This window comes from Texcoconibacillus texcoconensis (assembly GCF_014202575.1).
In the GTDB taxonomy this organism is placed as follows: domain Bacteria; phylum Bacillota; class Bacilli; order Bacillales; family Salisediminibacteriaceae; genus Texcoconibacillus; species Texcoconibacillus texcoconensis.
Genome location: NZ_JACHHB010000006.1, coordinates 115344 through 173014, shown reverse-complemented (window position 1 = coordinate 173014; position 57671 = coordinate 115344). Strand labels below are relative to the sequence as shown.

Sequence of the window (57671 nt, the reverse complement as noted above, 5' to 3'; positions counted from 1 at the left end):
TCGCTTCCCAAACATCGACCCAAAACACACTCCAATCAATCTCTCTCATTAATGTTCACCTCACTAACTGTCAAACGATTCCCAATATGTTCAACCGCTTGCTGAATATTATTTTCTTCGCCTATAAACTCAACGATTAAGTTTCCGAATGGTTGATCTTGAAGTTCTGTAATCTGTCCGTGCAAAATATTAAAGTCCAAATGGTATTGTTTAGAAACTTGCGATAACACGGGTTGCCCCGCTTCATCTCCTTCAAATAAAATTCGGTACAATCGGTTGGACTTTCCCTCTTTATGAATCATATTGATGACAGACGCTGGTAATTGATCTTGCATGACAGCATTAACGAAATTTCGGGTTGTCTTTGCTTTCGGTCGTGAAAATAAGTCAAACACAGATCCCGACTCTATCATTTCCCCGTTTTCCATCACTGTGACATAATCACATATATCGCGAATGACTTGCATTTCATGCGTTATAATCAAGATTGTAATGTTAAATTCACGGTTTACTCTTTTCAACAGATCCAAAATTGATTGTGTGGTATCTGGATCCAAAGCTGACGTCGCTTCGTCACAAAGAAGGATTTCAGGTGATGTTGCCAGCGCCCTCGCAATACCTACCCGCTGCTTTTGTCCTCCTGAAAGTTGATCAGGGTAATGGTCTGACTTATCTCCTAACCCGACAAATTGTAAAAGCTCTTTCACCCTTGGTTGGATATCCTTTTTAGACGTCTTGCTTAAACGTAAAGGGATCGCAACATTTTCAAAAACTGTTTTTGATTCACAAAGGTTAAAATGTTGAAATACCATACCGATTTTCTTTCGCTCTTTTCGCAATTCATCAGCTGATAAGGTCATCATATCTCTACCGTTGACGTACACCTTCCCTGAAGACGGTTCCTCCAATAAATTCACAGTACGAATCAATGTACTTTTCCCTGCGCCACTAAAACCTATGACCCCATATATATCTCCTTTTTGAACTTCAAAAGAAACATCTTTTACTGCCGTAAACGTTCCTTCACTACCCGTAAATTGTTTTGAAACATTCTCAAATGTGATCATACGGATTTCGCACTCCCTTTCACCTCAATAAAAAAACTCTCTCCTTAAAATAAGAAGAGAGGTTTTACGATCAGAACCACTCTTCTTATCTCTCAAATCGGAATACTCGGATTTGGTGGAATTGGCACAGTACCCTATAACTAGGGCCCGCTGCCGAGGTGTCATCAGGCCATTTCCCTCAACCTCTCTGAATAAGAAGATGTTTTTATATTTTCATAATTTTTAATTTAAAAAGTGATAGGACAAATAATACAAGTTCATTTATTCGTTGTCAATTGTTTTAGAATATTTTGATTTGACCTACACATCATTTTTCAATATACGTGCATTTCACGATCATGATCTAACTTATACTCAAAGTATTCCATAGGGAAAGGTTTACTTCTGTCTACGAATCTGCCGCACTTATTGATTTACCCACCGAATCAAAAACGGCAACAACAAAAATAATATGATCACACGTATGATATGCAAGCTCGTCACAAGGGTTGGTTCTAGACCAATCGCAAACGCTGTTGCGGACATTTCCGCTGCTCCTGCTGGAACCGTACTTAGTAAACTAAGCGATAGTGTCGCATCTGTTAACAACCAAAATACAGCGGCGATCAATATCGCGAACAAAAAATACGTAGCCAATATTTTCAAACTGACAAACCCTAGTGATTTTAATTGTTGGAAAGTTGCACGATCAAATCGAACACCGACAATGGCTCCTAGTAGAACTTGACCTATGCCTGGGACATAATTAGGTAACGAATCAATTGGAACGATAAACTCCCCAATAATAAACGCAATTAAAAGCGCATATAAAATCGCTCCCGCAGGAATAGGCCAACGCTTGTGCAATAAAATCGACAAAACCATAACAGTGAGTAATACGGTTATCTGTTCGAATGTGATCAGATGAAAACCTTCTTTCGCTAAAGCTTGTTCTGAAACATGATTTCCCCCCTCCCAATAAACGACGAGAAGAGGAACAAATAAAACAAATAACGTGACGCGAGCAGTATGAAATGCAGCCACGATTCGATCATCCGCTCCATACTCTCCACTTACGCTAATCACCTCAGACATCCCACCTGGAATACAACTAAAAAACGCTGTCCTTTTATCGAGTGTCGACCAACGTAACAAAAGCCACCCTAGAACAAAACTACTGATGAGTGTAAGAGAGAGTGTCACAATGAGTGGGAACAAATATTGTCCTACTAATAAAAATAGGTCCCTCTCCATCATTAAACCAATATTACTACCGACAAGTACTAAAACGACCATATACCATCGCCTAGGAAAAACTAGCTTCCCCTTTATCATCCCCCAACAGATTCCCGTAATAATACCACCAAGTAACCAACCAGCAGGTATTTGAAGCGCATTAAACGTTATACCAATGAGCAAAGCGACAATTAAAAAGAACACGCGTTGTATCATGTAAAAACTCCTATTTTCATCCTCTTCAGATATTACAAATTTATGCGAACCCCACTGGCTTAAGCCGTGGGAGTATCAACATGGTTATTTTCCCACACTTAACTAAATCATTCTAATAATTACTCATTTTGGTAAAATGGCTATTTTCTATCCATAGATCATTCGAACCCATTTCATAATGAAGGGTTTTAACAAACATCACGAATGTAATTAGTTATCACGAAGGTCAACGTTCGTTTTGGAAATAAGTGATTGAAACGAAAGGCGGGGACTCTCAAAGGATAAGCAGAGTCTGAAGAGCCAATTCAGCGACGGTGTGTGGAGCTGAATTTAGCTGAAGACAAGCCTTTTGGAAAGCATCCGCCTGCAGTGAAAATCACAACCCATGTTCGGAAATGATCTTTACATCATCTATTATGAAATTCATTCATTTAAACTTTCACAAAATCTAAAAAATAACCTAAGAAATAACGAAACTTTTTCATCTTTATTTCATTTGTACTGTGTATGATTTAAGCTTGTGCACGTGCCAATAATTAAGCTAAGGGTGATATGATAATGAAACGTGCACTGTTCACATTCGGGTTTGTATCTTTAATTGTTCTTTCTGCTTGTGGGGGAGAAGAACCTACTGATCCTGAAAATGATGTAAATGAAAACAACGATATCGACGCTGATACAGATCAAAAAGAAGACACTAACGATTCTGATGAAATTGATGAAAAATCTAGTGAAAAAGACAGAGAAACAGATGAAAATGCTACTTCGGACATTTATGGTGCTGGAAATATCATTAATGAATTTAAAGCCGACAGTGTAAAATCGTCAGCTAACGTTGAATTTTCCATCAATGACATGACCATCAGCGAGAGCGATGAAGGTGGAGCAACCATAGCTGCTCAGATGTCTGCTGAAAACACGACAGCTGAAAACAGAATGTTCTACGCAAATCACGCAAGTTTAGAAATCGATGGTGAATTATACGAATCTGATCCTCTAGTCTCAGACTCTATCGGCGGAGAACTTACCGGTGAAAGCAAAGAAACAGGTGAAGCCGTCTATTACGTAGATGTAGAACCTGAAGATATTAAACAATTGACATTCATTTCTGATGCTCCAACAGATTCAAATGGCGACACAATCGGTGATGATATTGAATTATCGGTAAATGTTGAATAGAAACTAAATTTCCCCACTTTTCAAGGTGGGGATTTAATTGTTAGTTGTAACTCGAACTATTTCTATCCTGCACTTCCAACCCAACTTCTCATAGAGCCATCATGTTGTACTGACGCGCTGCATATTTTTAGCCAAGGGCTGTACCCTTGGCTATGATTGTGCCTTTATTTGTTTTAGAAATTGTTCCGCTACGCTTTGCGGTTCATCTTCCGCAGCAAGTGCAGATATCACCGATACACCATCAGCTCCGGCTTTTATAACGTCGTTTGCATTCGAAATATTTATTCCTCCGATCCCGACAATCGGGACAAGAATTCCTGCTTCTCTTAACGTTCTAATAAACTCAGGCCCTCGCACACTTTCAGCATCATCTTTTGATGTCGTTGGATACATAGGGCCAACGCCTAAATAATCAGCTCCAGCTTGAACAGCTTCCTTGGCTTCATTAACAGTGTGTGCAGAAACACCAAGAAGCCCGTCTCCAATGGCTTGTCGTGCTTGTTCAGTTGCCGCATCATCTTGTCCAACATGCAATCCATCCGCATTTAGTTTTACTGCTAGTTCCACATCATCATTAACGATAAACGGAATGCCAACACCACGACAAAGCTTTTGTAACCGTCTTGCTAATTGTTCTTTTTGATCAGTTTTTAATGCACCTTCACCTTTTTCACGAAATTGAAAGATTGTCGCTCCCCCGTTGATCACTTCGTGTAAAACGTTATCGAGCGGTCGGGTCACATTGACACTACCTGCGATAAAATAGAGGGATAACACTCGCCTTATTTCTTCTTCATTCCAACGTGCCACGAGAACACCTCCTTTTTCCTATTTTCCTTGAAAACGCCAAGCTGCGTGATTTGTCGGCCCATGACCGTGTCCAACATCTAAAGCATGTTCAATCGCTGTATGAATAAATGCTTTTCCTTCTTCTACAGCTTGGAAGATTTCTTTTCCTTGTGCTAAATTCGCGGCAATTGCAGAGGCAAACGTACATCCTGTCCCGTGTGTATTCGTCGTTTCTACACGCGGGCGCTCGAATGTATGGTATGACTCTCCGTCATAGAAAACATCAATGACATGTTCGCCTTCTGCTTGGTGCCCTCCTTTAATAATGACAGATTTCGCGCCCATATCGACAAGCTGCCGAGCTGCTTCCTTGCGATCATCTAGTGTCTCGATTTTACGATCTGTTAACACTTCTGCCTCTGGAATATTAGGCGTCAAGATCGTTGCAAGAGGAACCATATACTCAATAAGTGCAGATAAAGCTCGTTTTTGAAATAAAGACATACCTGTGGTTGCTACCATCACCGGGTCGACGACGACCTTTTTCCAGCCGGCTTTTTTAATTTGTTCTGCGATGACACAAATCCGTTCTTCATCATACAGCATTCCTGTCTTTACAGCATCGACATGAATATCATCTGCAATCGCTTGTAACTGTTCTTCCACGCCTTCTACTGGAACAGGATGAACACTTTTTACTTCTTGTGTATTTTGTGCTGTTACTGCTGTAATCACCGACATGCCAAACACATCTAACTCTTGAAATGTTTTTAAATCTGCTTGAATACCTGCTCCTCCCCCACTGTCAGAGCCTGCGATCGTTAGTGCACGTGCTATATTCATAGCCATACTCCTCTCTTTTTTTAATAATCTATGTTAAGTATTGATAGAACAACGCTTCTCAATCTCTTCATTTGTCGTCATATGAAGTGCATCAATGAGAGCGATTTGATAATGACCAGGACCTTTAAGGTCTTCCTTTATACTTTCGGCTGCACATTCCGCTGCGATACCATAAAAAGCAACTGCAGCTGTCGTCGCTTCCAAGCTATTTGGATGTGTCGAAATAAAAGCAGCTATGACTGAAGTAAGCAAGCAACCAGTACCTGTTACTTGAGTAAGCATTGGATCACCATTTTCGATACGGCTTACTTTTTCCCCATCTGTAATGATATCTTCTTCACCTGTAACGACAATGACCGTATTTAATTTCTTCGCCGCTCGTATCGCTAAGTTTTCTTTATTTTTAGCGTCATCAGGTGCATCCACGCCACGAATGAAGGTAGATTCCCCTATCAAGTTAGCAATTTCTGCTACATTGCCTCGAACAACAGAAGTATCAAAATCCTCGACAATTCTTTTTCCGACACTTGTCCGGTAAGAAGAAGCCCCAACGCCAACTGGATCCAATACAATTGGCACGCCTGCTTTTTCTGCAGATGAGGCAGCAAGTTTCATCGCCTCTACACTTTGACTCGTCATCGTTCCCATATTTAAAACGAGAGCATCGGCAGCTTGTGCGATTTCTTCAACTTCCTCTATCGCATAAGCCATCACTGGTGAAGCGCCGAGTGATAACACACCATTTGCTGTAAAATTGCTGACAACGATATTGGTAATATGATGAATCAATGGGCGTTTCTTCCTCACATGCTCACGTAATTGCACAACAGTTGTACTATCCACTTGTGTCATCCCCCTTACTTGTTAACTGAACAACGAACGACAAATACAAAAAACGCCACTCCATAAGTGGAGCGACGTGTTATCAATCCTGCGGAAATTGACTTTATTTGTTCCTGACCCTAAACATCTTCAGCAACATTTCATTCGCACGAATATTGACATACCATCGATCCACTTCCCTTCGCTGGTACGAACCAGATCAGGTTCAAAGGGATTAAGATTGCTTAGCGCACTCTTATCTCAGCCTAGTGGCACCCCTAGTGGACAGATATTTGATTACGTTTAGGATAACAAGGTTTGTTTTGAAAATCAAAGGATCACGATTCTTTTCGTTCAATCGCATTACATAACATTCTGTACTGTTCATCGATGACATCATCGAGCGTTTCTTCACCTTTTGGTTCATACCGATAGGTGACATTTAGCGAAGAGAGAAAAGAATAAGAAAACACTCGCGGGTCAATTTTTATAATTTCTTCTTTTTCTATCGCCTCAACAACCTGAAGCTCCAATACTTGAACAAGTTCATGTTCTAAGCGCTCTCCCCAATCCTTAATGTCAGCTGGTACCTTACCAAGATCATTCAACATGATGTTTTGTAATTCTTTTTGATTTTCAAACATCGCTTGATTCGTCTTGTAAATGCGATACAACTTATTTAAGAACGGAGACTCATTCTTATGAAGAATGTCTAAAAACGCTTGGGAAACGTGAGTAAATCCCCATTTGATGACATCACCAAATATTTCACTTTTACTTGTAAAATATCCGTAAACTGTACCTTTCCCTACATTTGCCTTTTCTGCAATTTGTTGCACTGTAGAACGATCATAACCGTGTTCACTAAATACATGTAAAGCGGCTTTTAGGATGGCTTCACGCTTTTCCTCACCCTTCGACAACTTCATCCGCTCCTAACTCATCTTTTTTGCGACCAAATTTACGTTTCACCCATAAGCTAATGTCATCAATGATCGTGTACATGACTGGAATTAATATGAGCGTAAAGATCATCGAAGTCATCAATCCGAACACAATAACCACTGCCATCGGTTGTTGTGCTTCAGTTCCTTCACCGAACCCTAACATCAATGGGAGCATCGCTAAAGCTGTTGTTAGTGATGTCATTAATATTGGCCGTAAACGACTTTTTCCGGATTCTATCACAGCTTCGATACGATCGTAACCTTGATCTCTTAATATATTAATATAACTGACGAGAACAATCGCGTTATTCACAACAATTCCTGCAAGCATAATGACCCCTATAAATGCAGGCACACTTAACGACTGTTGCATGACAAACAGACCAACAATCACGCCGACAAACATTGTCGGTAAGCTAAACATGATCACAAATGGATATACAAACGATTCAAATTGAACGGCCATAACAAGGTAAACAAGGAAGATCGATAACAGTAAGGCGAAACCTAACTGTTCAAACGACTCCATCATGTCTTCTCCTTCACCACCAAAATTCAAACTGTACCCATCAGGCATGTTTAATCGATCCGTTTGTGCTTCAATCGCATTCATCATACCTAACAAATCGGACCCTTCCATATCAGCCGTTACTTGAACGCCACGTTCTCGGTTACTTCTGTTTATCTCTACTGGTCCTTGGACTTGGTTGATCTCAGCCACTGTCGCAAGTGGGATCGTCGTCCCTTGCTCGGTTGATATTCGCGCAGTTTCAATGTCCCGAATTGTTTGTCGTTCTTCTTCAGGTAAAGCCACTCGAATGTCATATTCACTACCATCTTTACGATAAGTAGAAGCAACCTGACCATCATAGCGTAACGCAATCTCATCCATGATTTGTTGTGAAGTTAGTCCAAATTCACTCGCAATATCACGATCGATATGAATTTCTAACTCTGGACGTCCTTCATCAAAAGTCGACTCCACATTCATTGTTCCATCAATACCTTCAACGATCCAAACGACTTGCTCTGAAAGGTCCTCTAAAACATCCAATTCTGGCCCAGTAATTTCTACTTGAATTGGAGAACCTCCACCCATACCCGCGTCCATATCCATAACTTGAATATCTGCACCCGGAATTTGACTCGTCGACTCGTTGATCTTATCCATAAGCTCTTGCGTAGTCACGTCCCTGTCAGAAGCAGCCGTCATTTGCAACATATACATCGCTTCATTATCACTCGACGACATGCCCGTTCCATCTGAACCAATCGTCGCATAGCTCGTTTCAATATCTTCAGCAAACGGTTCTAACACGTCATCGACTTGGTGAATAATGTACTCCGTCTCTTGTTGACTCATACCTGATTCGCCTTCGATATCTATTTGAATCTGTCCTTGGTCCATTGCTGGAATAAACTCTGCTTCTATAAGTGGAATTAAAGTGAGTGATAAGGCAATGAGACCAACACTACTAATTACAATCGTTTTCCTCTTCCGAAGTGACCATGATATACCATCACCATATCGATCTTTCACTTTCGTTAGTAGACGATCAATTCCTCGGTTACTTTCTTCTGTTAGCGTCAACTTGTTTGATGACATGAGTTTAGACGTTAACATCGGGATCAACGTAATTGAAACAATTAAAGCAGCAAATAGTGCAAATGTGACCGTTAATGCGAGCGGACGGAAAAGCTCTGAAGCAATCCCTTCAACAAATACAATCGGTACGAACACAACGACACTCGTCATTGTCGAAGCGATAACGGCCGGCGCTAACTCTGCTGCTCCTTTTCGAGCAGATTCATTGATAGAGTACCCATGTTCTCGTTTTCCGTATATATTTTCTATGATGACAATCGAACTATCGACCATCATCCCTAAACCAAGTGCTAGCCCTCCCATAGAGAGGATATTTAACGTTTCACCAGTAAAGTACATCAACGTAAACGTTGAAATAACCGCAATCGGAATCGAAATCGCAATGACAACAGTCGATCGCATACTGTTTAAGAACAACCAAAGAAGTGCCATAGCCATCATGCCACCAATTATCATATTGATCGCGACATTTTCGATGGAATCACGAATAAAGTCAGCTGTATCAATAATGATATCTAAAGACAAATCGTCATTATTAAATTGACTTGATACATCTTCGACTGCATCACTCATTGCATTTGACACATCAACCGTATTGGCATCTGCTTGTTCCATAATTGAAAGAACAAGTGCTTCCTCGCCATTTACAAGTGCTTTCACATCAGGGTCCAATGAGACGATGTTAACAGAAGCGATATCTGCTAGTTTAACCATTTGCCCACCTTCTGTCGGAATCAACGTTGCTTCAAGGTCCGATAAATCCTCAAATTCACCGTCGATTCTAACTTGTAAATCGCTCGAGCCTCGTCGCAATTCACCAACTGATCGAGCACTATTTTCGCTTGCAATCAGTTGTGCAACTGTATTTCCGTCAATACCGTAATGATTCATAGCGGAATCATTTAACTCAACGCGTACTTCCTGTTCACTCCCCCCTTCAATCATGGCTTCGCCAACACCCGGCATACGTTCAAAATGTGGTTGAACATCGTCTTCAGCAATCTCCTGCAAATGCTCAAGGGAAGCACCACTCAATCCAATCCACATCACAGGCATCTGTTGTGGATCAAAGCGCATAACATTGGGACGGTCTACTGCATCAGGAAGCATTCCTTCTACTAGATCCAATTGTTCACGTACCTCAATAAGCGCATTATCAATGTCTACTCCCCAATCAAATTGCATCATAACCAAAGATGAACCTGGGGATGAAACGGAGTCTACACTACTAATACCTTCTATTGAATCAACAGCAGTTTCAACTGGCCTTGACACTAATTGTTCCACTTCTTGTGGTGCTGCTCCGTCATATGTTGTTACTGCAACTGCGACTGGAACTTCAATGTCTGGAAACAAATCGATAGCGAGGTTTTTCAATGCGATGCCACCGAGGACCAGTGCACCGATGACGAGCATAATCACCCCAACGGGCCGTTTTACTGAGGCGTCAATCAGTTTCACTGAAATCCTCCTCTCTCACAATATCAACAGGGCCACCATCTTCAACGAGTGTTTGACCAGTGACAATCACAGCATCACCTTCAGAAACATCACCAGAGACGGCTGAAAAAACCGTATCAACTCGTTCAACGTCAATATTGGTACGAACCGCACTATCATCTTCAACAAGGTAAACAAACGTTTCATTTCCAGCTTCCACAAGTGCGTCACTTGGGATGAGTAAACTTTCTTCTGTCAAATTTTCATCTACAGATACGGTAGCAACGACACCAGAACGAACGTCTTCAGGTTGTTCGTCTAAAGTGATTTTTGCTGGAAACATCCCCGTATCATCAATCGTGGAAGAGGTATACGAAACAGTCCCTGTTACAGTCTCCTCTAATCCTTGGAAACGAACATCCACTTCATCACTATTATCAAGAAGTGTTGCTTGTTGTGCTGATACATGCAATTCAACTTCCATTTGATTTGCAGAAATTAATTGAACGAGCGGCTCCTGATTGGAGACCATTTCACCAGCATTCATCATAATATTCGTAATCTCACCATCGGCCGGCGCACGAATTTCGGTATCTTCTAATTGTTTTCGAGCCATTTCTAAAGCCATTTCAGCTTGCTCAACACCGATCCGGGCATCCTCAACACCTGAAGCTGCTTCTTCTACGGATATTTCTGCTTGTTCTAAGCTACTTTCTGCTTGCTCTAGACTTGTTTTTGCATCGTCGACCATAACATCACGGTCTGCCTGATCAATCATTTGTTCTGCTTCTTCAAATGCCATCCGTGCTTGGGATTCGGATAATTCAGCACTTTCTGATTGTTGTTCATAAACGAACCCTTGCTCATATAACTCTTTGGTTCTTTCTAAGTTGTCTTTCGCTTCTTCCCAGTTCATTTCTGCATTATCTAGATTCCACTCAGCTGCTTCTTTTTGATCTTCAAAGCCTGCTTCTGCCTGTTCTACTGCACGTTCCGCCTGTTCTAGAGAAGATTCCGATTGTCTCACGTTTTGTTCTGCTTGTTGACGGCCAATTTCTGCCCTCTCTAATGCTTGTTGGGCCATCCGAACTTGTGCTTCTTCTTGGCGTACATTCAAGCTCGCATCATAATCATCAACCCGTGCAAGCAAATCGCCTTCTGATACGCTATCTCCTTCAGAAACGTATACTTCTTCCAGTTCACCGGCCATTTTCGGAATAATATGTAGGTCATTTGCAGCTTGTGTACGACCAGTCATACGCGTTTCGTGGGCAAGTGTTCCATAGCTAACATGTGCTACCGCAACAGGAGTATCATTTACTTCTACTACTTCGTCACTTGAAGCATCTGTACTACAAGCACTTAGCAGCAAGATCGATAATATAGATAGACTCCATTTCCACGCCGCATTTTGTTTTCTTGTCATGGACGCGTGTCCTCCTTTTCAAAAATAACTCTTATATTCGATGGTCAAGAATGGAAGTAACTTACCTCATTTATGGACTGACTGGTCAGTCACCAGTGATCGTTCATTATTCACTCTCACCCAACAGTAAGAGTGGAGGAACTTAGAATTAAATGTCCCTCCACCACTAAAGCCTTCATTTATATCAGGAGATTCCCCCTGGCACACCACCCATGTTTGGTGCACTCATATCTGCGCCACCAGATGCATCTGGTGAATCCATACTTGGCATGCTCCCCGTGCTTATATCTCCACCCATGCCACCATCCATTGGTGCCTGGATATAACCATCTTCCATTGCTTCAACTTGTTGAACCGCCATGTAATAAGCAATTTTTGCACTGTCTAGTTGCATGTCTAGTTCCTGGCGTTCATTTTCTTTTTGGTCTAATTCATGCTTTGAAATTAAGCCAAGGTGGTATTCTGCTTTTGCCATGTCTAAGTCTCGTTCAAATGATTCAATATCACTTTCTGCACTTTCGATGTCATCTATAGCATCATCCACTGAAGCATAAATGTCGCGAATATCATTTTCTAAATCAAGTTTTTGCTGTTCAAGCTCCTCTTCTAAAATATCTAATTCAAGCATAGCACCAACTTCTTCATCTCCTGAAGCATCATCAATGATATCTTCTTGTCGTTTGATGTCTTCCTTAGCCTGAACCACTTCATAAGAACCATCGATCAAATCATCGATATCTTCTTTCTCTATTTCTTCAATATCACCAATGTCTGGCTTTTCAAATGTTAGGTCTTCACCATAATCAAAGCCATATTCGAGCGACATTCGAGCGATCGTTCTTTCTAAGTCTTCTTCTGCCGAAGTACGTTCATCAGTAATATCGGCAAATTGATCGAGCATGCCTTCATATTCATGTGTGGAAGTAAAACCTAGTTCGTACATCAGTTCTGCTTGCTCTTTTTCTCGATCCATCTGTTCATCCATATTTGTTAACAATTCGACTTGTTCTTGTTGCATGTATGCTTCTATAAAGGCTCCGCGTACCATTAGCTCAATGCCTAATTCAGCGTCACGGCGCTGAAAGAAAAATTGCTGCTGTTGGTGTTCTAGGTCTTCGAGTTGATCTTCGAGTTGGTCTCGGGCGTCGTCAAGTTGATCTTCCATTTGAGACACTTCTTGTTCCATTTGAGCTTCAATAAAACCATTTAATGTTGCATTAATCTGTAGTTGCGTTTGGACCATTTGTTCAATTTGTAAATCAATTAGGAAATCAGGAATATTTTCATCTAAATCCGAAAATTGATCTTCAATCTCTTCCCTGATTTCGCTTTCATCAGTTGGGAGTAATCCTTCGTCAATTTCACCTATTTCATCAGACGGATCGGTATCTTCTAAATCGTCTAATTCATCTTCCATTTTCCCAATAGAATTACGCATAATCTCATATTGTAAGTCGAGAATTGTTAACGTCGTTTCATCTTCAAATGCATGGTCTACCAAATCATCAATATTTAACTTTCCGTTGTTTACCGGTCCATCTTTTTTATCAGTTTCATTTTCATCCGTTTCACTAGCTACTACAATTGATGGGACAAATAACATGCCTGCTAACAAAGGAATTGCAATCCGTTTCATTTCACTCACCCCTATTTCCGAATCATATCCTCTTCATCTGTTCATTTTATCACTTTCAATGCATCATAGATTAAAAGTTATGTACAACCGACCGACTAGTCGGTCGTGCACCATTTATTTTAATTGTAATTGACTCTGTGGTCAATATTATCAACATAGTAATGAATGACTTTCGCTCTTTAACCAAAGACCCAATAAAAAAGGACTGTGATCTCTGTAGTGAAACCGAACATTTCTACTGTTCACTATAGAATCATCAGCCTTTTATACAATCATTTCTTTTAAGACGTAAACCTAAAGTTCAATGCAGGATCACTTCACCGCTCGAACGATGGTTGCCGGTGCATGGACTGAATGAGGACCTAATTCAAAATCGCCATAGATGTCAAAATGGGTAAATGGACTATCCTCAAACACCAATTCTACATCTTGCTTTTTCATTGGCAGTAATGAGTGTTCACTCTTAAAAACCAAATTTCGTTCGTTTTCATTATTTACGATTAATTCCGTTGTAAAAAGAATGTCATGGTCACGATGTTCATAATAGCGATCAAAACGGAGACCGGATTCTTCTCGCTCAATCGTCGGAAGTTGTGTGATTTTTTCATTGAACACCCGATCATAATTCACAATTTGCATCATGAATGTTCCACCTGGTTTCATCAAGCGATGAACATCTGTTAATACTTGAGACATCGATTCCATATTTGGCAAATGGACAAAGGTATTACCTATACAGTACACCGTGCCAAATTGCTGATTTTTTAATTGTCCTACTTCTCTCATATCCAGCTTTGCCGATGTAAAACAAAATCCTTGTTCTTGTTTTTCTCCCATTTGCTGAACCATTCCTTCATCTACATCCATAGCTGTCACGTCATACCCTTTTTCAGCTAATTCAGCCGCTTCAGCTCCTGTTCCCGCCCCAATATCTAATACAGAATCACCTTTTTGTGTATATGTTTCTATAAATGACAAGGCTTTTTTGTTGATGCCAAATATATCATCGTAATAGTTACTCCAAGACTGATAACGTTGCATAGTAACCCCTCCAAGTAAGCGATCTTACTTTATTTTCTCACAAACGAATCGCCTTTGAGGTGATTTGATTCACAATTAATCGATGCGTAGCTTCTTTTTAATCTTATCCTGAAACAAGAAAGGAATCATCAAAATAACAATAAAAGTCACGATTACAAAAATAGCCGTCGTATTTTGGTCAACAACGCTCGATCCTAACAAAGTCATAACGACCGTACCTGGGATAATCCCTAAAGCCGTGCCTATCAAAAAATGTTGAAATCGTATACTCGAAAGTGCTGCACTATAACTGAGAAGGTCGAAGTTTATAACCGGTACAAAACGAAGAAGCATCACATACAACCAGCCACGTTTGCGGAGCTGTTCTTGTACTCCTTTCATTTTTTCACTCCAAGCTTTTTTTATAAAAGCTCTTCCTAATTTGCGTGCAACAAAAAACGAAATGATTGCTGCTAACATCGCTCCTATAAAAGTAGCGATAAAACCAGGAATAACGCCGAAGGCTAATCCTCCGACCATGGAAAGAACTGAAGTAGGAAAGAGAACAAATGGTCGAACCATATGTAGAAGGATATAAATAAAAGGTGCTAATAAGCCGAATGAGAGCACCCATGATCTGATCATTTCTGGTTTGATTTCCATTGACCTCATTTGAAACAAAAGAAACGCAACGATGATAATCAATAGAACGATAAAAATAATCACCGTTTTTCGACGCACGATTAAGACCCCTTCCTATTGTACTCGCACACTGAATTTTCACTTTTCTACCGTTATCGCTAGCATACACAATTTTTTTGCGAAAAACAAAACGCACGATTGCCATCATCACACGCAAACGTCATAATGAAAGGAAAAAGGAGGATCAGTATTGGAGATTCGTTTATTTGCAACTTTCCGTGATATTTGTGGCGCAAAATCAATCAATGTCCCTTTCGATGACGGGAAAACGATCGGTGCCATTTTAGACGATGTATTTGTCCAATTTCCAACGATGAAAGAAGAATTATTTGATGAAAACAATCATCTACGCCCGCATGTTCATGTATTTGTAAATGGGAAAAACATTATACATTTAGATGGCTTAAAGACAAAGGTTAACACTGATGATCAATTAGCTTTATTTCCACCTGTTGCAGGTGGATAAAATGAAGGAAACAATTGAAGTTAGAGGGATCCCACGTAAAACTTTACTCATTTATTTGCAACAAATTGGTGGTGACATGAAGGAGCCATTACATCAAGAGGGACATACACAAGCCGTGATCGGCGAAGATTGGATGTGTACCGTTCAACCCGAAAAATTTTTCACGTTTATGCACTCATCTATTCCTAAAGTTACTTGTATATTTGAAGCAAATCATCACCATACATTACGCAAAACATTAAATGCTTTTCGTAAAAAAACGTTTCGAGCTGGTGGCTAACTTTTACAAGTTTCTAGACACACCATTTGTCGCTACGAAAAGAAGGACCAAATCGTTATTTGATCTGGTCCTTCTTCTTGATTTCTATGCACCTACGTTTGTTTCAATATCTAATTCTTTTAGTTTCTCTTTCGTCACAGCGCCATCTTTCCAGCCACGTACGCTATAATATTCCTCAAGCATCTCTGATAAGTGACTTACTTCACCTTGAGAATTACCACCCGCAGGTTCTTTTAAGAAACGCTCTGGTAATGTATCTTCCGCACCAGCGATACCTGCTTGATTATTGAAGAAGCGCTCTACGTTATAGACACGTTCCCCTATTTTCATAATGTCATCACCTGATACGTCTATGCCGACAACTGCTTGATATTGTTCAGCATATAAATCTGCGTTTTCCGAGAAAGATGAAAATTTACAAAGATCAAGAGAATCAGAGAAAGCGTGTAAATCTTGGAAAACTTTCAGGAGTTCACCTTTCCCTTCCACTTTCGAGCGGTCAACCGCTTCTGGAATCCCTGCGATTTCCGCCGCTATCGTATAGCCACGCAAATGACATGCGCCGCGGTTACTTGTCGCATAAGCTAGACCGATTCCTTGAATACCACGTGGGTCATAGGCAGGAATCGCTTGGTTTTTGACGACCATTGCTAAGTTTTTATCGTTAAATGCTTGAGCCGCTCGTCCTGGCCCTTCAGCTAGAATGTCACCGACACCTTCACGGTGAACGATTTTATCAATCAAGGCGATCATATGATCAACATCGCCCCACTCTAGTTTTTCCTCTGAGAGCCCTTTCTCGTAAGCTTCCATCGCCACAGAGAAGGCATTTCCTAACTCAATCGTGTCGATACCATATTCATTACAGCGATCGATCATGTAAGCGATCGCTTCTTTATCATCACTACCACAGTTCGGACCTAATGCCCAAGCAGATTCATATTCGAAACTTTCCACGCGTACTTTATATTTCCCTTCAGCCACTTCTACTTCTTTTTTACAAGCCACTGGGCATGCATGACACGTCGGTTCACTCACGAGGATTTCATCTCGCACCGCTTCACCACTGACATTTTCCGCTAAATCCGTGTGCGTTTCCTTCGAGTTGTTTGCTGGAAGTGCCCCTGATTCATTAATAATGTTCATGAGAACGTTCGTCCCGTAAACAGACAAGCCACCTTTATTTGGTGCCGTTAGCGCGCCTTCATTTAGCGCCTTTAAGCCACTCTTTACAGCGGTTTTGTATTCATCCGTTCGCGCCGGCTCTGGCATATTGCCTTTTTGACTCCCTTTAATCACAATCGCCTTTAAATTTTTCGAACCTGCAACAGCACCTGTTCCTCCACGTCCTGATGCACGATCGTCTTCATTGAGCCACCCAGCGTAACGTACGAGGTTTTCACCACCTTGGCCAATCGCCATCACACTTGTATCTTTTTCACCATGTAAGTCTTGTAACGCTTGAATCGTCGGGCGAACACCTTTCCCCCATAGCGAAGAAGCATCCCTTAACTCAACTTCACCATCCTCAACATAAAGATAAACCGGATGATCACTTTGCCCTGTGAAAATTAAGTTATCAAAACCTGCCCACTTTAAACGCGCAGCCGTCCAACCACCCATATGAGAGTCTGTCACCGTACCCGTCAGTGGTGATCGCGTCACTGTACAGAGCCTGCCGCTCATATGTACTCGCGTACCCGTTAGCGGGCCAGTCATAACAGCGAGCATATTTTCCTCGTCAAATGGTTCAGCGTTGTACACTTCATGATCGACCATATACTTAACGCCTAAGCCCCTTGCACCAACGTACTTTTTCACATCTTCTTCATTAAGTTTTCGGTATTCAATTCTCCCCTCTGTTAAGTCAACCCAGGCCTCATGATTTCGGTATCCACCTAAATTCAAAATATACCCCTCCCCAACATAGATTTCATTTATTTATATTCGTTAATCTTATAAAAAAACCTTCCAGTGCAGGAAAATCTAACTTAGAAAACGAACAATTTAGGAATGGAGACTTGTTTAAAAAAGGAGAAAATGATGAACAATCCACCTTTAGAACGTTACAACCGTCAGATGTTATTTTTTGAAAATGGAGAAGTAGCGCAACAACGCTTGATGAGCAAACACGTGGCTATCGTTGGAATTGGGGCAACAGGAAGTGTCTTGGCAAACCATTTAACACGGTCAGGAGTCGGAGAATTAACACTCATCGACCGAGATATCGTCGAAAAGAGCAACTTACAACGCCAAATGTTGTTTAATGAAAATGATGCCGAAAACAAGACACCAAAGGCCATTGCTGCAAAGGAAAACCTGACAGACATGAACCGGGATGTGAAGATCAACGCAATCGTCGATGATATCCGCAATCAAGAAATCGAAACGCACTTAGGAGAATGTAACCTCATATTAGACGGAACTGACAATATGGACACGCGCTTCTTAATTAACGACATTAGCGTCAAATACAATATTCCCTGGATTTATGGAGGTGTCGTCCGCGCTCGTGGAATGACAGTTACCGTCATTCCTGGAAAAACACCTTGTTTTCGTTGCCTATTTCCAGAGGCTCACACTAGGCAAGGGGAAACGTGCGATACTGTAGGCGTGATCAACACGGTCGTTGATATCATCGCTTCTTACCAAGCAACAGAGGCTCTAAAATGGTTAAGTGAAGAAACGAAGACCATACGAGAAGATATGTTACAAATCGATGTTTGGGAAAATGAAACGGAATTATTTCCATTTCAAGGATCTTTAAACCCTGAGTGTCCATGTTGTCAAAAAAAGCAATTCTCATTTCTCGAAAAAGGTGAAGGTTCAATTGGCTCCGTTTCTTTATGCGGACGCAACACTGTACAAATCCTTCCCAATACCCCTTTACAATCACCAATCACTGAAATCGCAGAAAGGTGGAGGCCATTTTCAAATACGGAAGTGACCCCTTTTCTCATTCGTACAAAATACCGCGATTACGATATTTCATTATTTGCAAACGGACGAATGCTCGTCCAAGGCACCGATAATCAACAAGTAGCTTTGCAAGTATACAACGAACTCACTGGAATCGAACAATGATTAACAAAACAAACAATCGAAGTCTCACTTACAAAATATCTGTCATTAATTGAATGATAATCGGTCCTAACAAAACGATGAACAGCGTCGGGAAAATAAATAACACCATCGGCACCAACATTTTTACTGGCGCTTTCATTGCTTTTTCTTTCGATTTTTGTCTCATCGATTCACGGATTCGCGCAGTTTGCGCCCGTAATACTTTCGTCATGCTAATCCCCATCTGATCTGCTTGTATGATCGCATTGATTAGCGCTTGAAACGATTCGATCGGCACTCTGTCTCGCAAATCTAAAAATGCTTGTCTCTTGCTTTTACCGAACTTCATTTCATCTAATAACTGTATAAATTCATCAGAAAGAGGCCCTTTCACTTGTGTAGCGACTTTCTTTAATGCTGCATCAAGACCGAGTCCTGCTTCTACAGACAGATTTAACATATCAAAAAAATCAGGCATCATTTTTTCAATCGCAGCATTTCGCTGTGTTGTTTTTACTTGTAAATAATAATGTGGCAAATATATTCCCGCTATCCCTAACAAAACAGCAAAAAATAATACTTGTAATGGATTTTCTGAACTTGAAATATTCGTCATAAGAACGATGAAAAGCCCTGCCCCAAGCATGACTTGCAATGTCATGAAATTTACAGGACGCATGTTAAATGGCCGACCAGCGCTCACTAATTTCTTCTCTAATTCTGCTTGTTTCTCTTTGGGCATATTTTTTTGCACAAATGCTTTCCAACGTTTCGTAAGTTGGTCTAAGAGGACGTTTTTGTCTCTTTCTTTTTGTTTTTTTATCGCTTCTCTTTGTTCTGTCGCTTCAACAAGAACATTGATTCTCTTTTCTATTTGTAATCGCCTTTTAAATACTGATGAGAGGAATAAATAAGTAAGTAAAGTAATAAAAGTACTCGCTGAAAGAAATAGCAGGAGGTATAACATTTTTTCACACCTCAATCGTGACAATCTTTTGAATGACGAACCAACCGAAAAGACCTGAAATGATACCAAAGCCAATCATCGCCCAACCGACTGGGTGGTTAAGCAGCGGTGTAAAGTATTCAGGGTCGATAAAAGCTAAAAATAGCCCAATCGCTACCGGTAACATTGAAATAATAATCGCCGACATCCTTCCTTGAGCCGTCAAGGATTTTAATTCCTCACGAAAGCGAACACGTTCCCGAATCGTTTCTTGCATCATTTCTAAAATCTCGGTCAAATTGCCTCCCGTCGTCCTTTGAACGAGGACTGCGTTCACCATCAATTCCATATCTTGATTTGGGAGTCTATCTAACAATTGCCCAAAGGCATCTTCCATAGACGTACCTAAGTTTATTTGGCGAATCACGCGATTAAATTCCGTCCCTATTGGGTCATCCATTTCTCTACCGACTAATTGCATCGCTTGCAAAAAACTAAATCCAGATTTCATCGCCGAAGACATCGTGCCGAGCGCTTGAGGGAGTTGTGTTTCAGAAATCGATAACCGCTTTTTGATTTTGCGATTCACTTGTATGACAGGCAAAAGATAACCGATTAAAGCAAAAAAGATCATCATAGCCGTCATATTTATAGCAAAAGCAAACAGCCCAGCAAATAATGCATAAATCATTCTCTTAGCTATAAAATGTTCAGCTTTGATGTCCATATTCGCTTGTGCTAGCTTTTCCTTCCACTTATTCGCAATTTTCTTGCCTGCAAAAACACGCCCTAAACGTATAATCAATTGCTCTAGAGGTTTTTTTGCCTCTTTGCCTTCTTCCTCATCTTCACTTGAACCTTGATTACGATCTTGTTTTGTCAAATATTTTTCAATTCTTTTCTCATATCGCTTTTTTCTTTTTACGATAAATGAGCCAATGAACCCAAAAATGAGCGTAAATATGAGAGCTAAAATAACAAACATCGTTTATCCCTCCCCTTCAAACCATTCTGAAGGCAAGTGAATGCCATAACGTTCTAGTTTCTCTGCACAATACGGCCGTATCCCTGTCGAGACAAACTCCCCTTGTATTTTCCCATCTGCCCCCATGCTTGTTTGTTTAAAAACAAAGATATCTTGAAGAACAATCGTATCGCCTTCCATACCAATAACTTCTGTTACGTGGGTGATTTTTCGGCTCCCGTCTTTTAATCTCGATTGTTGAATAATTAAATCAACGGCACCTGCAATTTGATCACGAATCGCACGAAGCGGCAAATCAATCCCCGCCATTAAGACCATCGTTTCTAACCTTGCAATCATATCGCGTGGTGTATTGGCATGCCCTGTAGCTAGTGAGCCATCGTGTCCGGTATTCATCGCTTGGAGCATATCTAATGCCTCGGCACTTCGCACCTCACCAATGATTACTCTATCCGGTCTCATCCGTAGTGAGTTTTTGACGAGATCACGAATTGTCACCTCGCCTTTCCCTTCAATGTTTGGAGGGCGTGTCTCTAAGGAAACGACATGATCTTGTCCTAATTGAAGTTCTGCAGCATCTTCGATCGTTACAATTCGTTCGTCTAATTGAATGAAATTAGACAAGACATTTAACAACGTCGTTTTCCCAGAACCTGTACCACCACTAATAAAAACATTTAAACGAGCTTTCACACATCCATCTAAAAATTTAGCCATTTGTTCACTGAGCGTTCCAAAGCGAATTAAATCATCAATATTCAAACGACTTTCCGGAAACTTTCGAATCGTAATACTTGGACCAACAAGGGAAAGCGGAGGGATAATGGCATTGACACGACTTCCATCCTCAAGACGCGCATCAACCATTGGGCTACTTTCATCAATCCTTCTACCGAGAGGGGAGACAATCTTTTCAATCACTTGAAGCACATGGTCGTCATCTCGAAATTGCATCGGACTTTGGACAATTTGCCCTTTTTTCTCAACGTAAATTTGCTTCGGACCATTAACCATGATTTCACTTACATCCTTATCTTTTAACAATGTCGTAATTGGCCCATAACCCGTTAATTCATCAATCACTCTGTCGACAAGTTGTTGCTTTGCTTCGAACGTTAAGCGTTCCCCTTCTGTCTCAAAAAATCCCTCTGCAATCGACGGTATCGCTTCTTCTAATTGATCATCTGTAATTTCACTATTTTCATTTAGCTCTTCCATAACATATTGATGCAATTTTTCATAAATGCTAGGCTCTTGACGATTGGATTTTTGATGAACGGGTGTCGCTTTATTAGCGTCAACTTTATTATTTTCAGTTGTGAGTGATTTTTCATTTAAACGTTTTAAAAGTGACATATCAACCCTCCCATTCCTTATTTACTCTTTTTAAATAGTCGCTTGAATAACCCCTTTTTGTTTTCTTTTTCATCGTCTTTATCCGTCAGTTTATTAGATAATTCTTCTATCGATTTTGAAAGTGACGACCTCGGATGTGCGATGACGAATGGATTCCCTTGATTTAATGAAGAAACAACAACTTTATAATCACTTGGAATTCTTGAATATATACTCATACCTAAAATATTCTCAACCGTGCCTCTATTCATCCCTTCCATTTCCGCATCGCGGTTAAGGACGACTTTAATTCTCCCCTTTAAACCGAGCAGATCAAGCGTATCGATCGCAAGTTTCCCATTCTTAATCGTCGGCAAATCCATCGAAGTGATCAAAAATATTTCATCTGATTGTTCTAAAGCAACGAGCGTTGTTTCGATTAAAGCAGGAGGTGTATCGATAATGATAAAATCGTATTCTTTTTGTAACCGTTCTAATAAATGGCTGACGATCTCCCCTGTTACAATATCTGCAAATTCCGGGAGCGTAGGGGCAGGCATGACTTCAACACCACTTGAATGCTTCGTCATATAACTTAAAACCTCTTGTCTTTCCGTTTCATAAACTTCCTTAATCCAGTCGTAAATCGTTTTTTTCGGCTGAACATCTAACGAGATCGACACATCACCAAATTGAAGATCCAAGTCTACAATCGCAACACTTTTTTCTTCTTTCGCTAACGAGACAGCGAGGTTCACGCTAATCGTCGTTTTACCAACACCTCCCTTCGTACTACATACGGTCACAATCTTTCCTTCTTTTTCTTCCTTTTCTTCTTCAGGTAAATTTTCCATTTTATATTCGAGCACACTTGTCGCTTTATCCATAGCTTGCCTGATATCTTCGTCTTGCAAAGGAAGCGAAATCGTATCAACAGCTCCGACATACATGGCCTTTCGATAATCGATGTCATCTGTAATCAGTACAATGGCTGTCAGAGGGTATTTATAAGACAATTCTCCACATAAGTCATATACATCATAAGAAAAACCTTCATGCAAAAAGATGACCGCTGCTTCATCTGCGTGAATTTGTCGTTTAAAATTCTTTTCGGTAGAAAAATATTTAACAGATCGTCCTGTTTTACGAACTTGCACTTTAACCGGCTCGATCTCACTTTCCTTTTCCGATAAAACATGCCATTTCACTTTCATATTGATGACTCTCCTTTAATCAACAAGCTGCTCGATGGTGATTTGTCTTTGTCTGACGGTTTCTCCATCACCTTCTCCTCTTAACATCAGCACGATCGACGCATTCTCAGCAGCTAATGCCAGCGTAGCTCCTTGTTCTGGTGTCACTTCTAGTGTCACGGTCTCATATGGAACATAATCTTCTTCAACACCACGATTACTTGGCCCACCAACTGATAAAACGTAAATGTTTTGTAACAACAACTGCGAGGCTGGAACCTCCTCCTCTAATGAAGGAAGGAGTGAAACAACATCCACATAATCACCTGAACGAATAAATCCTGAGACACCTTCTGTTCCTGATACCGCAATCGATATGGCACGATATCCGTCAGCAATCGGTAATGCTGTCAAATCTTCTTCCTCTTCAGTTAGCTCTTCTTCAACAACGAACTCTTCCTCAACGATTTCTGAGTCTTGTTGATTGGTATCTACGAAAATGATCATCAATATGCCAGCCGTTATTAATCCGAATATACTTGCAATTAGCCACACTCGTTTATTCGTCATAGCTGCCCTTCCTTTGTTAACGATTATTCAACTAATTTATAAGCGTACGCACCATACTGATTGATCACTGGTGAAAACTCACCTGAAAATGCATAACGAATAAATCTTCCTGTAATCGGTGCTCCTTCATTGACTCTTCCGACACTGTCAATAAAAAATGAACCGAAACCAACGATTTCAAGACGATCAAAATTTCCTGGGGTGACTTCTCGATAAATCGGTACAATGACCACTAAAGGACAGTTATCAGGATGATCAAGGTGTGTCGGTTGTTTCCCTTGTTGATGATAAGGGCAATTGTTCATCCTCGTTTCAATCGCCCTCTGTGTTGGCCTTGCCATGTTTCCAGGTTCTGGACTGACTACATCCCCTACGGATAACGTACCTTGATGCCCCCGTTTTAAATCACCTTCATAATCATTCGACAATCGCAATGCCCCTAAAAAACTTGTGTCGCTACTACTCGGGCCAACCTTCATTTCTATTTGATCCCCAAAGGAAAACGTTTTCTCGCCGTAGGCCCCCAGAGGTATCGCTCCTTGTACAGAAGAGAGGGAACCAACTTGAGCTTTCGCTGTCGCGGACACGTCTTGATCGGAAAAGCCTAAAACTTTTGCAAATGTAAATGAAACATTACGGTTTGCTTCCGCATATAACGAGGTTCCATCATCTTGTAATTGAATCGATACTTCTCTATCAGCTAATTCATTTGAATATGCAACATCTTCAGCCGCTTCCATTGCCCGGCTCGGATTTTCAGGAAGGTTTTGCATGCCTGCTAACACAGCAAGGTCAACACCTTTTTGTAATTTAGATCGCTCTAAATAAAGGGATCCTCCATCAATCACTAATGCTAATAATCCCATCATGACCGTCATATAAAGTGCAACTAAAACAACGACTGATCCCTTTTCATTTTTTATGAATTTTTTCATGTTCACTCAATCCTTGTTACGGTTTGATTTCTGACGATAAGTGGATTTGGTAAGAAGTTGGACAAGACCGGTGTAATGGTATTAACAGGGTATGATAACTGGATCGTTGCGTACGATCCTCTGCTTCTTTGCGTTTGATTAGGGGTAATAACGATGTTGATTCTGCCAGAATCAATCCCTGTTGATTGATTTTGAATGACTGATGCTACATGGCTATCCGCAGAACCTATACTTACCTCACGAGCGGCTTCTCGACCTATATGATTTAATACCAAATTGGCATGAAAAATCCGACCAAAATCAACGATCGCAAATAATATAACGAATAGCAGAACTAAGGTAATCGCAAGTTCAACTGTCCCTTGTCCTTTTTTCGACTTCAATAAGTCCATTTATCCCCCTCCTAACCAATAAGAACAGAGGGTGCCTATAAATATCGCAACCCCATATGGAAAGGTTTGCTGTTTATATTGCTCAGCATTTTTCTTGATACTACTTTCAGTTTTTAACGTAAGTACAGAAATCATGCGCGCAATGACTTGTTTTATTCGCGTTGATTTAAGTAAATAAATCATCGCAATCATTCCACCAGCTATACATGTATAAATAAAAGCATAAAAAACAAAACTTGCCCCTTTTAATGTACCGATCGCTGCCAACAGCTTCACATCTCCTGCACCTATTCCTCCTAGAAAAAAAGGAACGAAAAGAACGATTAAACCAACGATAAATCCGAACCCACTAAATAACAGCCCGTCCACCCCACTTTCCCAAATATGATATGTAAAACCAAATAGGGTCGTGGGAAAAGTGATGAAGTTAAAAATTTTTCGGTACATGAGATCGGTGAAAACACTTGTCACTAATAAGATTATCAAGACAACATCGAGCATTAATTTTCCTCCTTGATAAAAAGCTCCCCTTTTCATGATTGATCACGAAAAGAGGAGCTTACATACCATTTATCTGGATTTAAACATTATGGAGTTGTATTAAACTGTTGCGTGATATTTTCGAAAAGCGCTGCTATTTGATCCCCTAAAAGCCCAAGAGCGACAACAGCCCCTACTGCAATTAAGGCTAGAATTAACCCGTATTCCGTCATCCCTTGTCCTTCTTCACGACGAACAAGGTTCCAAAGTAAATTCATCATTTGTAATCCCCCTTTATTGTTCAGTCTTCCGACCGTCAAATGATCTTATCCTTTATTCTTTCATTAACATGGATTTGTATGAATTGGATGGTCATTACTCAAAGAAGCACAATGGAAAGAACGCATTCTTATCATTTCCATTTCACCTCGGATCATTTCATCCATTTATTTACGTTAAATTAGGTCAGTAAATGAATAATACCACCATAGTGAAATAGATACTATAGGGGGTTACTGGGTAAAAAGGAAGGGATGTATATCAATTGGTAATTGAGAAAAGTGAAATCAGCGTTAAAACTTCCATTCAAGTTCAAGTGGCCGATACATTTGTAAAAAGATTTCGTGGTCTTATGCTTAAAAAAGAACCCATTCAACACGAAGGTCTGCTTCTATCCCCTTGTAATAGCATCCATATGTTTTTTATGCACTTTCCAATTGATGTCGTTTTTTTAGACCGAGAAAATACTGTTATAAAAACGGTAGAAAGTTTAAAACCTTGGCGAGTCACTTCAAGAATTAGAGGAGCGCACGCTTGTTTAGAACTTCCTGTTGGAACAATTGCCAAATATGATATTCGCGCCGGTTGGAAAATTTCTTTTAACGATTTAAAGCGGGACTAGCTATTTGCCAGTCCCGCTTCTCGTTTTTCGACTTCTGTTAATTCTCTCTTTGCGACATCTAATTGCCACGTTTGCATATCCTCAACTTCTATTACGTCTTCTGGTCCTTCCTTTTCCACAACATCAACGTAAAGAGTTTCCCCATCTTCTGACCAGCTCGGGTTAGAAAATTCGTACATATGCTCAACACCTAGATCTCTTAACTCAGTTAGTGAAATTACTTCTTCAGATCCAATATCGTATACATCAAAATGAGCAGATCCGACCCCACTTGCGATCCAAGAATAAGCGACATAATCTTCCGTAGGTGACCAGTACAAGTCACTAATACCTTCTATCGAACCATTTACGATATTTGCCACTGTAAAATCGTTCGTTTCAGTATTCATATATCCAACGACCGTATCTTCTGTAGCAACTGCATAGGGACGCTGTAAATAAACGGCACGTTGGCCTTGTTCACTTTCATCACTAAATTTGAGACGGTGGAAGAAATCTTCAGGTGAAAAACCTAACGCAACAATGGTCGCACCTTGTTCGTTTTTCACACCATCCCACAAAGTGCCCGCAGGAACTTCACTTCCATCTGCTAAAGTAATCTCCACGTTTTCAGCTAAATATGGTGCTTGTAAATCTGCCGTTTCCACCATTTCACCCTGATAATTCACTTGAACGGTTGTATCCTGATCAACCATATTTTCCTCATCTGCTTCTACAGTCACTTCATCTATTTGCTCAGCAACCGTTTGTTCATATAAATCGGCAACAGATGAAAAAAATGATCCAGGCTGTTCGATCGACTTAAATCGGAACGAATCTTCATCATCGTCAATTTCTTCTAGAACTAGCTCTTTTTTAGTTTCTTTTTGCTCAAATTCCTCGGCGTCTAACGTTTCAAAAAATACATCTTCAAACGAGACTTTTCCTTCATTTGCCGAACTTTTAATGTTCGTGATGACTTCATCTTCTAAGTGCTCAATGTCAGCTTTTGAAATTTCAGGGTACGACAAGAGCGCATCAACAAATATTTCTCCGCTTTCCTCGTCTTGTATCGCCTTTTCAACAGAAACATCAACTTGGTCAAACCATTCATTTGGACGAGGAATGTCGACACGATAATCACCAGACTGTAATTCTTTTTCTAATTCTTCATCGATATTCATCATAATCGATGAAGCAGACTGAGGGTGATAAACGTGTGGAAGTTTTTCCACAAAGAGGGAGACGTCTTCTGAGCGATCAATCCCTTCTCTTTCCTCAACCTCAGGTTCTTCATATTCACTCTCTTCTTGATTCTCCTCTGACTGAGCGCCTTCCGATTGTTCTTCTTCTCCACAACCTGAAGCGAGAATCAGAAGTGCCGTTAGGGCCACCGTCCATTTGTACGGTTTCACAGAAAGTTTTTTCGCTTTTCGTTCCATCATGATCCTCCTCACTCGTTTCTTTTTTAACATCATCTCCATTGAATAGCCAAACCAAAAAATAAGAAACATAACAAGAAAAGCGTAAGGCGCTTGGGTATCGGCGATGAGCACTGGAGAGCCGACAAGCAGAAGCGCTTTCTGCTTCAATTGTCGGCTTGAAGTGATCTCAAGCCGATAGCGCCTATAGCTAGACATTAGAAAAGCGTAAGGCGCTTGGGTATCGGCGATGAGCACTGCCTCTTCCTCTTCTAGCCTTGCTTTGTAGCGTATCCGTCGAGGCAAATCGAAGCTTATGCGCCGAAGTAAACGCTCTTTGGATGCATGGAAGTTAAGCCGATTTCTGCTTCGATTCTCGGATTGAGGTGATCTCGAGCCGATAGCGCCTATAGCTAGACATTAGAAAAGCTGAAACAACATCGATTTTCCTCAAAGGCAGGGATAACATGAAATTTCTTCAATTTTTATATAGACGTTTTCGAGATCATCGATTAATTGATCTAGGTGCACAATGCGCATATTACTTATTGTTATCGTTATTCCCTTTACTTATTTTTGCTGTTACGCTACTTTCTTACCTACCTTTTACATTCATGGAACTGTACACATTTTTAAAAACGGACTATATTCCATCTGAAGTTTTACAGGTTGTTGAAGACCAATGGACATTTATTACGCACCAAGAAAGAACAGGTGCATTATCATTCGGTGTCATTTTTACGCTTTGGACAGCTTCACTTGCGTTAAACGCGATACTTCGCTCATTAAACTTGGCTTACCATGTTACAGAAGAACGAGGGGTGATCCTTTCACGATTTATGTCAATTGGTTTAACAATCGTTCTCTTGTTAGTCGTTTTGGCTGCATTTTTGTTTCAAATTATCGGCGATCAATGGTCAAAGTATTTTGCTGTAGAATCGATCTTTTATAATAGTTATATATTCCGTTGGTTATTAACTTCCCTTTTGCTATTTGCTGTCTTTCTCATCCTTTATTTAGTTGGCCCTAACCTAAAGCTGCGATTAGGAGAAGTTTACATTGGTGCCTTATTCACGACGATCGGTTGGCAAATCGCAACGTTTGGATTTTCAGTTTACCTTGACCATTTCAACAATTTCACCGCTACTTACGGGACCCTTGGTGCGATCATCGCGCTTATCATTTGGTTTCACCTCACCTCGGTTTTACTTTTATTAGGTGGGGAAATTAACGCGATGCTAAAAGAGGATATTGATTAAGAAAGATATAGATCGTTTTACTTATTTGTTCTTTTCCTTTGAACAAGCAGCAACAAAAAGAACGCTAGAAATACCATCGATAGCACCCAATATAGCGCCAGTTCTGTCTGACCTGATTCTACAGCCAAATAAATAGCCGTTGGAATCGTTTGTGTCACGCCAGGAATATTGCCTGCAAACATAAGTGTTGCTCCGAACTCACCTAAAGCACGTGCAGCACCAAGAATATAGCCGACAATCAATAAGTCCCGAGCTAACGGGATAGTTACATAACGAAATATTTGATACTTGTTTCCACCTAGAACCTTAGCTACATCTTCTAACTCTGCGTCGACAGACTGAAAACCACTTTTGATCGTCTGATACATAATCGGAAAGGCGACAACGGAAGCGGCCATAACCGCTGCAGTAAAAGAGAAAACAATCGAACTGCTAAATATACTCTCATATAATCGACCAATCCAACTATCACGACCAAACATCCAAAGAAGCCCGAAACCCACGACAGTTGGAGGTAAAACAAGAGGTAATAAGAGGAGTGTCTCAACAATATTTTTTCCTTTAAACTTTCGTCGGCGCATCAACCAAGCCACGGCAACTGCGACGATAAACGTTGATATACTAGCTATAATTGTTACTTGTATCGATAAAAAAATTGGTGACCAAAAATCCATATTCCACCCACTCTTTATTAATCATTTAGAGATTGAAAGCCTGCGTTTTCAAAAAGCACTCGACCTTCCTGTTGTTGTATCCATTCGATAAATTGGTCAACGATATCTTGATTTTCTGCACGTTTTAATACAGCAGCGGGATAGATGATCGAATCAAATGAGGAGCGATCAATCTCATGAACGATTTCGACACTTTCGGCTGCGAGTGCATCGGTTTCATAAACGATTGCTGCTTCGACATTATTCGTTTCAACATAGGTTAAAGCTTGTCTTACATTACCAGCTAACAACAACCGGTCTTCCAAATCTGCCCAAACACCTTGGTTTTTCAAACTTTGCTTCGCGTACCGTCCCGCCGGTACAGTAATTGGATTACCAATCGCAATCTGATCGAAAGAACTTGTCGTCAAATCATCTATATCATTGAGTTCAAATGCACGTGATGCATTCATGACTACGACAAGGTCATTTTCATATAAGGCATATCGATCATCAACTAAGCCTTCCTCATCGATCATGTCGACATCACGAACCGATGCGGATAAAAAAATGTCGGTTGGTGCCCCGCGTGTAATTTGTTCACGCAGATTACCAGAGGAAGCAAAATTTAAAATTAATTCAACATCAGGATGATTTGCTTCAAATTCACGTTTTGCTTCTTGTAAAGGTACCATTAACGAAGAAGCCGCCGACACATTCAGCGTCCTTTTATTATCATCTGTACCACCTTGACAAGCCACTAGTGTCATTGCCAAACATGTCGCTAACATGCCATACATGATTTTTTTCTTTATGATCATCACATCACCTAATTTGTTAAGAACATCTTCAATTCGACAGAATGTTTTCTTTTTCCGCTTCACATTATACCATGGAGAATCTTTTTAAGGTATTGCAACTCAATTATCTGAATTATATGATAAAGTAATAGGCGTTTTTGTAACGAACAAGACATCGTTACAAAGTGCTTTCTTTAAACTGTTTTGCAACTAGGTGGTCGTCATGATGATAAAACGTGTATTCCGTTCTGGACTTATTGGTGCAAGAATTATAAAAACAGGGATTGCTGTTTTTTTGACATCTATGATCTGTCTTACTCTTAACCTTCCTGCAATCTTCGCTGTTGTTACCGCGATTGTTACCATTGAACCGACTGCATACGATTCATTACGAAAAGGTCTCATACGCCTTCCTGCTTCCGGATTAGGAGCGATGTTTGCTGTCTTCAATGTTTATATATGGGGAGAAGCAGCAATTTCTTATACACTAGCAGCAGTACTCACGATCTTCTCATGTCAAATATTACGCTTACAGGCTGGTACACTTGTCGCAACTTTAACAGCTGTAGCTATGATCCCTGATATTCAAGAACCATACCTTTTATCTTTTCTGACTCGTTTAAGCACAACGACGATCGGCCTTGTTGTGTCAGCAACAGTAAACTTTTTTATTCTTCCTCCAAAATATACACCCATGATCAGCAAACATCTACAAACTTCTTTTAGACAAGCTAGTCATGTCATTCATGAAACAACTGACCGAATTTTCACGCGCAAAAACTCCGATTATCCAACGCTCTCTGAAACGTACATTGAATTTCGACGAAGTATTGAAAAAATAAACGACCTTGCTCTTTTTCAAGAAAAGGAGTGGCATTACCACACTGTAAAAAGATCTGAATTAAAACGATTTAATCATTTAAAAGAAATTATTACATCTATGCAAAAGGTCGTCTTACATCTTGGAAACTTACAATACTTACATAAACCTATTTATTTAAATGACGAAGAGCAAAAAACGGTCGAAGAAGTTGTACTTTTGTTATCAACGATGATGGAAGACCCGAACAAGTCATTTTCTGATTATGATTATTACGTGATGAACGACTTGAATCATCACCTACAATTTGCTTATCAACAGAAAATCAACCCTCAAGATCACCATTATTTTAGCGATCGTACGGTTTTATTTTATGAACTTCTTTCTTTACACGACGCACTTGAAGAACTTCACGAAGCAATTACTCACATGGAAACAATCGATAAGGATTTCAACGTCAAGAATGTGAAAAATAAGTGAAACTTTAGCGAAATAACTTGACGATAATCGTCTTTTGCTATACATTTGTTAAATAACTTACCGAAATTAGTTGTGCTATTATTTTGAAAATTTCTTCGATAACATTCACTTCTAAAATGGATGTGAATGTTATTTTTAAGAATAAAATTTCTGTCAGTGTTCACATATTAAGATGAAAGGAGATATGTCATCCACAATGATCACTAAGGAAAAAAACCAGGCATTGTTACAAGCTGAAAAGTATGTTGAAAATGTTTATCATTCTCTCCAAGAGAGGAACCCTCACGAAAGTGAGTTTCTACAAGCAGTCAAGGAAATTTTCGACTCTCTCACCCCTGTTTTAGCAGCAAATCCTAAGTATATTGAAGAAAATATTCTCGAACGAATTGTTGAACCAGAGCGCTTAATTACCTTTAGAGTGTCTTGGATTGACGATAACGGGCAAGTTCAAGTCAACCGAGGATATCGCGTTCAATATAACAGCGCTCTCGGCCCTTACAAAGGTGGACTTCGCTTTCACCCATCCGTCAATACGAGCATTATTAAATTTCTTGGGTTTGAACAAATTTTCAAAAACTCTTTAACTGATCAACTGATCGGTGGAGGAAAAGGTGGTTCCGACTTCGATCCGAAGGGGAAATCTGACCGAGAAATTATGCGTTTTTGCCAAGCATTTATGTCAGAGCTTTGGAAGTATATCGGTGCTGATACAGATGTTCCTGCAGGTGATATCGGCGTTGGCGCACGAGAAGTTGGTTACCTTTACGGACAATATAAGAAATTACGTGGTGCTACGGAAGCTGGAGTATTAACTGGAAAACGTGCAGACTTTGGCGGAAGCTTAGTTCGAACAGAAGCTACTGGATATGGAACCGTATACTTCGTAGACGAAATGTTGAAAAGTAACGGCCATGATTTCACAGGCAAAACCGTTGTCGTTTCTGGATCTGGGAATGTTTCGATTTACGCGATTGAAAAGGCTCACGAATTAGGGGCAAAAGTCGTTGCATGCAGTGATTCTCAAGGTTATGTATATGACCCAGAGGGCATCAACCTCGAAACAGTTAAAGAACTAAAGGAAACAGATTGCCAGCGTATTTCAGAATACGTTTCGAAGCACCCACATGCTGAATTTTGCGAGAATTGCTCAGACATTTGGTCGATTCCTTGTGATATTGCACTTCCATGTGCTACACAAAATGAAATTAACGAGGAAGATGCGAAAAATCTTGTGAACAATAATGTGATCGCAATCGGTGAAGGTGCTAATATGCCATCAACATTAGAGGCGATCAATGTATTTCTTGAGAACAACGTCCTCTTTGCACCTGCGAAGGCTGCAAATGCTGGCGGTGTCGCTGTCTCAGCTTTTGAAATGGCTCAAAATAGCTCTCGTACGTACTGGAGTTTTGAAGAAGCAGATACGAAGCTACATGACACGATGAAATCCATTTATCAAGATTGTATGGAATCTGCTGAGAAGTATGGTCAATCAGGAAACTTAGTTATGGGAGCAAACATTGCTGGCTTTATTAAAGTCGCTGATGCAATAATCGAACAAGGCGTTGTTTAATGTCATAAAACAATGCAATAGTCATGGACGTAAATGGCCAAATGGCCTCTTAGCAAAGAGAAACAGAGAAAGTTACAACACGCTAAGGGGTTGATTCTTTCTCTGTTTCCCTGATTGATTTACTTTTCTCTATAGCTATAATCAGTTAACCTCAAGTCCATGATACAAAAAAGAACCAACCGTGAGTCAATAGTGGCTACGGTTGGTTCTTTTTTGTTCTAAGCATTTAATGAATATCACCGTCGATTCAGATGACTTATCATGAACGTTTCTTACAATTAAAAAAACCACCCGCTCCGAATCAGAACAGGTGGTTAGTAACAAGATTATGAAACATTAAACAAATTATGTATTGGTGGAGACGGTGGGAATCGAACCCACGTCCAGAGACAACGTCACTTGAGCTTCTACGAGCGTAGTCGATATATTAGCAATTCGCAGTCACATCAGCCTATCGACGGGCTTCCGTGCTGCTAGCCTGATTGTTCTCTTCTAGTCACCCCCAGGCGGAGAGTGGCTAGCGTATCCCACTATGAGTGAGTCCCTGCATCTCCACATGGGCGATGGAGAGAGGAACCGCTAGCAGACTATGCTGCTACTGCGAAATTTTCTTCTTGGTTGCCAACTATTGGCGGGGGTGTTTTTACGAGGACACCTACCTCGGCTCGCAACTCAAGCTCGTCCTATCCCTGTCGAATCCTGAACGTCCCCAAGATATAAAGGATATAGAACAAGCAAACTGTTGCTTTCGCTTGCTATTCTTTTGTGTGATCTCTCTTTCTGTATAAATGATTATAACATAGTCATCACAGACTGCAAATGGTGATTTTTACCAAGCACTTAAAACTATGCGCTAAATGATTTAAGAAAGAGCCAGAGCCGAACTCTGACCCATTTAACGTATACGACCTAACTGCTTATCTTTAAATGCCCGTTCGATTTCTCGCTTGGCGTCTTTACGCTTTAAATCTTCACGTTTATCGTATTTTTTCTTCCCTTGTGCTAAGCCGAGAAGGACTTTTGCGCGGCCACGTTTAATATAAATTTTAAGTGGTATCAATGTATATCCTTTTTCTTTCGTCAAACCAATCAATTCATTGATTTGTTTCCGATGCATGAGTAATTTCCGAGTTCGAACAGGATCATGATTATACCGATTCCCTTGTTCATATGGGCTGATGTGCATATTGTGCAAAAACACTTCGCCACGATCAACACGAGCAAATGAATCTTTTAAGTTCACCCGTCCCGCGCGAATAGATTTGATTTCTGTACCTGTTAGAACGATTCCTGTTTCGTATGTGTCTTCAATGGTAAAATCGTGACGCGCTTTTCGGTTTTGTGCCAAAACACGACCTTCTGTTGTTGCCATCGTCCATTTCCCTCCCCCGTACCTATCGTAACTACATTTGTTAATCATAGCAAATCTTTATGACGATTTAAAGGGATCACCCCAAGTGCTCTGCGTTAAAGCATCTCGAGGGGTCATCCCACTTTGTTCACTCATTAGTTCTTTTTCTTTTTTTTCTTCTTTTTCGGTGCTGAATCATAAAAGGCTTTTTTCTTTTTCTTTTCTTTCGAATCTGCACTAGAAGTTGAACCTTCATGATTACGGTTTTTGTTACGTGTTTTTCTTTTTCCGCCTTCAATGACTTTTGGTCGATCTTGTTTTTTCGGTTTGCGTTCTTTCATACCGACGATTTCAAAGTCGATCGATCTTTCATCAATATTGACGTTAATAAGGCGGACTTCAACTTCGTCACCAATGCGGAATACGTTACCAGTACGTTCACCAATCATTGCGTATTGCTTTTCATCGAAATGATAGTAATCATCCGTTAAATAGCTAACGTGAACCATACCTTCAATCGTATTTGGCAACTCAACGAACATGCCGTAGTTCGTCACACCACTAACAACACCTGTGAATGTTTCACCGATTTTATCTTCCATATACTCAGCTTTTTTCAAATCATCGGTTTCTCGTTCGGCATCAACAGCGCGTCGTTCCATATCGGAAGTATGCTTTGCGATTTCACCAAGCTTTTCATCCCAATCTTCCTTTTTATCCTCTGTAGGTCTTCCATCAATCAAGTAATCACGAATTAAACGATGGACGATCAAGTCAGGATAACGACGGATTGGTGAAGTGAAATGTGTGTAAAAGTCCGTAGATAAACCAAAGTGCCCGAGGTTTTCTTTCTCGTATCTCGCTTGTTTCATCGAACGAAGCAAAACCGAGTTAATCACTGCTTCTTCTGACTCCCCACTTACTTGCTCTAAAAGCTCTTGAAGTGCACGTGGATGAACAGTATTGGCATTTCCTTTCACGACATAACCAAAGTTCGTAACGAACTCAAGGAAATGCGTCAGCTTGTCTTGTGCAGGATCTTCGTGGATTCTGTACATGAATGGTACACGCATCCAATGGAAGTGTTCAGCCACCGTTTCGTTTGCTGCTAACATAAACTCTTCAATGAGACGCTCAGCAACCGACCGCTGTCTTAACACGACATCTGTTGGCTTCCCTTCTTCATCAACGAGCACTTCTGCTTCCTTGAAGTCGAAGTCGATCGCTCCACGGTCCATCCGTTTATTGCGCAAAACCAATGCTAGTTCTTCCATATCACGGAACATTGGCACGAGTGATTCATAACGTTTTTTCGTTTCATCATCATCATCGACGAGGATGCTACGAACAGCATCGTACGTCATTCGTTCCGTCGTTTTAATGACAGCTTCAAATATATCATGGTTTACAACATTTCCACTCGGCGTCATTTCCATTTCACACGCAAGCGTCAACCGATCTACTTGCGGATTTAATGAACAAATCCCATTGGATAAGCGATGCGGAATCATCGGAATCACACGGTCGACGAGATAAGCACTCGTTCCTCTCTCATACGCTTCTGTATCAATCGCCGACCCTTCTTCTACATAATAACTAACATCAGCAATATAGACGCCTAGAAGGTAGTTTCCGTTGTCTAATTTTTCAACACGTACAGCATCATCTAAGTCTTTTGCATCAGCACCATCAATTGTGACAATCGTTTCGTCTCTTAGATCGCGACGACCTTCAATTTCTTCATCAGAAATCTCATCTGGAACTGAATTCGCATGTTCAATGACTTCTTCAGGAAATGCTTGAGGTAAACCATGCTTATGGATAATCGATAAAATATCGACCCCTGGGTCATTTTTATGACCTAAAACTTCTACGACTTCACCTTCAGCACTTCGACGACCTTCTGGGTACTTCGTAATTTGCACGACAACCTTATGACCGTCTACTGCGCCACCTTTGGCTTTTTTAGGGATAAACACATCGTTTGGAATCCGTTTATCATCAGGAATGACAAAACCATAATATTGATCGTCAGTATAAGTGCCGACGATTTCGGTATTCGCCCGTTCGAGAATACGTACAATTTCCCCTTCTGGACGGGAACCACTGGAATGCGCTTGTAGTCGAACAAGTACTTTGTCTCGATTCATCGCACTGTTTAATCCAGATCCTGGTACAAATACGTCATCTAAACCTTCTTCAGTTAATACAAATGCAAACCCCTTTGCATTCATGCGAATGGATCCTTTTAATAAATTCATCCGCTCCGGCAACCCATAACGATTGCTTCGTGTCCGAACGAGATCCCCACTATCTTCTAATTCATTTAATAACTTAACGAATGCTTTAAAATCACTGGAATCATCAATGTCGAAAACCTCTTCAAAATCATGGATCGATAACGGCTTTTCCGCTTCATCCTCCATGTAAGCTAGAATTTGTTCTTTAGTAATCTCTTCCATACTTTCACTCCTTTCAGTAAAAGGGGATTCGTTCAATGCAGTATTTGGGTGTTTATACTCTCTCTATATGTTCAGTCACCTATTATTCTTTCCAATCTAACTGTTCTAAAAACGCATACACATCCTGATGTAACTGCTCTTTTTCTTTATCCAATGTAATAACATGGCCAGATTCTTCATACAACTTTATTTGCTTTTCATCCGTTTCAATTTGTTCATGAATGATGTCGGCACTCTCTGTACCGATCATCTCATCATGCCTTCCTTGAACAACGAATGTGGGGGTATAAATCATATCGATGTTTTCGCGTACGTTTTTCACAAGGTCTTCTAAGCTATTTATTGTTTCTTCTAAAGGCAACTGCTCGAATGTTGCCATTTCTTCTTGAATTTGTTCCTTAGTTTTCTTTTCCCATTCTTTAAACCCTTTTGCATACTCTTTGACGCCTGCTGTTAATTTTTCTGTATCAATTTTCACTGGTGCGCACATTGGAATGATTCCCTTTACTGGTAGTGTATACCCGATTTTTAGTGAAAATACACCACCGAGGGATAATCCTGCAACTGCAACCTCTTCAAAACCCATTTCTTTTAATTTTTCATAACCATTAACGACATCTTGCCACCAATCATCAGGCCCACTTTTCACTAGTTCTTCCGGTGGAACCCCATGTCCTTGATATTGCGGAGCATGACACGTATAACCACGCTTTTGCAAAAAGCGTCCCATCATCCTCACATCTGCACTATTTCCTGTAAATCCATGTAATAAAAGAACAGCTCGTCCATTATCGCCTTCGAAGGTGAATGGTTGAGGTAATGTCACTTTCATCATCTCACTCCTTTTTGCTGCTGTATAAAACGTAAGAATGAAAAATCATATGTATGAAACGAATCAAGTGAATAAGAATTCACTTAAAGTAATGAGTGTCTATTTTAACCTTCCACACACAACTTGATGGCATCCGAAAACCTTAGCTAAACCTTTTAGGTAACGTAAAATATACGCTATCTTACCGCAAGCTTTTTGTTTTCCATGTAAAAAACAGCAAGCCATGCTTGCTGTTTGAACAACTACTAATTAATTTTTACATAAAGAACGCGACTGTGAGTGTTAAAATGAAAAATAACACTGATAACACAACTGTCGCTTTACTTAAGAATGCTTCGAGACCACGAGCTTTTGTTTTACCCATGAGCTGTTCCGCTCCACCTGAGATCGCTCCTGACAAACCACTACTTCGTCCTGGTTGCAAGAGCACCACAGTAATCAGCGAAATCGCCACAATAACAAGCAAAACTGATGCGATCGTTTGCACGTTAAATCCACCTCCATGCGGCACTTACCTTAATACAATATATCATGGACAAAGTAAAGGATCAAGGAACACATATCATAAGTTGGTGTGTAGTTTTCCGTTAACGTGATTTTTGTTATATATGCAAGACTTAAAATCCGAAAAAACCCCCGAGCTCAGATTAAAACTGATACTTGGGGGCTAAATTGTTTTCGAATTATTTTCCTAAGTTGTAAAATGCCGTTTTCCCTGCATATTTACCGATGTATGCTAACTCATCTTCAATGCGAAGAAGTTGGTTGTATTTCGCTACACGGTCTGTACGGGACGGTGCACCAGTCTTGATTTGACCAGCGTTTGTTGCAACAGAGATATCTGCGATTGTGCTGTCCTCAGTTTCACCAGAACGGTGAGAAATAACTGCTGTGTAACCCGCGCACTTCGCCATTTCGATCGCTTCAAATGTTTCAGTAAGCGTACCGATTTGGTTTACTTTGATAAGGATTGAGTTACAAACACCTTCTTCAATACCGCGGCTAAGCTTTTCAGTGTTTGTTACGAACAAGTCGTCACCGACGATTTGAACTTTATCACCGATTGCATCGGTAAGTTTCTTCGTACCTTCCCAGTCGTTCTCATCTAAACCGTCTTCGATGGATACGATAGGGTATTTGCTTACGAGGTCTTCATAGTAAGCAACCATTTCTTCAGCTGTCTTTACGACGCCTTCACCTTTAAGGTTGTATTTGCCGTCTTCATAAATTTCAGAAGCTGCTGCGTCGATTGCAATTTGAACTTGCTCTCCTGGTGTATAGCCAGCTTTCTCAACAGCTTGAAGGATCGTTTTGATTGCATCTTCGTTAGATGCAAGGTTTGGTGCGAAACCACCTTCGTCACCTACAGCTGTGTTGTGGCCTTGTTCAGCCAATACTTTCTTAAGGTTATGGAAGATCTCTGCACCCATTTGAAGTGCTTCAGAGAACGTTTCTGCACCAGATGGCATAACCATAAATTCTTGAATATCAACACTGTTATCTGCGTGTTCACCACCGTTTAAGATGTTCATCATTGGTGTTGGTAGTTTCTTCGCATTGAATCCACCTAGGTAAGCGTATAGCGGTAAACCTAGTGCTTCAGCTGATGCACGAGCTACTGCCATTGAAACACCTAGGATCGCATTTGCACCTAAGTTTCCTTTGTTTGGCGTACCGTCTAATTCAATCATTAGGTAATCAATACCTGTCTGATCAAGTGCATCAAAACCGACAAGCTCTGGTGCAATTGTTTCGTTTACATTATCTACTGCTTTTGTAACGCCTTTACCCATATATGCGTCGCCGCCGTCACGAAGTTCAACTGCTTCGTGTTCACCAGTGGATGCACCACTTGGTACAAGAGCACGCCCCATTGCGCCACTCTCTAGAAAAACTTCAACTTCAACCGTCGGGTTACCGCGGGAGTCTAAAACTTGGCGTGCATAAACATCTGTAATCATTGTCATGTAAAAACACTCCTTTTTTCAATTAATCGTTTTATTTAATCAAGGTATTTCCAGTCATTTCTTTCGGCTTTTCTACACCTAAAAGTGTGAGCATTGTTGGTGCAAGATCCCCTAGAATCCCGTCCTCACGCAATTGAGCACCCTCTTCAGTAACAATGACAGGTACTGGGTTTGTCGTATGCGCCGTCATTGGTTTACCTTCGGACGTAAGAATTTCATCAGAGTTACCATGGTCTGCGGTAATGACCGCTTTACCACCTTTTTCGATGAGCTTATCTACAATTTTCCCAAGACATTCATCGACTACTTCGACCGCCTTAACCGTTGGATCCAACATCCCTGAGTGGCCGACCATATCAGGGTTTGCAAAGTTTAAGACAATCGTATCATGCTTATCTGCATCAATTTCTTGAAGTAACGCGTCCGTCACTTCATATGCACTCATCTCTGGTTGTAAATCGTATGTTGCTACTTTAGGCGAATCAATTAATACACGCTCTTCTCCTGGAAACTTCTCTTCACGTCCACCACTGAAGAAAAATGTAACGTGTGGATATTTTTCGGTTTCCGCAATGCGCAGTTGCGTTAAGTCGTTTTGAGCAACAACTTCACCGAACGTATTATCCAAATTCGTAGGTTCAAAAGCAACGAACCCATCAATTGACTCACTAAATTGTGTTAAGCAAACGTAATGCAGGTTTTTCGGAAACTTGTCACCACGATCAAAACCGCGGAAGTCATCGTTTGTGAAAACTTGCGACATTTGAATCGCACGGTCTGGACGGAAGTTAAAGAAAATCACAGCGTCATCATCTTGGATTAAACCGCGTGGTGTCTCTCCATCTTCTTTTGTCATCACCGATGGAATCACAAATTCATCATGAATATCATTTTCATATGAGTCTTCCAACGCCTCGATTGGATCCTTATATTTCACACCTTCACCATATACCATCGCTCGGTATGATTTTTCTACACGATCCCAGCGCTGGTCACGGTCCATCGCATAGTATCGACCATGTACAGTTGCAATTTCACCGAGACCCACTTCTGCTAGCTTTTCCTGGGTCTGCTTTAAGTATGTTTCGGCAGTTTGTGGCCCTACATCTCGACCATCGAGAAAGCCGTGAATATAAACATTTTCGATGCCCTCTTTTTTCGCTAAATCGATGAGCGCAAACATATGTTCAATATGACTGTGGACACCGCCGTCTGATAAAAGACCGTAAATGTGTAAATTAGATCCCTTTTCTTTGACGTGTTTTGTTGCATTTAAGAAAGTTTGATTTTCGTGAAATTCACCTTCGCGGATAGCCAAGTTCACACGCGTTAAGCTTTGATAAACGACACGCCCTGCACCAATATTCATATGACCAACTTCCGAGTTGCCCATTTGACCTTCTGGAAGACCTACAGCTTCACCACTCGCTTTAAGTTCCGTGTGAGGGTACTTATTCCAAAAGCGGTCGAAGTTGGGTGTGTTTGCCTTTGCAATCGCATTCCCGTATTCTTCATCGCGAAGAGCAAATCCATCTAAAATAATCAAAGCTTTTGGTTGTTTACTCATTTCCTGCCTCCACTAGTTGTAAATACGATTCTTCGTCAAGGCTTGCTCCGCCTACAAGAGCACCATCAATGTCTGACTGGCTAAGCAATTCTTTAATGTTAGCAGGCTTCACACTGCCGCCATATTGAATACGAACAGCATCTGCCACATCTTGAGAGAATGATTCTGCTACAACTTTACGGATCACAGCACACGTTTCATTCGCATCTTCTGAAGAAGCTGTTTTGCCAGTACCGATTGCCCAAATTGGCTCATAAGCAATCACTGTTTGTTTTACTTGGTCCTCAGTTAATTCAGCCAACGCCTTTTCAACTTGACCGCGAACAACATCTTCTGTTTTATTCGCTTCGCGTTCTTCGAGTGTTTCACCTACACAAACGATAGGTGTGAGACCATGTTTAAAAGCCGCATGTGTTTTATGATTGACGGATTCATCAGTTTCAGCAAACATATCACGACGTTCTGAGTGACCGATGATCGTATAATTCACACCGATATCCTTCAAAGCGACAGGGCTTACTTCACCTGTGAATGCACCACTTTCCTCAAAGTGCATGTTTTGAGCACCGATGTAAAGTTCAGTTCCTTCAGCTTCTGCTACAAGTGCATCTAAAAAGATAGGTGGTGCACAAACAACTGACTCCACTTTCTCACCAGAAGGAATTCGACTTTTCACTTCAGAAACAAACGATACGGCTTCGCTTTTCGTTTTATTCATTTTCCAGTTGCCTGCAATAATCGGTTTACGCATAGTTGTCACCTCTCGTTTTGGTTCAAATTACTTATCGTTTAAAGCTGTTACACCTGGAAGTTCTTTTCCTTCCATGAATTCTAATGATGCACCGCCACCAGTAGAAATGTGGTCCATCTTTTCAGCATAATCAAACTTTTCAACAGCTGCTGCAGAGTCACCACCACCAATAACTGTGTAAGCGTCATTAGCATTTGCAAGTGCTTCCGCAACACCTTTAGTTCCTTTAGCAAATGGCTCTAATTCAAATACACCCATTGGCCCGTTCCAGATAACAAGTTTAGAGTTTTGAATGACATCACTATATGTTTTTAGAGTTTCTGGACCAATGTCCAACGCTTCCCAATCACTAGGAATCGAATCGATCGATACAACATCAGTATTTGCATCTTCACCAAAATCATCAGCAATTACTCCATCCGTTGGCATATAGAAATTGACGCCCTTTTCTTTCGCCTTTTCCATATAGGATTTTGCAACATCGATTTTATCTTCTTCAAGCAAAGATTTACCGATTTCATGTCCTTGTGCTTTGATAAATGTATAAGCAAGACCGCCACCGATAATTAAGTTATCAACTTTATCGATCAAGTTGTCGATGACACCAATTTTATCTTTTACCTTTGCACCACCGATAATCGCTGTGAATGGACGTTCAGGTTCAGATAAAGCTTTCCCTAATACTTCAAGTTCTTTTTCCATGAGAAAACCTGCAACGGCTGGAAGATGGTGAGCAATACCTTCAGTTGAAGCATGCGCACGGTGCGCTGCACCAAATGCATCATTAACATATACATCCGCAAGGTCAGCAAATTTCTGTGCTAATTCAGCGTCATTTTTCTCCTCGCCTGCATAGAAGCGAACGTTTTCAAGTAGAGCAACGTCACCATCATTTAATTCATTGACGGCTCTCTCTGCTTCTTCGCCATATGCACTGTCAGCCTTTACAACTGTTTTACCAAGTAGATCACTCAAACGACGAGCAACTGCATCAAGACGAAGTTCTTCAACAACTTCACCTTTTGGACGACCGAGATGGCTTGCAAGAATAACGCGCGCGCCCTTCTCTGCCAAGTGCTCGATTGTCGGTAAAGCAGCACGAATACGAGTGTCGTCCGTTACTTCACCATCGCTCATCGGAACGTTAAAGTCAACTCGGCAAAACACCCGTTGACCTTGCACATCAATATCATGGATCGTTTTTTTATTCATATCGAAAAGCCTCCTTGAATAGGAATTGTGTAACCTAAAAACAGTGGAAAGAGGAGAGCAGAAAACAAGTCCGTCTCCTCTTTCTCAGTTTTTCGATTCCTTTATTCGTTGCTTATCAACTTGGCTTACAAGCCTTGTTTTGCAACATATGCAGCAAGGTCAACAACACGGTTGGAGTAACCTGCTTCGTTATCATACCAAGAGATGACTTTTACCATGTTACCTTCCATAACCATTGTTGATTGCGCATCGATTGTAGAAGACATTGGGTCACCGTTGTAGTCACGGGATACAAGCTCTTCTTCGCTATAACCAAGAACGCCTTGAAGTTCACCTTGGGAAGCTTCTTTAAATGCACCGTTTACGTCATCTACTGTTACTTCTTGATCTAGTTCCGCAACAAGGTCAACAAGGGAAACGTTTGGTGTTGGTACACGCATAGCACCACCGTTTAACTTACCATCTAGTTCTGGAAGAACAAGAGCAACGGCTTTCGCAGCACCTGTTGTTGTTGGAATGATGTTCTCTGATGCCGCACGCGCACGACGGTAGTCCTTATGAGGAAGGTCTAGGATTTGTTGGTCGTTTGTGTAAGAGTGAACTGTTGTCATCATACCACGCTTTAAGCCAAACTTGTCGTTAAGAACTTTCGCAAATGGTGCTAAGCAGTTTGTTGTACAAGAAGCGTTAGAAATCACGTGGTGGCTAGCTGGGTCATACTTGTCTTCGTTAACACCCATAACAACTGTGATATCTTCTTCTTTAGCTGGTGCACTAATGATAACTTTTTTCGCGCCTGCTTGCTCAACGTGCTTCGCTGCATCTGCACGCTGTGTAAATAGACCTGTTGATTCAACAACGATATCTACACCTAGCTCTCCCCAAGGAAGGTTGGCTGGATCGCGTTCAGCAAGAACTTTAATCTCATTGCCACCTACGACAAGGTTGTCACCAGAAACTTCTACTTTCTCTTCTAAAGTTCCATGTACAGTATCATACTGAAGCAAATGTGCGAGCATGTCCGCATCTGTTAAGTCGTTGACTGCTACTACCTCTACATCTGGGTTATTTAATGCTGCACGGAACACGTTACGTCCGATACGTCCAAAACCGTTAATACCTACTTTTGTTGCCATGTGAAAAAATCCTCCTTTATGATCATAAAAAAATAAATATATGTCAAAGGGGGTTACCCCTTTGCATCACAACAAATTTTATTCTTAATACTTGTTTTAACATATTTCGTCGAATTCAAACGTTAATCAACGTTATTCAACATTTCTGTTGCTGCGCCCTCGTCTGTGACGAGCATCTGACTCGGCCCATTTGTAATATAGGCATAGATGGCTTGAGCTTTCGACTTTCCACCAGCAACGGCGATCACATCTGGAATATGTTTTAAATCCTCTAATTGCAAACCAATTGTGCGGACTTTATGAATAATGTCCCCAGAATGATTAAAATAATAACCGAAAGCTTCAGCAACCGCTTGTTCATCTTGTAATTTATTTAAGATATTCTCAGGTGTTTTACGTCTTTCGGCCATCGTTTTCGCTTGACCAATCCCGTGAATAACGATATTAGCTGAACGAATGAGCTCTAGAATTTGGCGAATTGATGACTCTTGGATAAGAGAATCGTGTGCTTCTTTACTTAATTGATCAGGAACATGTAACAAGCGATACTGACCCATTGCTTTGCGAGCCATTGTTGCACAAATCGTATTTGCTTGGTTTTCTACCTGTTCACCTAACCCGCCGCGAGCCGGCACAAATAACGTATCTTGCATCTCGGAGTCAGTTTCCATCATTTCAGCAACCGATGCAATTGTTGTTCCTCCAGTTACTGCGATGACGTCCTTTTCTCCTTTTAACAAATTCTTTAATAGCAAGGTACCTTTTTTACCCATTTCTTTTTTTACCCAAGGAAAGAAATCGCTATCTCCGGGTACGATATAAACATTAGAAATACCTAGCTTTTTTGCTAGCTTTGCTTCCATATCTGCCAAATCAAACACTTCATGCATGACATCTTCCAATTGCACAAGTAAATTGTGCCCTTGTTCAGTTAGTGTCATTCCTGAGGTACCGAAATAAACAAGACCTTGCTCTTTAAGAAAAGTCACTTCACTTCTGAGTACCCTCTCAGAAACATTAAGGTTGTTTGCTAATGTTCGCCGCCCTATCGGCTGCATGAGTCTTAGAAACCGAAGGATCCGGTATCGTTCCGTCAAAGTTTGTATGACATCTGGCATTAACTTTTGTTGAAGTTTTAACAGTTGATCCATTCTGGCTAACTCCTTTTAATATCAGGGAAACAACACGGGACATTCGAAGTCCCTGCCAGACATATTATGTCCCACCGATAGCTAAAAAAATCACTTCCTTGCGAGAAAGAAATGGAAAACACAATTTCTTTTTCCATGGTTTATTTTAGCAAGGAAGTGATGATAATTCAAGCTAACTTTCCATAAATAATTGCCGAAGATTTTTGAGAACAGTCTCTTCCTGCAAAATTCCCTCGTCAATCAATTGCCCATCTTCCGCCACGACAACGGGAATGCGGATTTGATAACGCTCGAGTAGTTCATCATCTTCATAAATATCAACAATGTCAATTTGAAAATCAAAGTGTTTTTGTACACGTTCAAGCGCAATGAGCCCTTTAGCACAAAGTGGACATTGCTCTTTGGTATAAAATGTTAGTTTCATGGCTAATCCCCTCTCTACTAAGAAAAACGTTTTCTTTGCGATGAAGACGGGATATGCATTGCTTCTCGGTATTTTGCAACGGTACGGCGCGACACATATACACCTTCTTCTTTCAAAAGATCGGCTATTTTCTGATCTGATAATGGTTTTGCTTTCTTTTCTTCATCAACCAACCGTTTGATGGATGCCTTCACTTTTTCAGAAGAAGTTGCATTCCCTGAATCTTTACCAACTGTAGAAGTAAAGAAGTATTTCAGTTCGTATAAACCAAGTGGTGTTTGCATATACTTTTTTGTGGTTGCACGACTGACGGTCGATTCGTGAACATCTACTTCATCTGCAATATCTTTTAGCGTCATCGGCTTCAATGCATCTGCTCCTTCATCAAAGAAACTTTGCTGCCTTTCAACAATTGCCTTGGATACGGCTAACAACGTTTGCTGACGTTGCTGGATACTTTGCAATAACCAACGATATTGCTCATAGCGGTTATTTAAATATTTGGCCGTATCCCCAGATTCTTTTTTCAACAGATGCTCATAGTTTCCATTTAATTGTATCTTAGGTACATGCTGTTCATTTAATGCCACTTTATAAGATTCACCAATCTTTTGGACTGTCACGTCTGGAACAATGTATGTCGGTAACTCAGAATCAAACATTGCTCCCGGACGCGGATTTAACGTTTGCAAAAAATCAGCAACCGTTTGTATATCTATAACTCGAACACTAAGTGCTTTCGCAATTCTTTCGTATTTTTTATTAGCTAAATCTTCTAAGTGACGCGCGACAATCATTTCTGCTAACTCATCACGTGTTTCTAGCCGTTGTAACTGTAACAACAAACATTCAGATAACGAGCTGGCACCAACGCCCGCGGGTTCTAGGCTTTTTACGATCGCTAAGTTAGCATGAACTTTATCATTATGTTCATTCATTTCTTTAGATAGTTGTTCTACACTTTGCGTTAAGTAACCATTCTCATCAATCATTAATGCAATGTATTCGACGATTTCTCGATCTCTATTCGATAACGACAAAAAGCGAATTTGGTTTAACAGCGTTTCTTGTAGGTCTTTCTTGTCCCCTGATATACGATCAATGAACGACGACTCTTCATCTTGTTCATCGTCAGCACTTTTTGTAAACTCTCTTGTGGTAGCCACCTCTGCTTCATAACGAGCTACCGCTTCCGGGTCTTCATCACGTTCATCCACCAAGTCGATGAGAGGATTCTCTAGTTGCACTTCTTGCAAATGTTCTCTTAAATCTTGCACGGAATATTGCAAAATTGTAATTGCTTGCCGCAACTCTTTCGTCATGACGAGCTTCATTTGTTGTTGTTGAAACAAGCCAAATTCCATATTCATGATCTCCCCCCTTTATCAAGTATACAATACGTACCTCCTTTTGTGCAGACTACGTGTATATAGAATAACTATTCTGACAGCGCTTTCATTTATGTGTAAATAAAGTTGTTTTTTTAAGAAATTGAAGAGGCTGACTAGGAGGGCTAGGTAAGCCCATCGACAAGTCAGCCTCGTCAGCAGGTAAAACAGTTGGACTGTTTGAATTCATTCTCTCACGAATTCCGTTATCTTGCCATTCTAATTTAATGGAAAGACTGGTAATCATAACCTAAAATGCTCTTTTCAGAGGTTTGAATATAACGGAAAACGGTAATAATAGAATTGTGCCACCAAGTATTACATATGAGAAATACAAAATATTTGACCTTCATTGACCTTTAGAGTTATGATGAACGTAAAGGTTGAATATAATTTACCACTAGTGAAGGATTCAATAGGCAGTGCTTGATCGTCTGGAAAGTGGTAACCTTTTTCCAAACGCAATTATTTTGAGGAGGTATGCACATATGAATTTAATCCCTACGGTTATTGAACAAACAAATCGTGGTGAGCGCGCGTATGATATTTATTCTCGCTTACTGAAAGACAGAATTATCATGCTTGGTACACCGATTGATGACAACGTATCAAACTCGATCGTTGCGCAACTACTATTCTTAGCTGCTGAAGACCCAGACAAAGATATTTCTATTTACATTAATAGTCCAGGTGGATCAATTACAGCAGGTATGGCCATTTATGATACAATGCAATTTATTTCACCAAAGGTACAAACAATCTGTACTGGAATGGCAGCATCAATGGGTGCGTTTTTGCTAGCAGCAGGTGAACCTGGGAAGCGTTTTGCTCTTCCAAACAGTGAGGTAATGATTCACCAACCGTTAGGTGGAACAAAAGGTCAAGCTTCTGACATCGAAATTCACGCAAAGCGTATTATTCAACTACGCGAAAAACTCAACCAAATTTTAGCTGAGCGCACAGGTCAACCGCTAGAAACAATTGAACGTGACACGGATCGTGACAATTTCCTTTCAGCTGCAGAAGCTAAAGAATATGGTCTGATCGACGGTGTTATGGAAAAGAAATAGATTAACATAAGGTTCTCCAATAATACATCAGTCTGTTTTCTCACTCCTAGCATTGTTTAGGAGAAATGAGAAAACAGACTTTTTTATTTGGCTCTTTCCGTAAACTTTGTTGTTTTTGAAAAACTCAGAGAGTGAGAGGTGACGACTTAAGATTGATTAAATGCGGTCACGTCCAAAGTTTTGTCGGCTCTGGACATTGATTCCGTTATTCGTTTAAAAAAGGCTGTTTTTTAACCTTCCGCGGACATGAGTTCCGCTATTTGCAAAAAATCACCCTTTATACCCTGCAAAATAGGGGATTAACGGAACATATGTCCGTCCGCCCCTTAAAAATGACGTATTTGCCTGAAATAACGGAATGTATGTCCGCGACATGAGCTACGAGCCGCGAACGACTTTCAAGCTACTCTTCCTCTTCAATATAGTTAACAAGTGTATCGAGCGCGACTTGTTCATCTTCCCCTTCTGCGGAAATCGTGACTTCCTTCCCACGTCCAACCGCTAAGCTCATCAACCCCATGATACTTTTCGCGTTGACTTTCTTCCCATCTTTTTCGATAAATACATTTGCATTAAAACGGTTCGCTTCTTGTACAAATAATGCAGCAGGTCGTGCTTGTAAACCAGATTTCCTTTTTACAACAACTGCTTTTTCCACCATGCCTTTCCCTCCTCATAAAATAAAGAAAAATTGCCCACATTAAAAAAAAGTGAAACGCTTACAACTTTATCATAAGAGATGGAGCAGACTACACAGTCTCTCCAGCTCTTAACTTTTCTGCAAACTCATCTATTTTCCGTAACCGGTGGTTCACACCTGACTTACTCACTTTCCCACTTTGAACCATTTCACCTAACTCTTTTAAGGTGACATCCTGATGTTTCACACGTAATTCAGCAATTTCCTGCAACTTATCCGGAAGGGCATGAAGCCCAATTTCCTCTTCAATAAAACGAATGTTCTCCACTTGTCGCATAGCTGCGCCTACCGTTTTATTTAAATTGGCCGTCTCACAATTAACGAGTCGATTCACTGAGTTGCGCATATCTTTTACGATTCGGACATCTTCAAAATGAAATAGTGCTTGATTGGCGCCTATCAAACTAAGAAATTCACTAATCTTTTCTCCTTCTTTTAAATAAAGAATATGCCCCTTTTTTCTTTCTAAACTTTTCGCATTTAAATCATACTTATTTAAAAGCTTGCTTAAAGCAAGGTTATGTTCTTCGTAAAGAGAATAGATTTCTAAATGATATGACGATGTTTCTGGGTGACTAACAGAACCACCTGCTAAAAAGGCCCCTCGCATGTAGGAACGTTCACAACAATCATTATTGACGAGATCTTCTGAAATATCCCTTCGCAATGTAAGTGGACCTTCAATAATTTTTAGTTCTTCAAGTACGTCACGAGCACCATTTGATAAACGAACGACATACACGTTGTTTTTCTTTAAGCGCATTTTTTTTCGCACTAAAAGCTCAACATGTAGATTGAACTTTTTCTTTATTAATGTATAAATTCGCCTCGCAATCGCAGCGTTTTCTGTACTAACATCGAGAATCAATTGGCGATTGCCAAATGAAATCGTACCATTCATTCGAATAAGAGCAGAAAGTTCTGCATTGACACAACAATCATCAAGCTCTAGTTGTGTCAGTTCTTTTTTTGTTTCAGAAGCGAATGACACGAGCCCCACCTCCTTTTACTCTTTCATTACTACTGGCTCGTTGTCATGTGATGACGTAGATTACAGACGTGATAGTAATTGCTGTGATACTTTTATCGCATCATGACGTAAATGTTTATCGTCAAAATAAAGTAAATCATCAGCGACGATGTGGACACCGAGGGATGCTAATTTCGCTTCGTCATACATGACAGCCTCTGCCCCTTCACTGGCATAACGCTCTGCATAAGAATAAGGGATCATTTGTTGGCTTACTACCACATCATCAATCACATTAGGACTGCTATGATTATAAATCGCCTGAAGATGGTCTTCTGCAGAATAACCATCTGTTTCACCAGGTTGTGTCATAACGTTACATACGTACACTTTCCTTGCCTTTGCTTGCTCCAATGCTTCTGAAAAACCTGGAACAATCAAGTTCGGTAAGATACTCGTGTACAAGCTTCCTGGTCCAACCACAATCAAATCGGCCTCTTCAATCGCCGTTAGTGATTCTTGAAGTGGTTCAATATCCTCTGGTGTAATGAATACACGGCGAATTTTCTTTCCAATCTCGGGAATTTCCGCTTCACCATGAACAATTTGCCCGTCTTCATATTCCGCATGTAAATCGACACTCTGATTAACTGCAGGAATCACTTTCCCTCGAACATTTAATACTTTACTTAACTCTTTAACGCCATGAGCAAAATCACCTGTAATCGACGTCATACCGGCAAGTAGTATGTTTCCGACAGAATGCCCAGTTAAGCCTGTTCCGCTTGAAAAACGATGTTGGAACAACTCCTCCACGAGTGGCTCAATTTCAGCTAAGGAAATGAGCACATTTCGCACATCTCCTGGTGGCGGTATGTTCAATTCTTTTCGCAATCGCCCTGAACTTCCCCCGTTATCTGCTACAGTAACGATCGCTGTTATATCTACTGGGAACGTCTTTAGCCCACGTAACAAAACGGAAAGACCTGTTCCTCCCCCAATAACGACAATTTTAGCTTGCTTCATGATTCTCGTTTACCTCGTTCGATATCACGGTGTATCGCAAACGTCTCGTAACCTTCTTCCCGTAGGTGACGACTAAAATATTCTGTAAGCGTAACAGAACGGTGCTTTCCACCTGTACATCCAATAGCAATCACGAGTTGACTTTTTCCTTCACGCTTATATTGAGGGAGTATAAATAACAATAAGTTCCAAAGCTTTTCGATAAACTGATTCGTTTCCGTCCATTTCAATACATATGAAGATACTTCTTCATCCAACCCTGTCTTTGGACGCATATGATCTACGTAGTGAGGGTTAGGTAGGAAACGAACATCAAAAGCGAGATCTGCATCAATCGGTAAACCATGTTTATAACCGAAAGACATCAATTGGATTGTAAAGGCGTCTTTATCCGGAGAGGAAAATCGCTTAATAATCGCATCCCTTAAGTCTAAAGGCTTCAAATCCGTCGTATCAATAATCATTTGCGCTTGGCCTTTTAACTCATCAAGCATTTCACGTTCTGCTTGAATGCCATCCAACGGTGAACCATCCAATGCAAGTGGATGAGAACGTCTCGTTTCTTTATAGCGTTGAACGAGTTTTGTATCCTTCGCATCTAGAAACACAATATGAGGTGTCACATTGATTTCAGTGCCAATTTGGTCAATTGATTCAAATAAATCATCAAAGAATTCACGCCCTCGAAGGTCAATGACGAGCGCGACTTTATTCATTTTCCCTCCCGAACTAGATATCAGGTCGATAAACTTCGGGATAAGTGCAGGTGGAAGGTTATCCACACAAAAATAGCCTAAATCTTCAAAACTTTGCACAGCAACAGTTTTACCTGCCCCTGACATTCCTGTGATAATGACGACTTCCATCTCTTTTCTAGGTTGATGATTTTCTTGTTCCATCAATAATCGCCTACCTTTTTCTACGCGTCGTAATATTCATTGGATGATAACGTTGACGGAGGGTCGAGACGATACGATAACAACTCATAGTCACTTGAATAACGAAAACTGCCGTACAAAGGTCCTTCTTTCGTTAACATATGTTGAAGTATATGGTAATCCCCTGCTGCCATTGGTAGATCAAGAACATCGTCATTCGATGTCCAGGCCAACTTTCCTTCAGGAGATTCACTTAGCATCTCGCCTTCATAAGAAGAGGCAACAAACGTAAAAAGCATCCACTCATCGATGACTTCTCCATCCTCTTCAATAACCACTGTAAAAACACCACGTAATTGAGGTGATGAAATCGTATATCCTGTCTCTTCATAAAATTCTCGAACAACCGATTCTTTGACTGACTCTCCAGGCTCCATTTTCCCCCCTGGAACGACCCACCAGCCACGGCTCGGCTTTTGTAAAGTAAGTACATGTTGTTCATCTACTAACATACAATTTGTTACTCGCTGCATTAGTTGTCACCTCAACTCTATACACTCCAGTTTACGATCAAAACACACATTTGTGTATTAAATGATTGGTACCATTTAATTAAATCTTTTCGTTAGACTTCTTGTATAAAACTCTTTTCATTTAAAAGCAACAAACTTTTAGAAACTAGCCTTTTTATTAAACCAATAACCTTCTATATATTATACACTATACAATCATTATCGAACAATTAAGGGTAACTGGGAAGGTCAGAAAATTTTAACAAAATCTGACACACAGTTAACCACTTCACCCTTAACGCTCTTACATGCCGCTTAAAGTTTAGAACCCCTGAACAGTGGCGCAATCACAATCCATCTCCCCCTATCAATAGTGATAGCTATTCTCACGATAAAAGTGCGTATCTTCGTTTAGCGGATAAAAAAAGAGCACGGGATGATCCCGTGCCGTCAAAGGTATATAAAAAAAAGGGGGTCAATTACTTAATTCCTATTGTAACGATGAATTATTTCACAGCCATTACAGATGAGTTAATATCCAATAACGATTTTTCTATCCTCGTTAAAACATTGATTTTTAGAGGGCCGGGCTTTTAACGCTGTTTAACTTTTTATTGGAACAGACTTACTTTTTTATATGAAACAGCCTTAATCGTAAAAAGAGGTTCATCGTCAGTACGATCAACCTCTTTATCACACACATCTTTAAGCTTCGGATGCTTCAAGTTCTTCTTTTAAATTTTCAATGTAATGTTGAGCGGTTTGTGCAGCAATACTTCCATCACCTGTCGCGGTAACAATTTGGCGAAGGGTCTTTTCACGAATGTCTCCCGCTGCGAAAATACCTGAAATTTTCGTCTCCATTTCATCGTTCGTTTCAACATATCCATCTTCGTTTGTAATGCCAAGGTTAAGAAATGGTTCGTTAATTGGCAACATGCCAATATAGATGAAAACACCATCGGTTTTAAATTCACGCTCAGAGCCATCTTCTTTATTCACCAGTGTCACACTACCGACTTTTCCGTTGCCACCATCATTAATCTCTTTGACAGTATGACTCCAAATAAAGTCGATTTTGTCGTTTGCAAACGCACGATCTTGCAATATTTTTTGCGCGCGCAGCTCATCGCGACGGTGTACAACCGTAACTTTACTTGCAAATTTCGTTAAGAAAACCGCTTCTTCAACCGCAGAGTCTCCGCCACCAACAACGACGAGTTCTTTATCTTTAAAGAACGCACCGTCACAGACAGCACAATAAGAAACACCACGCCCCCCTAGTTCTTTTTCACCAGGAACACCAAGTTCTTTATATTTTGCACCTGTTGTAATAATAACAGCTCGGCCTTTAAATTCACCATTTCCTGTCACAATCGTCTTGTACTCTTTTCCATCAACGATCTCTTTCACATCACCATAAGCATATTCGGCACCGAATTTCTTGGCGTGTGAAAACATCTTGTTGGACAAATCTGGCCCAAGAATACTTTCATACCCTGGATAGTTCTCAACATCTTCCGTGTTAGCCATTTGTCCCCCTGGCATACCTCTTTCAATCATAACTGTTGATAAATTCGCTCTTGAAGTATATACCGCGGCCGTCATCCCAGCTGGACCTGCTCCAATAATAATGACATCATAAATCGTTTCTTGTCCCTTTGTCATGATTCCACTCCCCTAAATTGGTAAAAATAGTATTTTTCCTGTTTAACTCATCTATATCGTAATGAAAAAAACATTTAATGTCCAAAATCTTGCTTACAAACGTCCACTCTTGTTCTAGCTTGATCTGTAGGTAAGGCAATCATACCTCACGAGGCTTATTTCACAGATAATAAAATACGTCCCTTGTAGAAGTTCGCCACGAACCTCCCAATTTATTTAAGCATTCCTCAATATAGTCTCGGTTGACTTCATCCAATTGCCACGCTTTACCCCAAAGTTTTTCCGCGGTCTGTTTATCTTCTATTAGCCAACTAACTAGCGCAGCCTGATGATAGAAGGTCGGTCTTTTACGGAAATAACTTTTCTTCATTAACTTCTGATAATGATGGTGCGCTTCACGATACGCACCAATATGAAAATTCGTTCTTGCTAATATATAGCGATGTTCATGATCCACTGGACGGATCATGTTCAATTGTTGGCGATACTGACTTGCTTCTTCTCTTCCTTGCAAATGATAAAAAACAGCCAACTGACAACGCGCAAGAAAGTTTGTTTCATCTTTTATGATTACATCTTGAACGATCTGAATCGCCCGCTCATGATCGCCGCCGTGATAAACGGCTTCAGCAAGGAGTGCATACGTGTCCCAGTCACTAGAGTTTTCTTGTAGTAATGCAATAAAGTGCTTTTCCGCTTCTAAAAAATATCCTCGTTCTAAGTTCAACATCGCCTGTTCATATACACTGTCATTTTTCGGCTGCAAGTCTTCATCTGAAGAAGCTTTTTGCTCCCCTTCAAGCATTTCTAGCAGCCAATTAGCATCATCGGCATACTCGCCGGCAGGTTCTCGTTGTAAATATTGTTTTAACCGTACGATCGCATCTTCTTTATGACCAAGGTAGGCTAGATTATTAGCCATAAAAAAATAGCACTCATTCATATTAGGATCGACGTCCGCGAGCACTTTTTTCAACCATTCATTTGCATGGTCATATTCACCTTTGTCTGCCAATACAATCGCTAATTGACACATGAAAATCGGTTCATGCGGTTCAGCATCAATGGCTTTTTGAATGTATGTTAACGCTTTGTCCACCTGTTGATTTTGATAAGCTTCAATACCTTTTTTATAAAAATACGCACCGTCTTTCAAAAATGGAATCACGTTGTCCCATTTTTGTTTCGGTTCTTCATTATGTGTCATCGTTTCCTCCCATCCTGTTTCTCTTAGGAAGTATAACACGGGGGCATATGTGATACAATTTCGGATATTGTGTTGACCATGCGAAGGAGTGAAAGACGTCTCCTGCAGAAAAAGCAACGTCTCCGAAGGTAAAGGCTGACGTATCGAACATCAGCCTTTCATTGGTTCTATGATTATTGAGTAGACGTTTTCGTTGAATGACGTTCATGAAGACGATTGAGAACATCATCAAGCGGAAGCTTTTGTTCACGAAGTAATACAAGAAGATGGTAAAGAAGGTCAGCCGTTTCCCATGTTAACTCTTCTTTATCATAATCTTTGGCGGCAATAATCACTTCCGAAGCTTCTTCTCCGACTTTCTTTAAAATTTTATCGACGCCTTTTTCAAACAAATACGTCGTATAAGCACCTTCAGGTCGCTCTGCCTCCCGTTTTGCAATCACTTGTTCCAGTTCTTGGATGATTGCAAAACGATCTGAATCGGCTTGTGAACCTTGTTTGTTAGCACTTTGAAAACAGCTGTATGCCCCTGTATGACAAGCAGGGCCAGTCGGTTCTACAAGCACAACAAGCGCATCTTGGTCACAATCGAGTCGAATGTCGACAACCCGTTGCGTATTCCCACTCGTTTCACCTTTATGCCATAACTCTTGCCTTGAGCGACTATAAAACCACGTTTCTTTCGTTTCGATTGTTTTTTCAAGCGACGTTTTATTCATGTAGGCAAGTGTGAGTACTTCTTTACTTACTGCGTCCTGAACAATAGCCGGTAACAACCCTTGTTCGTCAAAGTGGAGTGCTTCCCAATCGATCGTTAAGCTCATCGGATATCGACTCCTTTTTGTTTTAAAAACCGTTTCACTTCTTCAATAGACGTCTCTTTGTAATGAAAAATCGACGCAGCCAGCGCGGCGTCTGCATTCGCATCAGTAAACACGTCGTAAAAATCCTCTTTTGACCCTGCTCCCCCTGAAGCGATGACAGGGACAGATACATTTTCACCTACATACTTCGTCAAGGCTGTCGCAAAACCTGTTTTTTCACCATCTTGATCCATACTTGTGAGCAAGATTTCCCCCGCGCCACGACGAACGACTTCTTGTGCCCATTCAACAACTTCCCAATCAGTTGGCGTCCTGCCACCATGCGTATAAATCCGCCACGACTTGAGATCATCGTCCCATTTTGCATCGATAGCAACGACGATACATTGGCTGCCAAAAAAGTCGGCACCTTCAGATACAAGTTCCGGGCGTTTGACTGCTGCTGTATTTAAAGACACTTTGTCAGCACCTGCTCGTAAAATACGCTTCATGTCTTCAAGTGAATTGATCCCTCCTCCAACAGTAAACGGGATCGCTAATTCACCTGCGACTTGTTTAACGACATCTACCATCGTTTCGCGGCCTTCATGAGAGGCAGAAATATCAAGAAACACGAGTTCATCGGCGCCTTGCTCATCATAAACCGCCGCTAACTCTACAGGGTCTCCCGCATCGCGAAGTTCGAGAAACTGAATGCCTTTTACGACCCTACCTTCTTTTACGTCTAAACATGGAACGATCCGTTTCGTTAACACAGTTATTCTACCTCCCTAAGCGCATCAGACAAAGAAAACTGATCGGTGTATAATGCTTTTCCAACAATCGCACCTGCAACACCGACCGATTGCTTCGCATTCAGTTCTTTTAAATCAGAAAGCTGACTCACCCCACCTGAAGCAATCACTTCTTTACCCGTTACTTCAGCAAGACGTGCGATTGCCTCAACGTTCGGACCGCTAAGCATGCCATCGCGGGAAATATCTGTTGTGATAAATACTTCCGCCCCGTGTTTGACAAGCTCTTCACCTAGTGTTTCTGCACGGACTTCAGATGTCTCTAACCAACCTTCTGTTGCCACAAAACCATCTCGAGCATCGATCCCGATTGCGACACGCTCACCACCGAAGCGAGCGAGC

The 57671-nt window shown here is 40.7% G+C and carries 56 protein-coding genes, 1 other RNA gene and 2 riboswitches (2 of these 59 cut by a window edge); of the genes, 9 read left to right on the top strand and 48 right to left on the bottom strand.

Annotation, left to right across the window (positions count from 1 at the left end; all coding sequences use genetic code 11):
* The 3 genes from HNQ41_RS08280 to HNQ41_RS08270 all read right to left on the bottom strand — a co-directional run.
* A protein-coding gene (locus tag HNQ41_RS08280; protein ID WP_184663945.1) for a methionine ABC transporter permease crosses the window boundary here: on the bottom strand, nucleotides 1–49 show its start. The gene continues 617 nt to the left of window position 1, outside the view; 49 of the gene's 666 nt are visible here — the first part of the coding sequence; the start codon lies at nucleotides 47–49; its stop codon lies off the left edge, out of view.
* A complete protein-coding gene (locus HNQ41_RS08275; RefSeq protein ID WP_184663944.1) occupies nucleotides 36–1067 on the bottom strand; it encodes a methionine ABC transporter ATP-binding protein in 1032 nt (343 codons plus the stop codon). Before HNQ41_RS08275 ends, HNQ41_RS08280 begins: the two co-directional genes overlap by 14 nt.
* Before the next feature lie 82 nt (nucleotides 1068–1149).
* Nucleotides 1150–1265: riboswitch (SAM riboswitch) on the bottom strand.
* 207 nt (nucleotides 1266–1472) lie between these two features.
* Entirely contained in the window at nucleotides 1473–2498 is a 1026-nt protein-coding gene (locus HNQ41_RS08270) for an AbrB family transcriptional regulator (RefSeq protein WP_184663943.1), read from the bottom strand.
* A gap of 558 nt (nucleotides 2499–3056) precedes the next feature.
* Here HNQ41_RS08270 and HNQ41_RS08265 point away from each other — a divergent pair.
* Nucleotides 3057–3677: a hypothetical protein gene (locus HNQ41_RS08265; RefSeq protein WP_184663942.1), complete on the top strand. Its 621-nt coding sequence runs from the start codon at nucleotides 3057–3059 to the stop codon at nucleotides 3675–3677.
* A 150-nt stretch (nucleotides 3678–3827) separates the two neighbouring features.
* Here HNQ41_RS08265 and thiE read toward each other — a convergent pair whose 3' ends face one another.
* The 9 genes from thiE to HNQ41_RS08220 form a co-directional block, all read right to left on the bottom strand.
* Nucleotides 3828–4487 carry a thiamine phosphate synthase gene (gene thiE, locus HNQ41_RS08260; RefSeq protein ID WP_184663941.1) on the bottom strand — a complete coding sequence of 220 codons (660 nt, stop codon included), beginning with the start codon at nucleotides 4485–4487 and terminating at the stop codon, nucleotides 3828–3830.
* Nucleotides 4488–4505: 18 nt separating this feature from the next.
* The gene (thiD, locus tag HNQ41_RS08255; RefSeq protein WP_184663940.1) at nucleotides 4506–5309 is read right to left on the bottom strand and encodes a bifunctional hydroxymethylpyrimidine kinase/phosphomethylpyrimidine kinase; all 804 of its coding nucleotides are present in this window, start codon (nucleotides 5307–5309) and stop codon (nucleotides 4506–4508) included.
* Between the two features lie 33 nt (nucleotides 5310–5342).
* Nucleotides 5343–6161 carry a hydroxyethylthiazole kinase gene (gene thiM / locus HNQ41_RS08250; protein WP_184663939.1) on the bottom strand — a complete coding sequence of 273 codons (819 nt, stop codon included), beginning with the start codon at nucleotides 6159–6161 and terminating at the stop codon, nucleotides 5343–5345.
* A 150-nt stretch (nucleotides 6162–6311) separates the two neighbouring features.
* Nucleotides 6312–6421: riboswitch (TPP riboswitch) on the bottom strand.
* A 48-nt stretch (nucleotides 6422–6469) separates the two neighbouring features.
* Nucleotides 6470–7054: a TetR/AcrR family transcriptional regulator gene (locus HNQ41_RS08245; RefSeq protein ID WP_184663938.1), complete on the bottom strand. Its 585-nt coding sequence runs from the start codon at nucleotides 7052–7054 to the stop codon at nucleotides 6470–6472.
* Nucleotides 7041–10145 (bottom strand): efflux RND transporter permease subunit, encoded by a 3105-nt coding sequence (locus tag HNQ41_RS08240; RefSeq protein WP_184663937.1) that lies wholly within the window; start codon nucleotides 10143–10145, stop codon nucleotides 7041–7043. The genes HNQ41_RS08245 and HNQ41_RS08240 overlap by 14 nt, the downstream gene beginning before the upstream one ends.
* Entirely contained in the window at nucleotides 10132–11550 is a 1419-nt protein-coding gene (locus HNQ41_RS08235; RefSeq protein ID WP_184663936.1) for an efflux RND transporter periplasmic adaptor subunit, read from the bottom strand. Before HNQ41_RS08235 ends, HNQ41_RS08240 begins: the two co-directional genes overlap by 14 nt.
* A 184-nt stretch (nucleotides 11551–11734) precedes the next feature.
* Nucleotides 11735–13186 (bottom strand): TolC family protein, encoded by a 1452-nt coding sequence (locus tag HNQ41_RS08230; protein ID WP_184663935.1) that lies wholly within the window; start codon nucleotides 13184–13186, stop codon nucleotides 11735–11737.
* 312 nt (nucleotides 13187–13498) lie between these two features.
* Nucleotides 13499–14227 carry a class I SAM-dependent methyltransferase gene (locus tag HNQ41_RS08225; protein ID WP_184663934.1) on the bottom strand — a complete coding sequence of 243 codons (729 nt, stop codon included), beginning with the start codon at nucleotides 14225–14227 and terminating at the stop codon, nucleotides 13499–13501.
* A 75-nt stretch (nucleotides 14228–14302) separates the two neighbouring features.
* Nucleotides 14303–14947, bottom strand: a complete 645-nt coding sequence (locus HNQ41_RS08220; RefSeq protein WP_184663933.1) for a VTT domain-containing protein — start codon at nucleotides 14945–14947, stop codon at nucleotides 14303–14305.
* A 151-nt stretch (nucleotides 14948–15098) separates the two neighbouring features.
* Between HNQ41_RS08220 and HNQ41_RS08215 the strand changes: the two genes are divergently transcribed.
* Both HNQ41_RS08215 and HNQ41_RS08210 read left to right on the top strand, forming a co-directional pair.
* Nucleotides 15099–15374: a ubiquitin-like small modifier protein 1 gene (locus HNQ41_RS08215; RefSeq protein WP_184663932.1), complete on the top strand. Its 276-nt coding sequence runs from the start codon at nucleotides 15099–15101 to the stop codon at nucleotides 15372–15374.
* Between the two features lies 1 nt (nucleotide 15375).
* Nucleotides 15376–15654: a MoaD-like domain-containing protein gene (locus HNQ41_RS08210; RefSeq protein ID WP_184663931.1), complete on the top strand. Its 279-nt coding sequence runs from the start codon at nucleotides 15376–15378 to the stop codon at nucleotides 15652–15654.
* Between the two features lie 84 nt (nucleotides 15655–15738).
* Here HNQ41_RS08210 and HNQ41_RS08205 read toward each other — a convergent pair whose 3' ends face one another.
* Nucleotides 15739–17562 (bottom strand): aldehyde ferredoxin oxidoreductase family protein, encoded by a 1824-nt coding sequence (locus tag HNQ41_RS08205; RefSeq protein ID WP_184663930.1) that lies wholly within the window; start codon nucleotides 17560–17562, stop codon nucleotides 15739–15741.
* Nucleotides 17563–17697: 135 nt separating this feature from the next.
* On the opposite strand from HNQ41_RS08205, the gene HNQ41_RS08200 reads away from it, so the two are divergent.
* Nucleotides 17698–18738: a ThiF family adenylyltransferase gene (locus tag HNQ41_RS08200; protein ID WP_184663929.1), complete on the top strand. Its 1041-nt coding sequence runs from the start codon at nucleotides 17698–17700 to the stop codon at nucleotides 18736–18738.
* A gap of 28 nt (nucleotides 18739–18766) precedes the next feature.
* Here HNQ41_RS08200 and HNQ41_RS08195 read toward each other — a convergent pair whose 3' ends face one another.
* The 9 genes from HNQ41_RS08195 to HNQ41_RS08155 form a co-directional block, all read right to left on the bottom strand.
* Nucleotides 18767–19684: a type II secretion system F family protein gene (locus tag HNQ41_RS08195; RefSeq protein ID WP_184663928.1), complete on the bottom strand. Its 918-nt coding sequence runs from the start codon at nucleotides 19682–19684 to the stop codon at nucleotides 18767–18769.
* 4 nt (nucleotides 19685–19688) lie between these two features.
* The gene (locus HNQ41_RS08190) at nucleotides 19689–20648 is read right to left on the bottom strand and encodes a type II secretion system F family protein (protein WP_184663927.1); all 960 of its coding nucleotides are present in this window, start codon (nucleotides 20646–20648) and stop codon (nucleotides 19689–19691) included.
* 3 nt (nucleotides 20649–20651) lie between these two features.
* Nucleotides 20652–22004: a TadA family conjugal transfer-associated ATPase gene (locus HNQ41_RS08185; RefSeq protein WP_184663926.1), complete on the bottom strand. Its 1353-nt coding sequence runs from the start codon at nucleotides 22002–22004 to the stop codon at nucleotides 20652–20654.
* Nucleotides 22005–22021: 17 nt separating this feature from the next.
* Nucleotides 22022–23197 carry a CpaE/TadZ family protein gene (locus HNQ41_RS08180; RefSeq protein WP_184663925.1) on the bottom strand — a complete coding sequence of 392 codons (1176 nt, stop codon included), beginning with the start codon at nucleotides 23195–23197 and terminating at the stop codon, nucleotides 22022–22024.
* 15 nt (nucleotides 23198–23212) lie between these two features.
* Nucleotides 23213–23746 carry a Flp pilus assembly protein CpaB gene (gene cpaB, locus HNQ41_RS08175; RefSeq protein WP_184663924.1) on the bottom strand — a complete coding sequence of 178 codons (534 nt, stop codon included), beginning with the start codon at nucleotides 23744–23746 and terminating at the stop codon, nucleotides 23213–23215.
* 23 nt (nucleotides 23747–23769) lie between these two features.
* Nucleotides 23770–24681 (bottom strand): pilus assembly protein TadG-related protein, encoded by a 912-nt coding sequence (locus HNQ41_RS08170; protein ID WP_184663923.1) that lies wholly within the window; start codon nucleotides 24679–24681, stop codon nucleotides 23770–23772.
* A 2-nt stretch (nucleotides 24682–24683) separates the two neighbouring features.
* The gene (locus tag HNQ41_RS08165; RefSeq protein WP_184663922.1) at nucleotides 24684–25073 is read right to left on the bottom strand and encodes a TadE family protein; all 390 of its coding nucleotides are present in this window, start codon (nucleotides 25071–25073) and stop codon (nucleotides 24684–24686) included.
* A complete protein-coding gene (locus HNQ41_RS08160) occupies nucleotides 25074–25574 on the bottom strand; it encodes an A24 family peptidase (RefSeq protein WP_184663921.1) in 501 nt (166 codons plus the stop codon).
* A gap of 86 nt (nucleotides 25575–25660) precedes the next feature.
* Nucleotides 25661–25834: a Flp family type IVb pilin gene (locus HNQ41_RS08155; protein WP_184663920.1), complete on the bottom strand. Its 174-nt coding sequence runs from the start codon at nucleotides 25832–25834 to the stop codon at nucleotides 25661–25663.
* Between the two features lie 263 nt (nucleotides 25835–26097).
* Here HNQ41_RS08155 and HNQ41_RS08150 point away from each other — a divergent pair, with 263 nt between their 5' ends.
* A complete protein-coding gene (locus tag HNQ41_RS08150; RefSeq protein WP_184663919.1) occupies nucleotides 26098–26454 on the top strand; it encodes a DUF192 domain-containing protein in 357 nt (118 codons plus the stop codon).
* Here the strand turns inward: HNQ41_RS08150 and HNQ41_RS08145 are convergent.
* The gene (locus tag HNQ41_RS08145; RefSeq protein ID WP_184663918.1) at nucleotides 26451–28112 is read right to left on the bottom strand and encodes a hypothetical protein; all 1662 of its coding nucleotides are present in this window, start codon (nucleotides 28110–28112) and stop codon (nucleotides 26451–26453) included. The genes HNQ41_RS08150 and HNQ41_RS08145 overlap by 4 nt on opposite strands.
* Nucleotides 28113–28321: 209 nt before the next feature.
* Between HNQ41_RS08145 and HNQ41_RS08140 the strand changes: the two genes are divergently transcribed.
* The gene (locus HNQ41_RS08140; protein ID WP_184663917.1) at nucleotides 28322–29113 is read left to right on the top strand and encodes a YihY/virulence factor BrkB family protein; all 792 of its coding nucleotides are present in this window, start codon (nucleotides 28322–28324) and stop codon (nucleotides 29111–29113) included.
* Between the two features lie 17 nt (nucleotides 29114–29130).
* Here HNQ41_RS08140 and modB read toward each other — a convergent pair whose 3' ends face one another.
* Nucleotides 29131–29787 carry a molybdate ABC transporter permease subunit gene (gene modB, locus HNQ41_RS08135; RefSeq protein ID WP_184663916.1) on the bottom strand — a complete coding sequence of 219 codons (657 nt, stop codon included), beginning with the start codon at nucleotides 29785–29787 and terminating at the stop codon, nucleotides 29131–29133.
* A gap of 17 nt (nucleotides 29788–29804) precedes the next feature.
* The gene (gene modA, locus HNQ41_RS08130; protein ID WP_184663915.1) at nucleotides 29805–30587 is read right to left on the bottom strand and encodes a molybdate ABC transporter substrate-binding protein; all 783 of its coding nucleotides are present in this window, start codon (nucleotides 30585–30587) and stop codon (nucleotides 29805–29807) included.
* A 205-nt stretch (nucleotides 30588–30792) separates the two neighbouring features.
* Between modA and HNQ41_RS08125 the strand changes: the two genes are divergently transcribed.
* On the top strand, nucleotides 30793–31866 hold the full coding sequence (locus HNQ41_RS08125; protein WP_184663914.1) for an FUSC family protein: 1074 nt from the start codon (nucleotides 30793–30795) through the stop codon (nucleotides 31864–31866).
* A gap of 196 nt (nucleotides 31867–32062) precedes the next feature.
* Nucleotides 32063–33439, top strand: a complete 1377-nt coding sequence (gdhA, locus tag HNQ41_RS08120; RefSeq protein ID WP_184663913.1) for an NADP-specific glutamate dehydrogenase — start codon at nucleotides 32063–32065, stop codon at nucleotides 33437–33439.
* Between the two features lie 353 nt (nucleotides 33440–33792).
* On the opposite strand, the gene ssrA is transcribed toward gdhA, so the two are convergent.
* The 13 genes from ssrA to rpoN form a co-directional block, all read right to left on the bottom strand.
* Nucleotides 33793–34150, bottom strand: a transfer-messenger RNA (tmRNA) gene (gene ssrA / locus HNQ41_RS08115).
* Nucleotides 34151–34334: 184 nt separating this feature from the next.
* Nucleotides 34335–34811, bottom strand: coding sequence for an SsrA-binding protein SmpB (smpB, locus tag HNQ41_RS08110; protein ID WP_184663912.1), 477 nt, complete (start codon nucleotides 34809–34811; stop codon nucleotides 34335–34337).
* A 134-nt stretch (nucleotides 34812–34945) separates the two neighbouring features.
* Nucleotides 34946–37252 (bottom strand): ribonuclease R, encoded by a 2307-nt coding sequence (rnr, locus tag HNQ41_RS08105; protein WP_184663911.1) that lies wholly within the window; start codon nucleotides 37250–37252, stop codon nucleotides 34946–34948.
* Between the two features lie 82 nt (nucleotides 37253–37334).
* Entirely contained in the window at nucleotides 37335–38084 is a 750-nt protein-coding gene (locus HNQ41_RS08100; RefSeq protein ID WP_184663910.1) for an alpha/beta hydrolase, read from the bottom strand.
* Nucleotides 38085–38340: 256 nt separating this feature from the next.
* Complete coding sequence (gene secG, locus HNQ41_RS08095) at nucleotides 38341–38571, bottom strand: preprotein translocase subunit SecG (protein ID WP_184663909.1); 231 nt, start codon at nucleotides 38569–38571, stop codon at nucleotides 38341–38343.
* Nucleotides 38572–38767: 196 nt separating this feature from the next.
* Nucleotides 38768–40051, bottom strand: a complete 1284-nt coding sequence (eno, locus tag HNQ41_RS08090; RefSeq protein ID WP_184663908.1) for a phosphopyruvate hydratase — start codon at nucleotides 40049–40051, stop codon at nucleotides 38768–38770.
* Nucleotides 40052–40082: 31 nt separating this feature from the next.
* Nucleotides 40083–41618, bottom strand: coding sequence for a 2,3-bisphosphoglycerate-independent phosphoglycerate mutase (gpmI, locus tag HNQ41_RS08085; RefSeq protein ID WP_184663907.1), 1536 nt, complete (start codon nucleotides 41616–41618; stop codon nucleotides 40083–40085).
* The gene (gene tpiA / locus HNQ41_RS08080) at nucleotides 41611–42369 is read right to left on the bottom strand and encodes a triose-phosphate isomerase (RefSeq protein ID WP_184663906.1); all 759 of its coding nucleotides are present in this window, start codon (nucleotides 42367–42369) and stop codon (nucleotides 41611–41613) included. Before tpiA ends, gpmI begins: the two co-directional genes overlap by 8 nt.
* A gap of 27 nt (nucleotides 42370–42396) precedes the next feature.
* Nucleotides 42397–43581 carry a phosphoglycerate kinase gene (locus tag HNQ41_RS08075; protein ID WP_184663905.1) on the bottom strand — a complete coding sequence of 395 codons (1185 nt, stop codon included), beginning with the start codon at nucleotides 43579–43581 and terminating at the stop codon, nucleotides 42397–42399.
* A 125-nt stretch (nucleotides 43582–43706) separates the two neighbouring features.
* Nucleotides 43707–44717, bottom strand: a complete 1011-nt coding sequence (gap, locus tag HNQ41_RS08070) for a type I glyceraldehyde-3-phosphate dehydrogenase (RefSeq protein ID WP_184663904.1) — start codon at nucleotides 44715–44717, stop codon at nucleotides 43707–43709.
* Between the two features lie 122 nt (nucleotides 44718–44839).
* Nucleotides 44840–45868: a sugar-binding transcriptional regulator gene (locus HNQ41_RS08065; RefSeq protein WP_184663903.1), complete on the bottom strand. Its 1029-nt coding sequence runs from the start codon at nucleotides 45866–45868 to the stop codon at nucleotides 44840–44842.
* A 172-nt stretch (nucleotides 45869–46040) separates the two neighbouring features.
* On the bottom strand, nucleotides 46041–46292 hold the full coding sequence (locus HNQ41_RS08060) for a glutaredoxin family protein (protein WP_184663902.1): 252 nt from the start codon (nucleotides 46290–46292) through the stop codon (nucleotides 46041–46043).
* 17 nt (nucleotides 46293–46309) lie between these two features.
* On the bottom strand, nucleotides 46310–47662 hold the full coding sequence (gene rpoN / locus HNQ41_RS08055) for an RNA polymerase factor sigma-54 (protein WP_184663901.1): 1353 nt from the start codon (nucleotides 47660–47662) through the stop codon (nucleotides 46310–46312).
* A gap of 506 nt (nucleotides 47663–48168) precedes the next feature.
* Between rpoN and clpP the strand changes: the two genes are divergently transcribed.
* A complete protein-coding gene (clpP, locus tag HNQ41_RS08050) occupies nucleotides 48169–48750 on the top strand; it encodes an ATP-dependent Clp endopeptidase proteolytic subunit ClpP (protein ID WP_184663900.1) in 582 nt (193 codons plus the stop codon).
* Nucleotides 48751–49153: 403 nt separating this feature from the next.
* Here clpP and HNQ41_RS08045 read toward each other — a convergent pair whose 3' ends face one another.
* The 10 genes from HNQ41_RS08045 to hisA form a co-directional block, all read right to left on the bottom strand.
* Nucleotides 49154–49411: an HPr family phosphocarrier protein gene (locus HNQ41_RS08045; RefSeq protein ID WP_184663899.1), complete on the bottom strand. Its 258-nt coding sequence runs from the start codon at nucleotides 49409–49411 to the stop codon at nucleotides 49154–49156.
* Nucleotides 49412–49499: 88 nt separating this feature from the next.
* Nucleotides 49500–50441 (bottom strand): DNA-binding protein WhiA, encoded by a 942-nt coding sequence (gene whiA, locus HNQ41_RS08040; RefSeq protein ID WP_184663898.1) that lies wholly within the window; start codon nucleotides 50439–50441, stop codon nucleotides 49500–49502.
* Between the two features lie 60 nt (nucleotides 50442–50501).
* Nucleotides 50502–51446: a gluconeogenesis factor YvcK family protein gene (locus tag HNQ41_RS08035; RefSeq protein WP_184663897.1), complete on the bottom strand. Its 945-nt coding sequence runs from the start codon at nucleotides 51444–51446 to the stop codon at nucleotides 50502–50504.
* Nucleotides 51443–52345, bottom strand: a complete 903-nt coding sequence (rapZ, locus tag HNQ41_RS08030) for an RNase adapter RapZ (protein WP_184663896.1) — start codon at nucleotides 52343–52345, stop codon at nucleotides 51443–51445. The genes HNQ41_RS08035 and rapZ overlap by 4 nt, the downstream gene beginning before the upstream one ends.
* Nucleotides 52346–52365: 20 nt before the next feature.
* The gene (locus HNQ41_RS08025; protein WP_184663895.1) at nucleotides 52366–52857 is read right to left on the bottom strand and encodes an 8-oxo-dGTP diphosphatase; all 492 of its coding nucleotides are present in this window, start codon (nucleotides 52855–52857) and stop codon (nucleotides 52366–52368) included.
* A 684-nt stretch (nucleotides 52858–53541) separates the two neighbouring features.
* Nucleotides 53542–54504 carry a thioredoxin-disulfide reductase gene (trxB, locus tag HNQ41_RS08020; protein ID WP_184663894.1) on the bottom strand — a complete coding sequence of 321 codons (963 nt, stop codon included), beginning with the start codon at nucleotides 54502–54504 and terminating at the stop codon, nucleotides 53542–53544.
* Nucleotides 54505–54664: 160 nt separating this feature from the next.
* Nucleotides 54665–55711 (bottom strand): tetratricopeptide repeat protein, encoded by a 1047-nt coding sequence (locus tag HNQ41_RS08015; protein ID WP_184663893.1) that lies wholly within the window; start codon nucleotides 55709–55711, stop codon nucleotides 54665–54667.
* A gap of 173 nt (nucleotides 55712–55884) precedes the next feature.
* Nucleotides 55885–56535, bottom strand: coding sequence for a bifunctional phosphoribosyl-AMP cyclohydrolase/phosphoribosyl-ATP diphosphatase HisIE (hisIE, locus tag HNQ41_RS08010; protein ID WP_184663892.1), 651 nt, complete (start codon nucleotides 56533–56535; stop codon nucleotides 55885–55887).
* The gene (hisF, locus tag HNQ41_RS08005) at nucleotides 56532–57290 is read right to left on the bottom strand and encodes an imidazole glycerol phosphate synthase subunit HisF (RefSeq protein ID WP_184663891.1); all 759 of its coding nucleotides are present in this window, start codon (nucleotides 57288–57290) and stop codon (nucleotides 56532–56534) included. The genes hisIE and hisF overlap by 4 nt, the downstream gene beginning before the upstream one ends.
* 2 nt (nucleotides 57291–57292) lie before the next feature.
* Nucleotides 57293–57671, bottom strand: partial view of a 1-(5-phosphoribosyl)-5-[(5-phosphoribosylamino)methylideneamino]imidazole-4-carboxamide isomerase gene (gene hisA / locus HNQ41_RS08000; RefSeq protein WP_184663890.1) — the 3' portion only. Its footprint extends 350 nt past the window's final position; the window shows 379 of its 729 coding nt (coding positions 351–729); its start codon lies off the right edge, out of view; it ends in the stop codon at nucleotides 57293–57295.

Coding starts and splice junctions, on each gene's coding strand:
- HNQ41_RS08270 (WP_184663943.1), bottom strand. CDS start 2,498: ATGATACAACGCGTGTTCTTTTTAATTGTCGCTTTGCTCATTGGTATA.
- HNQ41_RS08125 (WP_184663914.1), top strand. CDS start 30,793: ATGATAAAACGTGTATTCCGTTCTGGACTTATTGGTGCAAGAATTATA.
- thiD (WP_184663940.1), bottom strand. CDS start 5,309: ATGAATATAGCACGTGCACTAACGATCGCAGGCTCTGACAGTGGGGGA.
- HNQ41_RS08025 (WP_184663895.1), bottom strand. CDS start 52,857: ATGCAGCGAGTAACAAATTGTATGTTAGTAGATGAACAACATGTACTT.
- HNQ41_RS08180 (WP_184663925.1), bottom strand. CDS start 23,197: ATGAAAGTGAAATGGCATGTTTTATCGGAAAAGGAAAGTGAGATCGAG.
- HNQ41_RS08275 (WP_184663944.1), bottom strand. CDS start 1,067: ATGATCACATTTGAGAATGTTTCAAAACAATTTACGGGTAGTGAAGGA.
- HNQ41_RS08195 (WP_184663928.1), bottom strand. CDS start 19,684: ATGTTATACCTCCTGCTATTTCTTTCAGCGAGTACTTTTATTACTTTA.
- HNQ41_RS08045 (WP_184663899.1), bottom strand. CDS start 49,411: ATGGTGGAAAAAGCAGTTGTTGTAAAAAGGAAATCTGGTTTACAAGCA.
- clpP (WP_184663900.1), top strand. CDS start 48,169: ATGAATTTAATCCCTACGGTTATTGAACAAACAAATCGTGGTGAGCGC.
- HNQ41_RS08210 (WP_184663931.1), top strand. CDS start 15,376: ATGAAGGAAACAATTGAAGTTAGAGGGATCCCACGTAAAACTTTACTC.
- HNQ41_RS08060 (WP_184663902.1), bottom strand. CDS start 46,292: ATGAAACTAACATTTTATACCAAAGAGCAATGTCCACTTTGTGCTAAA.
- rapZ (WP_184663896.1), bottom strand. CDS start 52,345: ATGGAACAAGAAAATCATCAACCTAGAAAAGAGATGGAAGTCGTCATT.
- modB (WP_184663916.1), bottom strand. CDS start 29,787: ATGGATTTTTGGTCACCAATTTTTTTATCGATACAAGTAACAATTATA.
- HNQ41_RS08190 (WP_184663927.1), bottom strand. CDS start 20,648: ATGTTTGTTATTTTAGCTCTCATATTTACGCTCATTTTTGGGTTCATT.
- HNQ41_RS08075 (WP_184663905.1), bottom strand. CDS start 43,581: ATGAATAAAAAAACGATCCATGATATTGATGTGCAAGGTCAACGGGTG.
- HNQ41_RS08185 (WP_184663926.1), bottom strand. CDS start 22,004: ATGTCACTTTTAAAACGTTTAAATGAAAAATCACTCACAACTGAAAAT.
- HNQ41_RS08230 (WP_184663935.1), bottom strand. CDS start 13,186: ATGAAACGGATTGCAATTCCTTTGTTAGCAGGCATGTTATTTGTCCCA.
- HNQ41_RS08155 (WP_184663920.1), bottom strand. CDS start 25,834: ATGATGAATTTACTTTGGAACCTTGTTCGTCGTGAAGAAGGACAAGGG.
- HNQ41_RS08225 (WP_184663934.1), bottom strand. CDS start 14,227: ATGCAACGTTATCAGTCTTGGAGTAACTATTACGATGATATATTTGGC.
- trxB (WP_184663894.1), bottom strand. CDS start 54,504: ATGACAAAGGGACAAGAAACGATTTATGATGTCATTATTATTGGAGCA.
- gdhA (WP_184663913.1), top strand. CDS start 32,063: ATGATCACTAAGGAAAAAAACCAGGCATTGTTACAAGCTGAAAAGTAT.
- hisIE (WP_184663892.1), bottom strand. CDS start 56,535: ATGAGCTTAACGATCGATTGGGAAGCACTCCACTTTGACGAACAAGGG.
- HNQ41_RS08235 (WP_184663936.1), bottom strand. CDS start 11,550: ATGACAAGAAAACAAAATGCGGCGTGGAAATGGAGTCTATCTATATTA.
- HNQ41_RS08015 (WP_184663893.1), bottom strand. CDS start 55,711: ATGACACATAATGAAGAACCGAAACAAAAATGGGACAACGTGATTCCA.
- eno (WP_184663908.1), bottom strand. CDS start 40,051: ATGACAATGATTACAGATGTTTATGCACGCCAAGTTTTAGACTCCCGC.
- HNQ41_RS08065 (WP_184663903.1), bottom strand. CDS start 45,868: ATGGATCAACTGTTAAAACTTCAACAAAAGTTAATGCCAGATGTCATA.
- HNQ41_RS08140 (WP_184663917.1), top strand. CDS start 28,322: ATGAAATTTCTTCAATTTTTATATAGACGTTTTCGAGATCATCGATTA.
- cpaB (WP_184663924.1), bottom strand. CDS start 23,746: ATGACGAATAAACGAGTGTGGCTAATTGCAAGTATATTCGGATTAATA.
- tpiA (WP_184663906.1), bottom strand. CDS start 42,369: ATGCGTAAACCGATTATTGCAGGCAACTGGAAAATGAATAAAACGAAA.
- rnr (WP_184663911.1), bottom strand. CDS start 37,252: ATGGAAGAGATTACTAAAGAACAAATTCTAGCTTACATGGAGGATGAA.
- HNQ41_RS08200 (WP_184663929.1), top strand. CDS start 17,698: ATGAACAATCCACCTTTAGAACGTTACAACCGTCAGATGTTATTTTTT.
- HNQ41_RS08035 (WP_184663897.1), bottom strand. CDS start 51,446: ATGAAGCAAGCTAAAATTGTCGTTATTGGGGGAGGAACAGGTCTTTCC.
- gpmI (WP_184663907.1), bottom strand. CDS start 41,618: ATGAGTAAACAACCAAAAGCTTTGATTATTTTAGATGGATTTGCTCTT.
- HNQ41_RS08170 (WP_184663923.1), bottom strand. CDS start 24,681: ATGAAAAAATTCATAAAAAATGAAAAGGGATCAGTCGTTGTTTTAGTT.
- HNQ41_RS08160 (WP_184663921.1), bottom strand. CDS start 25,574: ATGCTCGATGTTGTCTTGATAATCTTATTAGTGACAAGTGTTTTCACC.
- smpB (WP_184663912.1), bottom strand. CDS start 34,811: ATGGCAACAACAGAAGGTCGTGTTTTGGCACAAAACCGAAAAGCGCGT.
- HNQ41_RS08265 (WP_184663942.1), top strand. CDS start 3,057: ATGAAACGTGCACTGTTCACATTCGGGTTTGTATCTTTAATTGTTCTT.
- gap (WP_184663904.1), bottom strand. CDS start 44,717: ATGGCAACAAAAGTAGGTATTAACGGTTTTGGACGTATCGGACGTAAC.
- modA (WP_184663915.1), bottom strand. CDS start 30,587: ATGATCATAAAGAAAAAAATCATGTATGGCATGTTAGCGACATGTTTG.
- thiM (WP_184663939.1), bottom strand. CDS start 6,161: ATGACACAAGTGGATAGTACAACTGTTGTGCAATTACGTGAGCATGTG.
- HNQ41_RS08100 (WP_184663910.1), bottom strand. CDS start 38,084: ATGAAAGTGACATTACCTCAACCATTCACCTTCGAAGGCGATAATGGA.
- HNQ41_RS08165 (WP_184663922.1), bottom strand. CDS start 25,073: ATGGACTTATTGAAGTCGAAAAAAGGACAAGGGACAGTTGAACTTGCG.
- rpoN (WP_184663901.1), bottom strand. CDS start 47,662: ATGAATATGGAATTTGGCTTGTTTCAACAACAACAAATGAAGCTCGTC.